This is a genomic window from Monashia sp. HAY1-2A, from assembly GCF_056755315.1.
In genome coordinates, this window is sequence record NZ_JBNDHY010000004.1 from 1 (window position 1) to 57,165 (window position 57,165).

Below are 57,165 nucleotides of genomic sequence, written 5' to 3' on the forward strand. Positions count from 1 at the left end.
TCCGTCGTCGGCAGCGTCAGATGTGTATAAGAGACAGCCCTCGGGGTCCGCGCCGCCGGGCGCGCATCGGCGTGGTCGGCGGGGTCGGCGAGCTCGCCCGCCCCTACCAAACCGGGACGATCCGGCGGTCACGGGATGATAACGATCATTCGTGACGCACTGTGGTGGTTGGGACAATTGGGACTCAATGGGTGTGCTGCCCGTTCCTGCCAGGAGTCCTGCGATGCGCCTCGTCCCCACCACCGTCGCCGTGACCGTGCTGACCGCCACGTTCGTCGTCGCCCCCACGATGTCCTCCGGGGCCAAGCCCCGGCCGGTCGCCCCCACGGTCCACGAGGTCGCCGTCCCGGCCGTCGCCGGCGCGCGCCCCGCCGCCCGAGCCGGCAGCCCGGGCAGGGTCGTCGCGGCGACCCACGTCGCCGGCGTGGACTTCGACGTCGCCGGCGTCACCTTCGACCGGACGCCGCCCACCGGCACGCGCGTCGAGGTGCGCACGCACGACGCGTCGGGCTGGAGTGACTGGGTCTCCCTCGACCTGGAGGAGGACGACGCGCCCGACCCCGGCTCGGCCGACGCGCGGCACGCGCGGCCCGGCACGGCCCCGCTCGCCGCGGCCGACTCCGACGCCGCCGACATCCGGGTCACGACGCCCGACGGCTCGGTGCCCAGCGGGCTGCGCGCGAGCCTCGTCGACGGTGGCGACTCCCCCGCCGACGCGTCGATCGACCCGCCCGCCGGCTCGGCCGTCGCGGCCGTCACCCGTCCGACGATCATCAGCCGCGCCGAGTGGGGCGCCGACGAGAGCATCCGGACGTGCGACGGCGAGCGGCTCAGCGGCTTCAAGGCGGTCGTCGTGCACCACACCGTCAACTCCAACACGTACACGGCCGACCAGGTGCCCGCGCTGCTGCGCTCGATGTACGCCTTCCACGTCCAGAGCCGCGGCTGGTGCGACCTGGGCTACCAGATCCTCGTCGACCGCTTCGGCCGCGCGTACGAGGGCCGCAAGGGCAGCACGGCCGCCTTCGTCATGGGCGCGCAGGCCGGGGGCTTCAACGCCGAGACCACCGGCATCTCGGTCATCGGCGACTTCACGTCGACGCCGATGAGCTCGGCCGCCAAGTCCATGGTGACGCGCGTGGCCGCCTGGGAGGGCGACCGCTCGCTCTTCGACCCGTCGACGTCCGTGGTGCTGACCTCCGCCGGGGGCACTCGCTACGCGGCCGGCGTCCGGGTCACCAAGCCCCGGCTCATCGGCCATCGCGACCTCAGCCTGACGGACTGCCCCGGCGACCAGGCCTACCCGCAGGTGGCCTCGATCCGCAGCGGCGCCGGCTCGATCTGGCGAGCCGGGCAGTGGTCCGTCCAGAAGCCGACGACGGTGTCGGAGACGTACGCGCGTCCGGCGACGGGCTCGTTCACCCTGACCGGCCGCGGCTACGGCCACGGCATCGGCCTGTCCCAGTGGGGCGCCTACGGCGCGGCGACGCGCGGACTCACGTGGCAGCAGACCCTCGGCTTCTACTACCCGGGCACGACCCGCACCTCGCAGGGCAACCCGTCCCTTCGCGTGCTGCTCCAGAGTGTCGGCACCGGGTCCACCGAGCTCGTCACCCAGAGCGGGGCGTGGGTCTCCAACGGCTCGAAGAGCTCGGCCCTGTCGACGTCGCTGCGCTGGCGGGTCGTCCCCGAGGGCACCGGCGTGTCGCTCCAGGCGTACTACAACGCCCGGTGGAACGCCGTGAGCGGCTGGACCCGGTCGAGCGTGCCCCTCACCCTGAGCCGACCGTCGGCCGGGACCGTCCGCCTCGTCCTGCCGAGCGGCTCGCAGCGGGAGTTCCGCGGGACCGTGCGCGTCGTGCCGGTCTCGGGCCGCGCCTACCCGGTCAACGTCGTGCCGACCGAGTCCTACCTGCTCGGGGTCGTCCCCAACGAGATGCCGGCCAGCTGGCCCGCGGCTGCCCTCGCGTCGCAGGCCGTCGCCGCGCGCACCTACGCCGCCTACGGCCGGTCGACGGCCGGCAGCCGCGCCTACGACACGTGCGACACGACCTGCCAGGCCTACCGCGGGGTGGCCGACTACTCCGCCACGGGTGTGCTGACGAGGCGCAACGAGGACAGCCGCGCCTCCGCCGCGGTCGGGGCGACGGCCGGCGTCGTCCTCGGCTACGGCGGCAAGCCCGCCTTCACCCAGTACTCCTCGTCGAACGGTGGCCGGACGGTGCGCGGCAGCGCGCCCTACCTCCTCGCCCAGTCCGACCCGTACGACGGGGCCGTCACCTCGGCGGCCAACCCCAACTCCTGGGACACGACGCTGACGGCCGCCGCGATCGAGGCCCGCTACCCGGTGATCGGCACGCTGCGCAGCATCGCCGTCGGGACCCGAACGGGTGGTGGCGGCACCGGCACCTTCGGCGGTCGCGTCGGGACGGTCACGCTCACCGGCTCGGCCGGCTCGGTGGCGGTCAGCGCCGACGCCTTCCGATCGGCGCTCGGCCTGCGCAGCACGTGGTGGACGGTGTCCTCACCGGCGCCCCGCTCGGCCGCCTACTCGCCGCGTGACGTCACCGGCGACGGCCTCGGCGACGTCATCATCCCGTCGGGGTCGGCGCTCAAGACGCTGTCCTACACCGGCTCGATGTCCTTCACCGTCCGGCAGATCCTCTACGGCGGGTTCTCCGGCCTGCGCGCCGCGACAGCCGTCGGACCCTTCGGCAACGACAACCTCGGTGACGTCGTCGCCATCGACTCCGCCGGCACCGCCTGGCTCTACCCGGGACTCGGCTCGAGCGGCCTCAACGCCGGGCGGGTCGTCCTCGCCCAGGGGTGGGGCGCCGTGACGATGATCGTGCCGACGGGCGACTGGAACGGCGACGGGTACACCGACTTCGCCACCCGCATGAGCGACGGCCGGCTCATCCTCCGCACGGGCGACGGCACCGGGGCCATCACCTCGAGCCCGACGGTCGGTACCGGCTGGAACGGCCTGAGCCAGGTGACCTCCGGGGAGTTCGACGGCGACGGCCTGCGTGACCTCGTCGCCGTCCGCGCCTCGGACGGTGCGCTCGTCCTCTACGGCGGCAACGGCACCGGCGGGTTCAAGCCGGCACGCGTCATCGGCTCGTCGGGCTGGACCGCGATGAGCGCCGTGCGGGGCATCGGCGACCTCACCGGCGACGGCCGCGACGACCTGCTGACCCGGCGCAAGAGCGACGGTGCGCTGCTCGTCTACCGGGTCCTCGGCGAGGCCCGGCTGACCACTCCCCTGTCGGCCGGCTCGTCCTCGTCGACGCTGACCTGGGGGCAGTGACGCCGGTCGCGAAGCGGGGCGGGCCTCCTCGGGTCAGCCGAGACCGGCGATGTGCTCGATGAGGCCGGTCGTCGACACCGACGGCGTGCGTGGTAGGTAGACCACCTCGCAGACGTCGCCGACCCAGTCGAACTTGCCCGTCCAGTCGTCGCCCATGACGAGGACGTCGGCGCCGTGGGTGAGGATGTAGTCGCGCTTGAGCTCGAGCGACTCCTCGACGAACACCTCGTCGACGACGCGCAGGGCCGAGACGATCTCGATGCGCTCGTCCTGCGTGAACACCGGAGGGCGGCCCTTCTTGGCGATGTTGAGCGCGTCGGCCGACACCCCGACGACGAGGCGGTCACCGAGGGCGGCAGCGCGCTGGAGCACCCGCACGTGTCCGACGTGGAAGACGTCGAAGGTCCCGAAGGTGATGACGGTCCGGTTGCTCACGGTGCTCCTCTGGCGGCTCGACCCGGGCGGTCGTTCGGCGACCCGCCCGGGGCGACGCGGTCGGCAGCCCGTGGCGGCCGTCCGCGTCGGTGCGAGGCTACTAGCCCTGCCCCGGCCACGCCGAAACGACGGGACCGCCCCGGCCGGGAGGAGGCGGGTCAGCGCCGCGAGAGGGTCTCCAGGCCCGCCAGCGCCGCGTGCGCGGCCTGGGCGAGCGTCGTCTGTGCCAGCCCGGACCCGTCGCTGACCGGCCCGCCCTCGAGGACGGCTCGGGCGAGGTCCGCCGCCGTGAGAGCCGCGAGCACGACGCCGGCCGGCCGCGGCGCGGTGTCGCTCGCCACGACCCGGGCCCCCGCCGCCAGGGCCTCCCGGACGATGACCGAGTCGCCGTCCCAGCTCGTCGGCCGCAGGAACGTGCCGACGCGCGAGAGGACGGCGCTGACCTCCGCGGGCGGGCTGTCGAACGCGACGGTGAGCCACGCGCTCCCCCCGGCTCGGTGCCGGAGGTCCTGCACGGCCTCGGTGTCGTTGCCGTAGGCGAGGACCGTGAGGGTCGCGTCGGGCCAGGTCCGGCGGACGAGCTCGACTGCCTCGATGCCGAGCGTGGCGTTGTAGTGCGGTAGCCCGGCGTTGGTGGCGAGGGCGAGGGCGTGCGGCTCACGGGGGAACGGGCTCGGCACGGGCGCCGCCGACGCGTCGAAGGGCGAGACGACGGTGACGCGCGAGCGCAGCCGCTCGGGCAGGATCGCGCCGATCTCGTCGTTGACGGCCCAGATCTCGTCGTAGGCGTGCAGCGCGACGACGAGCGCCCTGCGTCGCCAGCCCGGCAGGCGCGCCACCTGGCCGCTCGTCGAGCCCGAGTGCAGGACGAGGACGGTGCGTCCGCGCAGGAGCGCGAAGCAGGGGGCGAGGAGCATCGCCCGCCACAGCCGCGTCAGGTGCAGCAGGTGCAGCCCGCGTCGGCGCAGCTCGGGCAGTGCGCGCAGCGCCCGGGGAGCCGACCCGGTGTCGACGTAGACGACCTCGACGCCCTCGGCGCGCAGCGACGCGGTCAGCTGGTGGTGACTCGTGCGCACGCCGCCGACCTCGCCGTGCTCCTGGGCCCACTGGAAGACGGGGCGGGCTGCGGACATGCTTGGGCCTCAGTCGAGCCGGGAGCTGGACAGGACGCCGAGCAGGTGGCCGCCGGCTGTGAGGACGACGAGCGGCACCATGACGACGACGAGCACCTGGGTGCCGATGAGGTCGCCGTGGACGGCGTCGACGACGGCGGCCGCGAGGGCCAGCAGCGAGGCCTCGACGGCCACGAAGGCGCGGAACACCGGCACGTAGTCGAAGGCGCGCCGCAGCGCCGCCATGCCGGATGCCTTGGGGCGGGCCGTCGTCGCGACGTCCTCGAGCGGCGGGCGGCCCGTCTTCGCGCGGGCGACGTGGACGAGGTCGGTGAACGCCTTGTTGAGCAGCACGCCGACGGCGACGAGCAGGCCGAGCACGGTCCAGCCGCCGACGTCACCGGGGTGCGTGAGTCCCCATCCGTCGGCGCGCAGTCCGATCGCCACCGGGATGGAGGCCTCGGTGACGTAGTGGCCGATGCGGTCGAGGTAGATCCCCGCGGGCGAGAAGCGCTGCCGCCAGCGGGCCACCTCGCCGTCGGAGCAGTCGAGGAGGATCTGCAGCTGCATCGCGAGGACGGCCACGACGGGACCGACGACCCCACCGAACGGGATCGCGAGGGCGCCCACGACGCCGGTGACGATCATGAGCCACGTGACGCCGTTGGGGGTGATGTGGGTGGGCAGCAGCCACCGCGTGACGTGGATCGACAGGTGGCGGATGTAGAGGGCGCCGGCCCAGTGCTCGGCGTTGTACCGCGCGATGTGTTCCGGCGGCTGCGCGACGGCCTTGAGCTGCTCGGTCGTCGGCCGGTCGTCGGTCGGGTCGTGGGCCAGGGTCATGAGGCTCCATCCTGCCGTGTGCCGCCGAGGTGTCGACGCCAGGCCCGTGCGGACTCGGCGCCGAAGAGGACGGCGAGCACGACCGCCCCGGTGAGCAGGTACGGGGCCGGATGGCCGCTCAGCCCTCCGAGCAGCCCGAGGAGCACGACGCGTCCCTCGACGCCGAGCGTGACCCGCACGAGGGCGACCGTGCTGCTCGCGCCGGTCTCGCGGAGCCTGTAGACGTTGTCGTAGAGGTGCCAGCAGACGACGGCCAGCCAGGCGTAGGCGGCGGCCCGTGAGGCGGGGTCCGCTCCGGCCGCGAGCAGCAGGGCCGCCGTCTCGACCGCGACGAGCAGCGCGGGCACCTGCCAGGCGAGCCGGCCTCGGCCCCGGGGTCGCGGGAGCACGGCGAGGTCGCACAGGTGCCTGAGGGTGCGGTCCGGGCGGTCGGCACGGAAGCCGTCGGTGCGGGTCAGCGCCCGCAGGAGCCGTCCGGCCTGCGTCCACGCGAGCGCGATGGCGGACGCCACGCCGAGCGCCCAGAGCAGCAGGGCCGGCCGGTGGAGCAGCAGGCCGAGCGACATGACGAGGTAGCGCTCGGCGATCGGCAGGTGCAGCACCTGCTTGACGTCGCGCACCACCCGGGCCCGTCCGGTCGGCGGCGCGGGCACCGTCGTCGGTGCCCGCTCCGGGCCGCCGTCGCGGGGGTCATCGAGCGGGTGGGGGGCGCGCGGCTCGGAGGCGGACGCGCGCTGCCGGGTCGAGTAGGCGTGGTCCTCGACGTGGCGCACCGCCAGGAGCGCCAGCACCAGGACGGCGAGCCACCAGAGGTCCTCGCCGCGGCGGGCCGCCACCCAGGCGACGGCGGCCACCATCGTGAACTCCTTGACGCGGTCGCTCACGGCATCGAGCCAGCCCCCGAACGCGCTGTAGCGCCGCGTGAACCGGGCGATCTCGCCGTCGACGCAGTCGACGACGAGCGAGGCCTGCAGCAGCACCGCCGCGAGCAGCCAGGTCCACCACGAGTCGACGGCCGTGAGGGCGCAGGCGGCGAGGCCGAGCCCGAGGCTGACCGCCGTGACGACGTTCGGGGACCATCCGTGGCGCAGGCCGAGCGCGGTGAGGCGGCGCGAGAGGGGCCGGATCGCGTGCGTCGAGAACACGCCGTCGTTGCCGCGCGAGGCAGCCCGCAGGCGCTGCTGCCAGGCCGAGCCGGGCGCGCCCCGCCGCAGCGCGGGCCCCCGCTCGACCGTGACGTGGGCGAGCGGCACCGTAACGACGGGCACGACGGCCGCGCGCACGAGCGCGACGACGACGAGGTCCAGGGCCGAGGCGCCGACGTGCCGCGCCGAGGCGCTCGCGGCCGCGGCGGCCAGGACCTCCGCGACGGCGGCCCGGTCCGCGGCAGCGACCCGGAGCAGCCCTGCGGCGTACGAGGTCGGGGCCGTCACGACGTGCCCCACCGATCCGGCCGACACCACGAGGCGGGTGTGCCGGTCGACCCGCACCGGTGCGAAGCCACCCTGGGCGAGGGCACCGGCGCTCGACCCCGGGTCGGAGGTACGGGCACCGGCGGACCCGGTCTCCGGGTCGCGCAGGTCGGTGACCGGGGCGTCGACGACGGGCACCAGCGTCGCGTCGCGCGGCGAGTCCAGCACGTCGAGGAGAGCGACGGGGCTGACCCTCAGGTCGGCGGCGGCGAGGACGAGCGGCACCGTGTCGGACGCGGCGGCCACCGCGGCGACCGCCGCCAGCACGGCCGGCACGTCGTGTGCCGGGACCTCCGGGCGTCGCACGGACAGTCCGAGCTCGGTCAGCGTCTCGACGAGGTCGGACGCCGGGTCGGGCCCGAGGACGAGGGTGTCGGCACCGGCCGAGCGGCCGACCACGAGACGGGCACGAGCGTCGCCGACGAGGGGGCGCTCGTCGAGCCTCACGTGCCGGCGTCCGCGTCGGCGTTGTACTGCTCGAGGACCTCGTCGATGGGACCGTCGCCGACGAGCTCGCCCGCCTGCAGGTAGAGGCCGCGCTCGGCGAAGCGCTTGAGGTCGTGCTCGCTGTGGGAGACGAGGAAGAGCGTCTTGCCGCCGGAGAGCATGTTCTCCATGCGCTCGTAGCACTTCTCACGGAAGGCGCGGTCCCCGACGGCCAGGACCTCGTCGACGAGGACGACCGGCTGGTCGAGCGTCGTGATGAGCGCGAAGGCGATGCGCACCTGCATCCCGGACGAGAAGTGGCGGAAGGGCATGTCCATGCCCGCCTGGACCTGCGGGCCGGCGAAGTCGACGATCTCCTCGTAGCGCTCGTCGATCTGGCGCTTCGTCAGGCCGTGCAGGCCCGCCGCGAGGTAGACGTTCTCGCGGGCGGTCAGCTCGCCGAGGAACCCACCGGTCAGCTCGATGAGCGGGGCGACGCCGCCGCGGACCCGGGCGTAGCCGGAGTCGGGGAGCATGACGCCGGCGATCATCCGCAGCAGCGTGCTCTTGCCCGAGCCGTTGCCGCCGACGAGGCCGACGGCCTCGCCCTTGGCGACGTCGAACGAGATGTCGCGCAGCGCCCAGAACGTCTCGTTCGTCGCGCCGGTCTGGCCCTTGAAGACGAGCTCGCGCAGCGACATGCGCCGCTTGCGGGAGCGGTAGAACTCGATCCCGAGGTCGCGGACCTCGATCACCGGCTTGGCCATCAGATCTCCTTCAGCACGGCCGGCTCCATGCGCTTGAAGACGTAGGCGCCGACGAGCAGGAGCACGACGGTCAGCACGCAGGCCGAGGCGACGGACAGGACGTTCATCTCGCCCCGGAAGAAGCCGGACCGGAACAGCTCGAGGACCCCGCTCATCGGGTTGATCGCCAGCACGTCGCGCAGGGTCTTCGGGGCCATGTCGGCGCTGTAGAGCACGGGGGTCGCGTAGAAGCCGAGACGCAGTGCGATGCGCACGACGCGGGCCATGTCGCTGACGAGGACGGTGATCGGGGCGAGGATCATGCCGATGCCCACCGACAGCAGGAAGGTCAGCAGGAACGAGATCGGCGCCAGGATGATCGTCCAGTGCAGGTGGGTCTGCCCGGTGATCATGTAGAAGATTGTGAAGGCCACGATGACCGGCAGGCTGAGGATGAACTCGATGCCCTTGGCAAGCACGACGCGCACCACCCACAGCTCGCGCGGCAGGTTGGCCGACCGGACGAGCCGTGACTCGGCCAGCAGGGCGCGCGAGGTCTCCGACATGTTCTGGGCGAACCACTGCCAGAGGAACAGACCGGTGACCAGGTGCAGGAAGAAGGGCTGGTTGCCGGTCCGGCGCGCCTGGAAGATGAGCGTGAAGACGACGAAGTAGACGAGCGCCATGAGCAGCGGGTCCAGGATGGTCCACAGCCACCCGAGCCAGCTGCCGGCGTAGCGGACGCGCAGGTCACGTTCGACCAGGGTGCGCAGCACCTGCCGGTTGGCCATGAGGCCGCGGAACTGGGACACGCCGATCATGCGCGCAGACCACCTTCTCCTTCGTGGGTTCGGGCCGTTCGTCGGGTTGCGGGCACCGTCATGGGGCCTCCGCGGCGACGGGGCACCCGTCCGGCTCTCGCCGCAGTCTAGGGGTGCCCGCCGGGGGTCGCTGTCAGGTGCGGGCCAGCCGCGACTCGATCAGCTCGGTCGCGGCGGCGACGAACCGGGCCGTCGCGGCGCCCGGCGACGTGTCGCCGAAGTAGTGGCGCACGACGTCGACCCGCGCCTCCGCCGGCTCGGCGAACGCCGCGTCGAGGATCTTGACGATGCCGGCGGCCTCGGACGCGTCGACGAGCGGGACGCTCTCGTTCAGCCGGGTCGGTTCGACCTCGGCGGTGGGTGCGCTGGGCCGCGTCAGGACGAGCGGCTTGCCGGTGGCGAGCCAGTCGAGGGCGACCGCCGACACGTCGGTGATGCAGGCGTCGAGGGCGGCCAGGTGCCAGCCGAACGCCGTGTGGGTGTCGACGAGGTGGTGGGCGGTGGGGTCCGCGGCGTTGGCCTGCTCGACGAGGGCCGAGAGCCGGGCGGACGCCGCCCCGTAGGAGCGCTGGAAGGCGCCAGAGCGCGGGTGCGGCCGGTAGACGACGCGGAAGCGCGTGTCGGCGAGCAGCGCGGTGAGGATCGCCTCGCCGTGGGTGTCGATGGAGCCGTAGGCCATGCTCGGGCGGTCGCCCTCCCACGTCGGCGCGTAGAGCACGGTGGTGCGCCCGTCGGCCGGCAGGTGCGGGGACGGATAGGTGGTGTCGTTCTGGGGGCGGCCGATCTCGACGGCGCGTGCGGCCACGTCGAACTCGACCAGGGCTCCGGTGAGCCGCTCGGCAGCCGCCTGGCCCGCGATGAAGACGCGGTCGTAGGCCTTGAGCTGGTTGCTCGCCATGTAGGACTTGTCGCTCTCGCCGTGGCTGACGAAGACGTGCGCCGGCGTCGCGAAGCGCAGCATCTGGAAGTTGCGGACGTTCTGGTTGACGTAGAGGACCAGGCCGATCTCGTGCCCGGCCATGAACGCCTCGATGTCGGTGACCCGCGGGGCGTGCAGGACCGGGAGGGGACACTCGTCGAGGAGCAGGATGGTCGTCTCGGGCATCCGCGAGATGACGACGACCGGCTCGGTGCGCGCCAGCTCCTGCAGCGGCGCGTACCACTGGCGGATCTGGTAGAGGTTGACCGGCTCGTCGGAGAAGTACACGGCGCAGCGGAACGGGGCCTCGCTGCCCGGCTGCAGCCCCTCACGGGCGAGGCGGCGCGCAAGGCGTCGCTTGGCGAGCTGTCGCCGGACGGCGTCCCGGACGAGAGTGGCCGCCTGCTTGGCGTTGTCCATCGGTGTCGGTGTCCTTCGTGGCAGCGGTGTCGGGCGGGTTCAGCGCGTCAGGCGCCGCGGGCTCGTGAGGAACCCTATGCCCCACGCCCAGTGCATCGTCGCGAGCACGACCGGCAGGCTCGCCCGCGTGCGGGCCGACTCGCCGCCGGAGATGGCGAGGCCGCCCGCGGTGACGCCGGCGACGTAGGCGGCGGGCACGGCCCAGGCCGGGTGCCAGAAGAAGCCGAGGACGGTTGCGACCGTCGTGACCCCGACCATCGTCGGCGGCGCGAGGTAGCGCGGGTTGATGGTGCCCTCGTGGTAGCGGGCGACGACACGGCGCCAGCGTCCGTAGTGGAAGTACTGCCTCGCGAGGGCGCTCACGGACGCCCGCGGCCGGTAGGTGACCTTGAGCTCGGGGGTGAACCACACCCGTCCGCCGGTCTCGCGGATGCGGTGGTTCATCTCCCAGTCCTGCGCGCGGGAGAAGTGCGGGTCGTAGCCGCCGACGCGCTCGAGCGCCTCGCGGCGGAAGACACCGAGGTACACGGTGTCGGCCTCGCCGGCCTCGCCGCCGGTGTGGAAGCGGGACGCACCGACGCCGAGGGGGCTGCGCATCGCGCACGCGACCGCGCGCTCGAAGTCCGTGGTGCCGCGCGCGTCCATGACGCCGCCGACGTTGTCGGCGCCGACCCGGTGCAGCTCGCGGACGGCGCGCGAGACGTAGTCGTCGGGGATCTCGGCGTGCCCGTCGACGCGCACGATCACCGCGCCGGTCGACGCACCGATCGCGGCGTTGAGGCCGTCCGGGGTGCGCCCGCTCGGGTTGCGCACGAGACGGACCCGCGGGTCCTCCGCGGCCAGCGCCTCGGCGACCGCGTCCGTGCCGTCGGTCGACGGGCCGAGTGCGAGGACGACCTCGATGGGGCCGGCGTAGTCCTGGGTGAGGATCATCGCGACGGCGTCGCGCAGGTGCCGCTCCTCGTTGAGCAGCGGCATGATGACGCTGACCGGCGGGGTCAGCTGCGTCGACGCGTCCACGCTGGTGTTCCTCGTCCTCTGCTCGTCGTCCCGGGGCCCGGTCGCGGGTCCCGTGTACCGCCCGCTGCCCGGGGCGCGAGCGGCGACCAGCCTACTGGAGGGTCGGGAGTCGACCGCGGGGCGCCCGAGCCACGAGGACGCGCCGGCCGCCGGGCCTCCCGGGCCCACCACGACCCGACCGGGCCCGGTGCCGCCGCGGGAGCGGGCCTTCGCACTCGAGCGTGCTCGCGGCGCTCGCGGGGAGTGGGGCGCCGCCTCCGGGGAGGGGCGGCGGCGCCCGCCACTCGGACCCCCGGTGACGACGCAGCGCCGCGGACACGGGCACGCTGTTTGACCTCGTGTCCAAGGGCGTCGCAGCCGCGAACGGCCGCGCCGCCCCCGGCGGTGCACGACCACCATACGGCCGGGTCGCGCGATCATCAAGCAGTTCGACCATCGCGTCACGTGGCGGTCGGCCTGCTCCGCCGCCGATCCGCGACTCGGTAGGTTTGGGACCATGACCCCCACCCGTGCCGCCGACCGGGCTGCGGCGACCGCGGCCCTGCGCGAGCTCATCCTCGCCGGCGAGCGCTACCGCCTCGCCGCGGCCGAGCACCTCGACCTCACCGTCAACGAGAGCCGCGCCATCAGCTACCTGCTGGCCCGCGGGTCGATGGGCCAGACCGAGCTGTCCCAGGCCCTGGGACTCACGACGAGCTCGACGACCACGCTCGTCGACCGGCTCGAACGCCGCCACCTCGTCGAGCGGGTGGCCGACCCGGCCGACCGGCGTCGGAGCACGGTGCGCATCCCCGAGGCCGACCTACGCCGGCTCGGGCAGGTGCACGACTGGGTGCCGCACACCTTCGACACGCTCGACCCGGCGAGCCTGCCGCATGTCACGGAGGTCCTCACGACCATCACCGAGGCGCTGCGGGGCGTCGCGGCCGACATCCACGCCTCCAGCTCGAGCACCCGCGGGAACCGGCGCCGGCACTGAGCCTCGTCGCCCGGTCAGCCCTTGAGCAGCTGGCGTGCCATGACGATGCGCTGGACCTGGTTGGTGCCCTCGTAGATCTGGGTGATCTTGGCGTCGCGCATCATCCGCTCGAGCGGGAAGTCCTGGGTGTAGCCGGCTCCCCCGAGCAGCTGCACGGCGTCGGTCGTCACCTTCATCGCGACGTCCGACGCGTAGCACTTGGCCGCTGCCCCGAAGAACGAGAGGTCCTTGTCACCGCGTTCGGACTTGGCCGCCGCGACGTAGACCATCTGGCGCGCGGCCTCGAGCTCCATCGCCATGTCGGCGAGCATGAACTGGATCCCCTGGAAGTCGGCGATGTGCTTGCCGAACTGCTTGCGGTCCTTGACGTAGGCCAGCGCGACGTCGAGCGCCCCCTGGGCGATGCCGACGGCCTGCGCGCCGATGGTGACGCGCGTGTGGTCGAGGGTGCGCAGCGCGATCTTGAGGCCGTCACCGACCTGGCCGACGACGCGGTCACCGGGGATCCGGACGTCGTCGAAGTGCAGCTCGCGGGTCGGGCTGCCCTTGATGCCGAGCTTGCGCTCCTTCTCGCCGAAGGTGAACCCCGGGTCGGACTTCTCGACGACGAAGGCCGTGACGTTGCCACCCCGGGGACCGTCGGGGTCGGTGACGGCGAGGACCGTGTAGTACTCGGACACACCGGCATTCGTGATCCACGACTTCTGGCCGTTGAGCACCCAGCCGTCGCCGTCCTGCCGGGCGCGGCACTTCATGGACGCGGTGTCCGAGCCGGCCTCGCGCTCGGAGAGCCCGTACGAGAACGTCGTCCGGCCCTGGGCCAGGGGCGGGAGGTAGCGTCCCTTGAGCTCGTCGCTTCCGTCGAGGATGAGCGGGAGTGAGCCGAGCTTGTTGACGGCGGGGATGAGCGAGGCGGACGCGTCGACGCGGGCGACCTCCTCGATGACGATGCACGTCGCGAGCGCGTCGGCCCCGACGCCGTCGTACTCCTCCGGCACGTGGGGGGCGAAGAAGTCCGAGGCCACGAGGGCGTCGTGCGCCTCCTGCGGGTAGCGGGCCTCCGCGTCGACCGCCGCCGCGAAGGGCGCGATCTTGTCCTCGGCCACGGCGCGTACGGCCTCCCGCAGCGCCTCGTGGTCCTCGCTGGTGCGGTACAGGTCGAAGTCGGCGTTCGTGCTCACGGCCCGATCCTACTCACGGGTTCGGATTAGTAGGACGTCCTCGTGATCGACGCCACGAGTACCGCGCCGCGGCGCACTTTCCGACGCGGAAGCGGCCCCGACGCCGCCAGTACCGCGCCACGGCGCGGCTTCCGCGGGAGGTGGCCGCCACCCCTCGGACACCGGCTCCCACTCCTCGGCCGCCGCTGTCTACACTGCGGGCAGGTCATGAGCGCCAGCGCCAAGCCCCGGCTCGCTGGCCGGCAACCCTCCCAACCGCGGCGGGGTGCCCCGGGTGAGGACCTGGCCCGACGTCGACAGCCGGCGCGGGCAAGCGCGGAGACCCTCTCCCCGCACCGAGCCGTCGGTGCGCCGGGCCGTCGGGACGACGACCGGTCATCGACCCGAACCAGGAAGAGCAGACAACGATGACCGAGCCGAACTGGTCCTTCGAGACCAAGCAGATCCATGCCGGACAGAGCGCCGACAGTGCGACCGGTGCGCGCGCCCTGCCGATCTACCAGACGACGAGCTACGTCTTCGACGACACCGACCACGCGGCGAACCTGTTCGGGCTCAAGGAGTTCGGCAACATCTACACGCGGATCATGAACCCGACGACGGATGTCGTGGAGCAGCGCATCGCCGCACTCGAGGGCGGTGTCGGGGCCCTCCTCGTCGCCTCGGGACAGTCGGCCACCACCCTGGCCCTGCTCAACATCGCCGAGGCCGGTGACCACATCGTCGCCTCGCCGAGCCTCTACGGCGGCACCGTCAACCTGCTGAGGTTCACCTTCCGCAAGCTCGGCATCGAGGTGAGCTTCGTCGAGGACCCCAGCTCGGTCGACGCGTGGCGTGCCGCCGTGCGACCGAACACGAAGGCGTTCTTCGGCGAGACGATCGCCAACCCGAAGGCCGAGGTGCTCGACATCGAGGCGGTTGCGGCGGTCGCGCACGAGCACGGCGTCCCCCTCGTCGTGGACAACACCATCGCGACCCCGTACGTCATCCGCCCGATCGAGTGGGGCGCCGACGTCGTCGTCCACTCCGCGACGAAGTACCTCGGCGGTCACGGCACGTCCATCGCCGGCGTCATCGTCGACGCGGGCCGGTTCGACTACGGCGCCGACCCGGAGCGGTTCCCGAACTACAACACCCCCGAGGAGAGCTACCACGGCCTCGTCTTCGCCCGCGACCTCGGCGTCGGCAGCCCGCTCGGGGCCAACCTCGCCTACATCCTCAAGGCGCGCGTGCAGCTGCTGCGGGACCTCGGGCCGGCCGCGGCACCGTTCAACGCGTTCCTCATCGCCCAGGGCCTCGAGACGCTGTCGCTGCGCATCGAGCGCCACCTCGCGAACGCCGCCAGGGTCGCTGCCTACCTGCAGGGTCACCCCCAGGTGGAGCGGGTCGTGTGGGCGTCGCTGCCGGACAGCCCCTCCCACGCCACGGCGCAGAAGTACGCGCCCCGTGGCGCGGGCGCGGTGCTCTCGTTCGAGATCGCCGGTGGTCTCGATGCCGGCAAGAGGTTCGTCGAGGCGCTGACCCTGCACAGCCACGTCGCGAACATCGGCGACGTGCGGTCCCTGGTCATCCACCCCGCCTCGACGACCCACTCGCAGGGCCCCGAGGAGGACCGCCTCGCGGCGGGTGTCACCCCGGGCCTCGTGCGCCTCGCCGTGGGCATCGAGCACATCGACGACATCCTCGCCGACCTCGAGCAGGGGTTCGCGGCCGCGAAGGCCTGAGCACCGGCGGAGAACGGGGTGTGGCGGGTCGGCACGGCTGGCAGCATGTCGGCCATGCCGATCCGCTACCCCGCTCCCCTGCGTCCCGGCGACCGGGTCGGTGTCACCTCGCCGAGCTCGGGCGTCCAGGACCGCCTGTGGGGTCGGTTCACCCATGCCGTCCGGTGCCTGCGCGACCGCGGGTTCGACGTGGTGGTGGGCGAGCTCAACCACGCACCGAGTCACGTCAGCGGGCCGCGTGAGGCACGCGCGGCCGAGCTCATGTCGATGCTCACCGACCCCACGATCAGGGCCGTGGTGCCGCCCTGGGGTGGTGAGACCGGCATCGACCTGCTCGACCTGCTCGACCTGGACGCCGTCTCGTCCGCCGAGCCGACGTGGTGCGTCGGCTTCTCCGACACCTCGACGTGGCTGACCCCCCTCACCCTCACCACCGGCCTGGCCACGATCCACGGGCAGAACCTCATGGACACCCCGTACGTCCTGCCCGACGGCATCCTGCACTGGGTCGACGTCGCGTCGGCCTCAGCCGGCGAAGAGCTGTTGCAGCGTTCCCCCGGGCGGTTCCGCTCCGGCGGCTGGGACGACTACGCCGCCGACCCGACGGTCTCGCGGATGACCCTCGACGGACGCGGTACGTGGACCCGCATCGACCCGGGGCACGAGGGTGAGTCCGCGGGCTTCTCGGGGCGGCTCGTCGGTGGCTGCGTCGAGACGATCAGCTTCCTCGCCGGCAGCACCTACGGCGACACGAGCACCTTTGCCGCACGGCACGCCCCGGAGGGCCTCGTCGTCCTGCTCGACATCGCCGAGTGGCCCTCGTACGACATCTGCCGCGCCCTTCACGCCATGCGGTTGCGCGGCTTCTTCGACGCGGCCACCGGCCTCCTCGTGTCCCGCACCAACGCCCCGGAGCCGGGCGGGTTCACCCAGCACGACGCCGTCAGCGACGCCCTCGGCATGCTCGGCGTGCCGATCCTGGCCGACGTCGAGTGCGGGCACGTCGCGCCGTTCCTCGCGCTCGTGCAGGGCGCCACGACGTCCGTCGAGCACGACCCGGCAGCCGGCACGCACACGGTCGTGCAGCGCCTCGACTGACGACGCGCGACTCCGCGGCTGGCTAGCCGACGACCTCGTCGAGGTAGCACCAGCGCCACGTCTCACCCGGCTCGATGGAGCGGATGACCGGGTGTCCGACGTCGTGGAAGTGCGCCGTCGCGTGCTTGAACTCCGAGGAGTCGCAGCAGCCGACGTGACCGCACTGGAGGCACAGGCGCAGGTGCACCCACGTCGTGCCGGCGCGGAGGCACTCCTCGCAGCCCTCGGGCGTGCGCGGCTCGGCGCACGAGTCGGTGTCCTCCAGGTGCTCGCACGGGCTCTCGAGGGTCTCCACGGGCAACATCTCGCTCTCTGCCAGTCGTTCCTGCTGGTCGTCGATGCGGTCCAGCATCGTCTCCTCGAGGTCGAGGGCCCCGAGGACGACGCGGAGCACGGTCTGGTCGGCCCGACCCTCGTCACGCAGCCGCAGCACCTCGCCGCGCTCGGCCTGCAGCATCGTCATGCGGGCACGGACGTAGCGCTCGCTCGGCGTCTCGTCGACGTCGGCGCCCCTCGGACCGAGGCGCTCCCACATCTGGTTGAGCCGGTCGTCGGCGCGGTCCCGCAGCGTCGTCCGCGTCGCGTCGTCGACGTCGGGCATCGCGTCGAGGGCCTCCAGCCCGGCCCGCGTCGCGGCCTGGAGCACGGTCGCGGCCTGGAGGGCGTCCTCACGCGGGTCGGGGCCGCGCACCCCGAGCCGACGCGCGAGGCGCGGCAGGGTCGTGCCCTGGACGATCAGCGTCCCCACCGTGACGACGACGGCGACGAGGACGAGGACGTCGCGGTGCGGCGTCTGGTCCGGCAGGAGCAGCGCGGCCGCGAGCGTCACGACGCCACGCATGCCGGCCCACGACAGCACCGCCGAGTGCGACCACGGCGACGGCGCCTCGAGGCGGAGCACGCTGGACTTGAACCACCGGAACGGGAACACCCAGACCGGCCGGGCGAGCAGGACCACGACGAGCGTGCCGAAGGCCGCGAGCGCGATGGTGCCCCACGACAGCGACGACGCGCGCACCTTCTCGACCACGTACGAGACCTGCAGGCCGATGAGGAGGAACACGGCATTCTCGAGGAGGAACTGGATGGACCCCCAGTTGATCCGCTCGGACAGCCGTGACGCGCCGGTCTGCGACCGCGGCGACCGGTGACCGAGGACGATGCCGGCGGTGACGACGGCGATGACCCCCGACGCGTGCAGCTCCTCGGCGGGGACGTAGGCGGCGAAGGGCACCATGAACGACAGGACGGTGTCGAAGGCGGCCTCGGTCGAGAACCGCTTGCGCAGGACGAGGACGACCAGCGACACCACGAAGCCGATCGCCGCACCACCGACCGAGGCCCAGAGGAACTGTCCGACGACACCGCCGAAGGTCAGGGTCTGCGCCCGGTCGCCCGTCGCGAGACCGGCCGCGGTGAGCGCCGTGCTCAGCGCGACGAGCGCCGTCGCGTCGTTGACGAGCGACTCGCCCTCGAGGATCGTCACGAGCCGCCGCGGCAGCCCGATCTGCCGTCCGACCGCGGTGGCCGCGACCGCGTCGGGCGGGGCCACGACGGCACCGATGGCGAACGCCACGGCGAACCCGAGGCCGATCAGCTGGTGCAGGAACACCGCGACGGCGAGGGCGGTGAACAGCACCAGCCCCACCGACAGCGACACGATCGTGCCCTTGTACGTGCGGACGTCGACGAGCGAGGTCTGGATGGCGGCCGCGTAGAGCAACGGCGGCAGGATGCCGAGGAGCACCTCCTCGGGGGTCAGGGCCACCTGGGGCACGAAGGGCAGGTAGGACCCGACGATGCCGACGAGCATGAGGACGAGCGGTGCGGGCAGGCGCAGACGGTCAGCCAGCCACGCGCCGCCGAGGACGGTCGCGGCGATCGCCAGCAACCCGGTCGCGATCTCCACCGGGCCATCCTGCCAACATGCGGCCCCCTGCGCGTCATCGGACCGCCGCGTGGGCGGCCCGGGGGCTCAGAAGAACGAGCGGACCGCCTCGATGACGCGCTCCTGGTCGGCCTCGGTCAGCTCGGTGGCACAGGGCAGCGAGACGCCGCGGGCGAAGAGCCCCGAGCCGACCCCGCCGCCGAGCACCGGCGCCGTCGCGAACGGCGGCTGCGCGTGCAGCGGTCGCCACAGCGCGCGGGCGCCGACCCCGAGCGCGTGGAGGTGTCCGAGCAGCTCGTCCCGGCCGCGGCCGTCACCCTCGGGCACGAGCACCGAGTAGAGCCAGTACGTCGCGTCGAGACCCTCGACGCGCGGCGGCAGGACGAGCGGGAGGCCGGCGAACGCCTCGTCGTACCGCGTCGCGATCCGGTGCTTGGCCGCGACGAACTCGTCGAGGCGCTCGAGCTGGGCCAGGCCCAGGCCCGCGGCCAGGTTGGTGAGCCGGTAGTTGTAGCCGACCTCGTCGTGCAGGTACCCGACGTCGGGAACCTTGGCCTGGGTGGTCAGGTGGCGGGCCCGCGCGGCGAGCTCGTCGTCGTCGGTGACGAGCATCCCGCCGCCACCGGTCGTGGCGATCTTGTTGCCGTTGAAGGAGAAGCAGCCGACCCGCCCCACGGTGCCGGTGTGCGACCCGGCGTACCGACCGCCGGACCACGTGGCGCCGAGCGACTCGGCGGCGTCCTCGAGGATCGCGACGCCGTGGCGTGCGCACGCATCGACGAGGGGTTCCATGTCGGCGGGCTGGCCGAGGACGTGCACCACCTCGACGACCTTCGGCAGCGGGCGACCCTCGGCGGCCCGGCGGTCCAGCTCGCCGGCGACCAGCTCGGGGTCGAGGTTCCACGTGCGGGCCTCGGAGTCGACGAGCACCGGGCGCGCCCCCACGTAGGCGATGGGGTTGACCGACCCGACGAAGGTGAAGTCGGAGCAGAACACCTCGTCGTCCCGCTCGACGCCGAGCAGCAGCAGACCGACGTGGATCGCGGCCGTCCCCGTTGCGCAGGCGACGGCGTGCCGGGCCCCGACGCGCTCGGCGAACCGGTGCTCGAACTCCGAGACGAACGGTCCGACGGACGAGACGAACCCGGACTCGACCGCCTCGAGGACGTACCGACGCTCGAGCTCGCCGATGTTGGGGACGGCCAGCGGGATCGTGCCCTCGGGCCCGCGCGAGCCCGGCGCGTGCGCCTCCCCGGCCGGCGGCCTCGCTGCGCCCGTCGTCACCGGTGGTACCGCCCGGCCGTCTCGGGGTCGACCCGCGGGCGCAGCCATTCTGCCGTCGCGGCCAGGCCCTCCTCGAGTGACACGGTCGGCGCCCAGCCGAGGACCGCGTTGGCGCGCGACGGGTCCGACAGGAGGACCTGCACCTCGGAGTTCTCCGGGCGGATGCGGTCGCTCTCGGTGACGACGTCGGCGTCGTTGCCGGTGACCTTCTTGCACAGCTCGACGACGTCGCCGACCGACACGGTGCGCCCGGTGCCGAGCTGGATCGTCGTCCCCGGCTCGACGTCCGCGAGGGCGGCACGCACGAAGCCGTCGGCGGTGTCGCTGACGAAGGTGAAGTCGCGCCTGGGCGTCACGTCGCCGAGCCGCAGCTCGGACGCGCCGGCGAGCAGCTGCGACAGGACCGTCGGGATGACGGCGCGTGTGGACTGGCGCGGGCCGAAGGTGTTGAAGGGCCGCAGCGTCGTGACCGGCGTGCCGAACGACAACGCGTACGACTCGCACATCTTGTCGGCCGAGATCTTCGTCGCCGAGTACGGCGACTGGCCGCGCAGCGGGTGCTCCTCGGTGATCGGCACCGACTCGGGCGTGCCGTACACCTCGGACGTCGACGTGTTGACCATCCGCGGCACGCCCTGGCGGCGCACGGCCTCGAGGACGTTGAGGGTGCCGATGACGTTGGTCTCGACGTAGGAGCGGGGCGCCACGTACGAGAACGGGATCGCGATGAGCGCGGCGAGGTGCAGGACGACGTCGACGCCCTCGGCGCTGGCCATGACGTGCTCGGGGTCGCGGATGTCACCGAGGACGACCTCGGCCCGGCCGTCGCGCACCGCGCGCCGGAAGGTGTCCGACTCGTCGAGCCAGCCGGTCGAGCCGTTGGAGTTGTAGAGGCAGAAGGCCCGCACCTTCGCGCCGTCGGCGAGGAGCCGCTCGACGACGTTGCTGCCGATGAAGCCGTCGGAGCCGGTCACGAGCACGGTCTTGCCGGCGATCGACCCGGTCATCGGCTGGGGCGTGGGTTGCGTTGTCACAGCTGCCTTCTCGTCATGGGGGTTCGTCGTACTCGTCATGCTCGTGGTTCGTCGTCGTGCTGGTCAGTCGTCGTGCTCGTCGGTCGTCGGCCTGGTCGGGTCGACGTCGGGCTCGGACGGAGGCCGGCGCCCTCAGCCCTGGCCCTGCGCGCGGGCGAGGTCACCGGGCGTGCCGACGTCGATCCACTCGGACTGGATCGGCCAGGCCGTCACAGGCTCGCCCCGCTCGAGGCACGTCTCGACGAGCTCGGGCATCGTGCTCGCCCGGCCGGCGGGCAGCCACGCGAGCGCGCGCGGCTCGACCGCGTAGACGGCGGCGTTGATGTCGAGGCTGAGGGTCGGCTTCTCGGACAGGCCGGTGACCCGCCCGCCCTCGCTCTCGACGACGCCGAACGGCACCTCGTGCTGGTAGGTGCGGGTGGCCACCGTGACGGCGGCGCCGGTGCGCAGGTGCGCCTCGAGGAGCTGGCCCGCGCTGTAGTCGACCATGAGGTCGCCGTTCATGACGACGACCGGGTGTGCGAGGTCGGGGCGCTGCTCGCGCAGCAGGGTGAGCGAGCCTGCGGTGCCGAGCGGCAGGTCGGGCTCCTCGCGCAGGTAGCGGACCGTGCAGCCGAGGCGCGAGCCGTCGCCCAGGTGCTCCTCGATCTGGTCGGCGAGGTAGTTGACGCTGACGTAGATGTCGCGGATGCCGTCGCCGACGAGGCCGAGGACGATCCACTCGAGGATCGAGCGGCCCGCGACGGTCATGAGGGGCTTGGGGGTGTCGCGGGTCAGGTCGCCGAGGCGGGTGCCACGACCTCCGGCCATGACGACGGCGACGTTGGGCAGCGGTGCCGACCCGACGACGTCGGACAGCGTGTGCAGCCCGACGAGCGTGCCGTCGTCGGCGACCTCCGGCACCGCGGAGATCCGCAGCGCCTGCATGAGGTCGAGGACGAGCGCCCGCGGTGAGCCGGCGGCCACGACCTGCGGGCTCGTCGTCGCGTGCTCCAGGGCCGGGTCGTCGAGGCTGGAGCCCTTGAGGAAGGCGCGCCGCAGGTCGCCGTCGGTGAGCAGCCCGGCGAGGCGGCCGGCGTCGTCGACGAGGAGGCAGACGAGCGTCGCGCTGCGGTCGACGACCTCGAGGGCGTCCCGGATCGTCGCCGTCGTCGGCGCGCTCGCGGCGCGCAGGTCTCGGGCGGTCACCGGTCCTCCTCGCCCGTCGGCCTCGCTGGTGCGGCTCCGTCGCGGTCGGGCAGGTCGACGAAGCGCTTGACGCGCGGGGCGGTGCCCGCTCCCCGAACGATAGCGAGGATGCGCCCGCTGGCATCACCCGCTCCGTACGGGTTGGTGGTCGCGCGGGCCTCCGCGGTCAGCGCCTCCCGCACGGCGGTCTCGACGGGGGCGCGTCCCTCCTCGGCGTGGGCGACGTTGGCGCCCCGCAGCCGGCCCCGCTGCCGCTCCCCCACGTCGACGGCCGGCACCCCGACGCTGGCCGCCTCGATGACGCCCGAGCTGGAGTTGCCGACGACGACGTCGGCCGACGCGAGGACCCGCGGGTAGTCCCGACCGAGGGCCTCGACGACGCGCAGCCGTGGCTCGTGGGCCGCGACCTGCTCGAGCGCGGCGATGATCGCCTCACGCCCGTCGTCCATACCGGGGTGGGTCGCCACGACGGTGCCCGACGCGGCGAGCGTCGCCTCGAGGGCCTCGCGCGCCCACCTCCCCACCGGGGCCCCGGGCTGGGCCGTCGGCGGGTGGTAGGTGAACAGTGCGAAGGGACGCGTCACCGCGTCGAGGCCGACGAGGGCCGCCAGCGTCGCGTCGTCGAGCGGCTCGGCGGCCGCGAGCCGGTCGAGGCCGGGGGCCCCGGTGACATGGACCCGGTCGGCCGGCTCGCCCATCTGCCGCAGGCGCGCGGCGGCCTCCTCGGAGGCGACGCAGTGCTGGTCGGCGAGCTTGGTGACGGCGTGCCGGACCCGTTCGTCGACGGCACCCTCGGTCACCTCGCCACCGTGCAGGTGGACCACCGGCACGCCGAGCAGGAAGGCCGGCGGCACGACGTAGAGCAGCTCCCACCGGTCCCCGAGCACGACGAGGGCGTCGGCGTCGAGCCGGCCGAGCACCTCCCCGGCGGCCCGGGCGATCACCGCGCCCTGCTCGAGCTGCGTCCCCACGGTGACCGCTGTCATCGGTTCGGCCAGCGGCTCGACGCGGGAGCGCCACTCCTCGGGAGCCAGCACGGGCGGCAGCGCCGCGGCCAGGTCGTCGGGCGCGTACATCACGCCGGTCAGCACGTGCAGCTCGACGTCGTCGGCCGCCGCGAGCGCCTCGAGCACGGCCGAGAGCGGGCCGAGGTCGGCACGCGTGCCGACGAAGACGGCGACGGTCGTGCGGTCGCCGCAGTGCGCACCGGGAGCCGGCACGTCAGGCCTCGAGGTCGGCGTCGGTGAGCGGCGCGCCGGCCGTGACGCCACGGACGAGGACGCGTCCACGCACGTCGACGGCCGGGCGGAGCCCGCCCTCGGGCCGGAGCAGCCGCAGGTCCGCGCCGGTCAGGGTGTGCCCGGCGGGCAGGTCGGACGCCACGTGCCACGACCGGCGCACGAGCGTCGCGTTCTCCTCCTCCGAGGGCTGGCGCACCTTGACGCCGTCCCCCAGGGCCCGGGCCAGCGCCTTGGTCTCGCGGACGTACTCGCTCAGGGCGTCGGGCTCGAGGCTCGCGAGGTGGTCGGGGCCCGGCAGCGAGCGGTCGGCGGTGAAGTGCTTCTCGAGCACCGGCGCGCCGAGCGCCACCGCGCCCAGGGCGGTGGTCAGGCCCGGCGTGTGGTCGGACCAGCCGACGGGCACCCCGTGCCGGGCCGCGAGCGCGGGGATGACCCGCAGGTTGCACTCGTCGACGGGCGCCGGGTAGGCCGACACGCAGTGGAACAGGACCAGGCCGGGGGCGTCGGCGCACGCCTCGACGGCCTCGGCCACCTCCGCCCCGGTGCCCATCCCCGTCGACACGAGGAGGGTCACGCCGAGTCGCGAGAGCTCGCGCAGGTACGGCAGGTTCGTCAGCTCGCCCGAGCTGACCTTGAGCGCGGTGAGCCCGAGGCCGACGAGCAGCTCGGCGCTGTCGAGGTCGAACGGGGTGGACAGGAACGTCGTGCCGGCCTCGCGCGCGTGGTCGCGCAGCTCGGCCCAGACGGACCCCGGCAGCGTCAGTGCCTCGAGGAGGCTGCGCTGGTCCGAGCTGCCGCCGCGGTCGCGCTGGTACGGCGTCGTGGCGGCGGCCGAGGAGACGAGCTTGTCCGGCGAGAAGGTCTGGAACTTCACGGCGTCCGCGCCGGCGGCCGCGGCGATGTCGACGAGCCGGTGGGCGAGGTCAGGGTCGCCGTTGTGGTTGACGCCCGCCTCGGCGATGACGTGGACCTTTCCCGGCGTCGGCACGGTCGTGCCGGCGAGGTCGACGGCGCGGACGCCCGGCGCACCTCCGGCCGGTGCGTGCGGGTCGAGCCGGTCGGTGGTCACGGGCGTTCTCCGGTCTGGCGGGGCTGGCGTGTCTGGGCGGTGCGGGGGTCCGGAAAGTCAGACGGGGTTCGGGAGGCCGCCACGCTTCCGGCGGCCCGACGGGCGGGGACGCCGACGACGGTGGAGCCGTCGGGCACGTCCTCGGTGACGACGGCGCCCGCCCCGACGGTGACGCCGGCCCCGACACGGACGCCCGGTAGGACGCGGGCCCCGCTGCCGACCAGCGAGCCGGCGCCCACCGATGCGGCACCGAGGAGCACGGCGCCGGGTGCGACGTGGACGCCGTCACCGACCGTGCAGTCGTGCTCGACCACGGCCGCGGTGTTGACGACGACCGCGGTACCGAGGGACGCCGCGGGCCCCACGTGGGCGTGCTCGAGCACGACGGTGCCCGCGCCGAGCCGGGCGTGCGGGGCGACCGTGGCGGTGGCGGCCACGACGGCCGGTGCCGCGAGGCCGCGCTCTGCGATCTGGCTCAGCAGCCGGGTGCGCGCGGGGTTGCTGCCGATCGCGACCGCGACGTCGAGGGCGTGCGCGGCCGCGCGGTCGAGCGCGTCGACGTCGGTCTCCAGCGCCTCCACGTGCCAGGCCCGCCCACCGGCGTCGCCCGCGACGGCGACCACCCGGTGGCCGGCGCGCTCGAGGACGTCGACGACCGAACGCGCGTGCCCGCCGGCGCCGAGGACGACCCAGCCCGCCACGTCAGGCCCCCTGCCGCACGTGGCCGAGCGAGGTCGCCGCCTCGGCGAGGGCACCGCCGACCTTGCGGATGTTCTCCGGCTCGAGGACGGCCGGCACGCGAGGGGGGTCGAGCACGAGGCCCTCCCACGAGTTGCGCACGTACGAGTGGACGAACCAGTCGTCGATGTCTCGCTGCTCGGCGCCCAGCGACTCCCATCCGCGGTCCTCGACGAACTGCGGCAGGTCGTCGGGACTGGCGAGGGTGGCGACGTTGCCGAGCGCGCTCCAGGGCATCCGTGCACCCGACACGACGGGCAGGCCGAGCAGCCCGGCCTCGAGACCGACGGTCCCCGTGGCCGTCGTCGTGAACACGGCGCGCTTCATGAGGTCGCGCGAGTCGGCGAACGGGTCGATGGTCGCGATGTTCGGGTGGATGTCGAACTGCGGCCAGTAGTCGGGGTCGCGTCGCCACATGAAGTGGGCGTGCTCCTTGACGGCGACGCCGATGTCGAGAGGTGCGAGGGCGTCGGCGAGGACTCGGGCCGTGTACGCCTGGTCACGCCACTCCTGGCCCATGACGTCGGCACTGGACTCGGGCTGCACCTGCAGGGGCAGGAAGACGAACCGCTCGGGCACCGGGTCCCACCGCCGGGACTGGTACTCGCGCAGGTTGAGCCGTGCCTTGACCGGGTTGAGCCACGGCAGCCGCGCGTAGTCGCTGGGCCGAGGAAGCTGGAGGTTCGCGCCGCGGTCGACCGCGAACTCGCGGACGCGGTCGGTGGCCAGACGCCAGATCTCGCCGCCGGTCTCGACCTTGAGGTTGCGGGCGTAGCCCATGGGACGGCCGTGCTCGGTCCTCCAGTCGGAGATGAACCGCTCGCCCGCCTCGACGGCGGAGGAATCCTCGACCTGCCTCTCCCACAAGGTGATTCCCTTGGGGGCGCCGATGAGGCCGAACCGGTCGGAGGGCAGGCGGATGCCGCGCGGCCACGTCGCGAGACCCCCGTGGTGGGTCACGAGCCCGGCCGTGAGCAGCTCGGAGGTGACGGTGAACTCGACGAGCGCGAGCATCGGCCCGCGGTCGGCGATGACGGCCTCGAGCTCCTCGGCGGCGAGGTTGAGGAAGTTCATCGCGGTGTCGACCCGGTTGCGACGCAGGGCCCGCTCGGACACGAGCAGGTCGAGCGGGTCCAGGCCCACGCCGGCGCAGGCGCGCTTCAGGGCGGCGTGCGGGGCCAGCCCGCTGACGACGTTCGCCCTGCGCGCCCGGGCGTAGGGCAGACGCACGACGGTGGCCCGGGGCGCGTGGCGGCGTACCCATGCCAGGTTGGCGTCGGTGCGCACGACGAGGACGAGGTCCTTGGTCTCGAAGCCGGCGTGGACGAGCGCCGGAACGAGGAGGTCGTCGTAGCCCAGTCCCATGTGGACGAGGGGTGTCACCACGAAAGCGTCTCTCCTCAAAGGTCGAGCGGAAGGTCGAGCGGAAGGTCGGGCGGAAGGTCGAGCGGGTGGGGCGTGGTAAGCGCCGCCCGGCGGGCGCCTCATCCTATCCGCGCAGGCTCCGGAGGACGCCCGGCGCGAGGGCGAGGGCGCCGCCGGCGACGGCGACCGCGAGGGCGGCGCGCACCCACGCGCCCGCACCGTCGCCCGGCAGCGCGGCCCCGACGAGCGCGAGCGCGAACGAGGCCAGCGCCACTGCGGGCAACCGACCGGGCCACCTCAGGGGCGAGTGCCGCACGGCGAACCACGTCGTCGCGCCCACGAGCGCGACGTACGCCAGCGCCTTCGCGATCGCGACGCCGACGAGGCCGAGGCCGGCCACCGCGGCCAGCAGCCACGCCGACACGACGAGGACGCCGAGCGCCGCCAGCGCCGCCCAGGCGAGCCGCCCCGTGCGCTCGGCGTCGAGCACGGCGAGCGAGGCACCCTGGTAGACCATGTACGCCACGGCCACCGTCGACACGACGCCGAGGGCCGCGACGATGCCGGCCCGGTCGAAAGTCTGGTCGGTCATGAGCGCCACGAGCCACGGACCGAGGAGCGCGACGCCGGCGGCCCCCGCACCGACGACGGTGGTCAGGGCCGTGCCGGTGCGGGCGGTCCAGGCCCAGCGGTCCTCGAGCGGGCGCGACAGGACGAGCGGGCCCCAGGCGTTGAAGAGCGCGACGGCGAGGACGAAGGGCATGTTCCCCAGCTGCAGGGCCACCTGGTACTCGCCGGCCGCGCCGGCGCCCACGAGCCAGCCGGTGAGCAGCACGTCGCCGGACAGCAGCCCGAGCATCGCGACGGCCTGCGGCAGCAGGGGCGCCGCGAGCCGGATGCCGGCCCGGACACGGGCCCGCTCGACCGTCGGCGGCAACGGACGTCCGACGACGAGGGCGAGGACGGCGGCGAGCACGACGACCGCCGCGTAGCCGACGAGGTAGCGACCCGCGGTCGGCTCGGCGCGAGCGGCGAGCACCCCGGCCGCCTGCGCCCCGACCGTCGCCACGACCGCCAGCGCGAGAAAACCCCACGGCCGCAAGCGAGCCCGCATGAGGGTCTGACCGGAGACCACCGTGGTCAGCCCCACGGACGCGACGACGAGCGGCAGCCACACGGTGAGGTCACCGTGGCCCACCGCCGACAGCACGAGGGCCACGACGAGGCCGACGACACCGAGCCCGAGCGCGAGCAGGACCATCGTCCCGGCCAGGGCGCGCGCCACCCTCGGCCCCTCGGCGCCGCGGTGGTGCTCGCGCAGGATGACCTGCGGGAGCCCCGCGGCCGCGATGGTGCCGACCATCTGCACGACGACCAGCCCCGTGGCCACCAGACCGAACTCGGTCCGGCCGAGGACCCGGGTCGCGAACGGCAGGACGAGCAGGACCCCCAGGCCCTGCAGGGCGGTGCCGACGAGGTAGATGACCGAGTGGGCGCCGAGCGAGACGCCCGTCGCACCCGTCGCAGCGGCTGCACCCGTGGCACCGACTGCGGCCGGGGCACCGGCTGCACCCGGCACGGACGCGGGCGCGGGCTCGGGCGGCTCGGTGTCGGTCGCCGGGGACTCGCGGTCGTCTGCCACGATGGGAAACCTACTAGGGCGAAGGAGGACCGGGTGAGCGCGACGTGAGCGCGGTCGTCGTCGTGCGAGGGGCCGGGTCGATCGGGCGCCGTCACGCCCGCGTCCTCGCGGGCATCGGGTGCACCGTCTCGCTGTGGCCGGTCCGGCCGCGCGGCAGCGCCACCGATCCCGACCTGCCCGGCGTCCGTCTCCTCGACGACGCGTCAGGCGCGGACGCGCTCGGCGGGGCGGACCTCGTCGTGGTGGCGACCGACACCGGGCGGCACGTCCCCGACACCGTGGCCGCCCTCGACGCCGGTGCGCGTCGCGTCCTCCTCGAGAAGCCCGTGGCCCCGACGCGGTCCGCCGCGGAGGCGCTCGCCGGGCATCCCCGCGCCGGTGACGTGTGGGTCGCCGCTCCCCTGCGCGCCCACGAGGCGTTCCGCCACGTCCTCGCCTCCACCGGCTCCGTCGTCGAGTGCACGCCCGGCGGGGTCGTGTCGGCGCACGCCTGGTCGCAGTCGTGGCTGCCCGACTGGCGTCCCGAGCGGGACCACCGGCAGTCCTACTCCGCCCGCGCCGGCGAGGGCGGCGTCCTGCGCGACCTCGTGCACGAGCTGGACTACCTCACCGTGCTCCTCGGTCCCCCGGTTCTGGTCGGCGCCCGGCTCGAGCACGACGGACCCCTCGACATCGAGGCCGAGCAGGCGGCGACGCTGCTGTGGTCGGCCGGGAGGGCGACCGTGACCTGCCGCCTCGACTACGTGACGCGCCCGGCGACCCGCGGCCTCGTGCTGCGGGGACCCGACGGGTGCCTGGAGTGGGACCTGCCCTCCGCGACGGTGCGTCACACCGCGGCCGACGGCTCGGTGACGCGCCGCACCTTCACGGCCGACCGGGACCGCGACGCGACGATGGCCACCCAGGCCCGCGCCGCCCTCGAGCTGGCCCCGGCCGCCGACGCGTCGACGCGTCACCGTGCGGGCGCGCCCGCCACCCTCGCGGAGGGGCTGGCCACGCTGGACCTCTGCGACCGAGCGAGGGAGCTCTCGTGACGACGACCCCGCCGACGACACCGCCGACGACACCACCCCCGACACCGCCGAGCGGGTCCCGCATCCTGGCGGTCATCCCGGCTCGCGGCGGCTCGAAGGGCCTGCCGGGCAAGAACATCCGGCCACTCGCCGGTCTTCCGCTCATCGCGCACTCGGTGCGCGCCGCCGCGGTCACGCCCGAGGTGACCCGGTGCGTCGTGACGACCGACTCGGAGCAGATCGCCGAGGTCGCGCGGGCTCACGGCGGCGAGGCTCCCTTCCTGCGCCCGGCACACCTCGCCGGCGACGACGCCCCCATGGCACCCGTCGTGCGGCACGCGCTCGAGTGGGTCGAGGCCGACGAGGGACGGCCCTACGACGCCGTCCTGCTGCTCGACCCGACGAGTCCGTGCCGCGTGCCCGCACAGCTCGCCGAGGCGACACGCCGCCTGGCCGCCGACCCCGGCCTCGACGGGGTGGTCAGCGTCTCCGAGCCGACGTTCAACCCGGTGTGGGTCGGCGTCCGCCCGGCCGACGCCACCCGACCCGACGGTCCCCTGACCCGGTTCCTCGACGCCGGGACCGGCATCACCCGCCGTCAGGACGCCGCCCGGTTCCTGCGGATCAACGGCAACTTCTACCTGTGGCGGGCCGCCTTTGTCCGCCGGCTCGAGGCGTCGTGGTTCGACGAGGGCACCCATGCCGGCCTCGAGATCCCCGAGGCGCAGGCGTTCTCGATCGACGACGAGTACGAGTTCCAGCTCATCGAGGCCCTCGTGGGCGCCGGCCTCGTCACCCTGCCGTGGCTCGACGCCACGGACGAGCCGAGCACGGAGGACGCCCGATGACGACCGACCGTCCGAGCGACGCCACGAGCAACCGCACGACCGGCCCCACCGACCTCACCGACCTGACCGGACGGACCGCCGTCGTCACCGGCGGAGCCGGCCCCCTCGGCCGGGTGCTGTCCGACGCCCTGGCGGCGGCCGGGGCTCGGGTCGTCGTCGTCGACCTCGACGCGTCGGCGTGCGCCGAGGCCGCCACGGCCCTGCCCGGCTCGGACCACGTCCCGCTCGGCGCGAACCTCCTCGACCCCGACGGGCTCTCGGACGTCGTCGCCGCCGTGACCGCACTCGGCGCCTGTGACGTGCTCGTCCACAACGCGGCCTTCACCGGCACCTCCGGCGTGCCGGGCTACGCCGTGCCGTTCGAGGAGCAGACCGACGAGGCGTTCACGATGGCCCTGGCCCTCAACCTCACGGCGCCGTTCTCGCTGACCCGCCGCCTCGCGCCCCTGCTGCGTGCGACCGGCCGCGGCAGCGTCGTCAACGTCTCGAGCATCTACGGGCTCGTCGGACCCAACATGGGGCTCTACGAGGGCACGCGCATGGGCAACCCAGCGGCCTACGCCGCCAGCAAGGGCGGCCTCGCGCAGCTGACCCGCTACCTGTCCACGGTGCTCGCACCGGAGGTGCGGGTCAACGCCTTCGCCCCGGGCGGCATCGCGCGCGGGCAGGACGACGCCTTCGTCGAGCGCTACGAACGGCTGACGCCGCTGGGGCGGATGGGCACCGAGGACGACTTCCGCGGCGTCGTCACGTGGCTCGCGTCGGACGCGTCGGCGTACGTCACCGGGCAGGTCGTCGCCGTGGACGGCGGCTGGACGGCCTGGTAGGCCGCGCAGCCCGCCGACACCTCAGCCCTTGAGCTCGGGGGCGACCTTCTCCTCGAACAGCTCGATGCCGGAGCGGTCGTAGGCGGCCTCGCCGAAGTAGGTGATCGCGTAGGTCATCCCCCGCGACTGCATGTCCTTGAGCACCTCGACGACCTGCTCCGGCGTGCCGACGGCCGGCTGCCGTCGCAGCGCCGCGACGTGCTCCTCGACCTTGGCGTCCGGCACGCCACCCTTGCGCAGCAGCTCGCCGTTGAACGCGAGGCGGTCCTCGACGTCGGCCTCGGTCTCGCCGATGACGACGTTGAAGTTGCCCGAACGCACGATGGAGTCGAAGTCGCGACCGAGGTCCTTGCAGTGGTCGGCGAGGATCGCGCTCTTGCGGTCGAAGGTCTCGGGGTCGTCGAAGAAGTTCGTGTAGTCGGCGTACTGCGCGGCGATCCTCAGGGTGACCTTCTCCCCGCCGCCGGCGATCCACATCGGGATGCCGTTGCGCTCGCTGCCCGGGTGGCTCGTGCCCTGCAGCGGCCGGGGCGCGCAGAGGGCGCCGTCCACCTGGTAGTACGTCCCGTCGAGCGTGGCCGACCCGGTGGTCCACATGTCTCGGAAGACCTGGACGCCCTCGCGAAGCGCACCGAGCCGGTCACCGGCCTTGGGGAACCCGTAGCCGTAGGCGCGCCACTCGTGCTCGTACCAGCCGCCGCCGATGCCCATCTCGGTCCGCCCGCCCGAGATGACGTCGACCGTCGCCGCGACCTTCGCCAGGTAGGCGGGGTTGCGGTAGGCCATGCACGTGCACATCTGGCCGAGCCGGACGCGGTCGGTCGCTGCCGCGAACGCCGCCATCAGCGTCCAGGCCTCGTGCGTCGCCTCGCCGGACGGCTGCGGCACGGTGTGGAAGTGGTCGTACACCCAGATCGACTCGAAGACGGCTCCGTCGTCGGCGTGCTTGGCGAGGTTGACCATCGCCTCCCACTGCTGGGCCGGCTCGATGCCGACCAGATCCATGCGCCAACCCTGGGGGACGAACATTCCGAATCGCATCCGCCCATCCAACCACGACGGACCGCCCGGGGACCGGCGGTCCTCCGGCGCCTGCTGCGTGTGAGGATGGGGCGCATGGCCCCGCACCGCAACGATCCCGACGTCATCCGCGACCTGCTGGTCACGCCGGCGACCTGGGCCGTCGTGGGGCTCGGCGACAACCCGGACCGCACCGCCCACCGCGTCTCGCTGTGGCTCCAGCGCGAGCTCGGCATGCACCTCGTCCCGGTCCACCCGTCTGCGGCCACGGTGCACGGCGCCACCGGCTACGCCGCGCTCGCCGACGTCCCCGACGGCACCGTCGTCCGGGTCGTCGACTTCTTCGTCAACAGCGACCACGTCGGCGCGCTCGTCGACGAGGCGGTCGCCCAGCGGGAGCGACTCGGCATCGAGGCGCTGTGGCTGCAGCTCGGTGTCGTCGACGAGGACGCCGCGGCCCGGGCGGAGGCGGCCGGCCTGGCCGTCGTCATGGACACCTGCCCGAAGATCGAGTACCCGCGCATCCAGCCCGGTGACGGTGCCGACGCCGTCACCGGCTGACGACGCGCGACACCCGTCCCGTCGGCCCGGCCGAGCCGGTCGGCTCGCTCGGCTCAGTCGAGGCCGCGTGCGACCTCGTCGCGCAGCTTCGCGCCCTTGGCGTGGGCCTGGTCCCGCAGGTCCTCCTGGAAGGCGAGCATCCGCTCGCGGACGTCGACAGCCAGCTCGTCCGAGCCGGACGCGACGATCCGCGCCGCGAGGAGGCCGGCGTTGCGCGCGCCACCGACCGACACGGTGGCGACGGGCACACCGGCGGGCATCTGCACGATCGACAGCAGCGAGTCCATGCCGTCGAGGTACTTCAGGGGCACCGGGACGCCGACGACCGGCAGCGGGGTCACCGACGCGAGCATCCCGGGCAGGTGAGCCGCACCGCCGGCACCGGCGATGACGACGCGCAGGCCGCGGCCGGCGGCGTCGTGCCCGTACGCGATCATCTCGTCGGGCATCCGGTGCGCGGACACGACATCGGCCTCGAAGGGGATGTCGAACTCCTGCAGGGCCCGCGCGGCCTCGCGCATCACGGGCCAGTCGCTGTCGCTGCCCATGACGATGCCGACGACGGGCCGCTGTGGCTCAGGGGTCTGGTCGCTCACGTGGTCCTCATTCCGTGACGGTGCCGCGCAGGTAGTCCGCGGCGTGGCCGGCCCGCCCGCGGGCCTCGGCGAGGTCGGTCGAGCTGACGTTGACGTGGCCGATCTTGCGGCCCGGGCGCACGCCCTTGCCGTAGAGGTGGACCTTGACCCCCGGGTCGCGGGCCATGACGTGCCGGTAGGCGGGGTAGAGCTGCTCGTAGTCGCCGCCGAGGACGTTGGCCATGACGGTCCACGGTGCGCGTGGGCGCGGGTCGCCGAGGGGCAGGTCGAGCACCGCGCGCAGGTGCTGCTCGAACTGCCCGGTGACGGCGCCGTCCATCGACCAGTGGCCGCTGTTGTGGGGGCGCATCGCCAGCTCGTTGACGACGTACGTCGGCCGGCCGTCGCGCTCGACCTCGAACATCTCGACGGCGAGCACGCCCGTCACGCCGAGCTCCCCGGCGATGCGCAGGGCTGCCTCGGTGGCGGTCGAGGCGAGGTCGGCGTCGAGGTGCGGAGCGGGTGCGAGGACCTCGGTGCAGATGCCGTCGGTCTGGACGGTCTCGACGACGGGCCACGCCGCCGCCTGGCCGGAGGGGCTGCGTGCCACGAGGACGGCGATCTCGCGGGTGAAGTCGACCTTCTCCTCGAGGAGCAGCCCGTCCGCGAGGGCGCCGGGCTCACCGACGCGGGTGAGCCAGTCGGCGAGGTCGGCGACGGACCGCGCCACGACGACCCCCTTGCCGTCGTAGCCGCCGCGCGGCGTCTTGGCGACGACCGGCCACCCGACCTCGCCCGCGAAGGCCTCGACGTCCGCCGCGGTCCGGGCCGCACGCCAGCGCGGACAGGCGACGCCGAGGGCCTCGAGCCGTTCGCGCATCGCCAGCTTGTCCTGGGCGAACCGCAGCGCCGAGGGCGTGGGGTGGAGCACGACGCCCTCGGCCTCGAGCTCGGCGAGGACCTCCTGGGGCACGTGCTCGTGGTCGAAGGTGACGACGTCGCACGCGGCCGCGAAGGCGCGGATCGCCTCGACGTCGGTGTGCGCCCCGACGGGGGCGCTCGGCACGACGAGGGCCGCGGCCGCGGTGTCGCTCTCGGCGAGGACGGACAGCTGGATGCCGAGCTCGACGGCCGGTCCCTGCATCATCCGGGCCAGCTGGCCGCCGCCGACGACGCCGACGACGGGGAATCCTCCGGGGGCGCGCTTGGGCTGGCTCACGGCGCCCAAGCGTAGCCGCGCGGCCTCAGGCCCGGACGTCCGGTCCACCCGACGCCGCCGGTGCCACCCCCGCCGGGTGTGCGGGCAGGCCGTCCGGCTCGGCGAGCACCGCCTCCGCGTGGCGCGGGTCGGCGAGGTCGGGGTGGTGCGTCCGCACCGCGGCGAAGGTCCACAGCTTGTTGAGCACGAAGGACACCGGCGTCGTCACCGCGATGACGATGAGCTGGGCCCAGTAGAGGCGGGTGCGGAAGCCCGTCGAGTTGTCGAAGACCGACTGCGGCAGGTGCAACGCCGAGCTCGGGTGCATGAGCAGGGTCAGCAGGACGAGGCCCACCACCTGGGCGAGCAGACCGACGGCGAGGAACGGCAGGTACTCCCGCAGCCACCGGGCGTGCCGGCTCGTCCGGAACGTCCACGAGCGGTTGAGCTGGAAGTTCCAGAGGTTGGCGACGAGGAACGCGACGGTCGAGTACACGTGGTACCAGCGCACGTGGTACTCGGTGCCGGCGAGGGCGAGCAGGGCCAGGTGCTCGCCGGGGCCGAGCTTCTTGACGAGGATGAGGGTGACCATGTTGACGAGCACGCCGGAGGCACCCACGGCCCCGAACCGGAAGAGCAGCACCCAGTTGTGGCGGTGGCGCACGAACAGGTAGTGGTGCACGCGCCTCACGGGCGCACCCTACCCCCGCCCCCGGGGAGCCCCCGGCGGTTCAGTCGGTCTCGGCCTCGGACAGGAACAGGGCGAACCGGGCCGGCTGGGCCTGGACGAGGTCGAGGCGGCCGCCGTTGGACTCGGCGAGGTCACGTGCCAGGGCGAGGCCCAGGCCGGTGCTGCCCCCCGCCCCGCTGCTGACCGAGCGCTCGAAGATGTGCGGCGCCATCGCCGCGGGCACGCCGTCGCCCTGGTCGCTGACCTCGACGATGACCGACGGGCCGGACCGGCGCGCGTGGATGTCCACCGTGCCACGGCCGTGCACGAGGGAGTTCTCGAGCAGCGTCGAGAGGATCTGGGACAGCGCCACCGGCGTCGACCGGACGAAGAGGCCGCGCTCGCCACGGACGCGCACGGACCGTCGCGCCTGCTCGAAGGCCGGCTGCCACTCGCGCTGGAGCGCGGCGATGACCGAGTCGAGGGAGACCGCCGGCGAGGGGCCACCGGACCCGCGGGCCCGCCCCAGCAGGTCGTCGACGACGCGCGTCAGCCGCTCGACCTGGGCGATCGCGATGTTCGCCTCCTCCTTGACCACCTCGGCGTCGTCGGTCTCGGAGATCTCCTCGAGGCGCATGAGCAGGGCGGTCAACGGCGTGCGCAGCTGGTGCGAGGCGTCGGCTGCGAAGTCACGCTCGGCCGCCAGCGTCTTGGTCATGTCGTGGGCCCGGCGCGTCATGACGCCGGACACCTCGTCGATCTCGGCGATGCCGGAGTGGACCGGCGTCAGCCGGGCCTCGCCGTTGGCGAAGCGTGCCGCGAGGTGGAGCAGCTCCTGTGACGCCCCCTCGACGCGCTGGCGCCAGGCCCGGGTCGCGAGGAACCCCACGCCGGCGGCGACGGCCGCAACCCCGGCCATCGCGGCGGCGAACCAGCCCAGGCCCACGAGCGGGTCGGGGTCGAGCCACGCGCCCACCTCGTCGCGTTGCTGGGTCAGGACCCACCAGAGGACGCCGGTGGCCAGGACGAGGCACAGCCCGGCCGTGACCCCCACGACCACGAACGTCATCCGGTCGAGCAGCCGCCTCATCTCACTCCGCCTGGGGACGCTCGAAGCGGAAGCCCACGCCACGGACCGTCGCGATGTACTGCGGCGACGTGGCGTCGTCACCGAGCTTGCGGCGCAGGACCGAGATGTGCATGTCGAGGGTCTTGGTGGACCCGAACCACGCGGTGTCCCAGATCTCGCGCATCAGCTGCTCGCGGGAGACGACCTTGCCCTGCTCACGCACGAGCACCCGAAGCAGGTCGAACTCCTTGGCGGTCAGCTGCAGCTCCTGGCCCTTGAACCAGGCGCGGCGGCCGTCGGAGTCGATGCGGACCAGCTCCCCCGAGGCGACGACCTCCGTCGGGGTGCGCCGCAGCAGGGCCCGGACGCGGGCGAGCAGCTCGGCGAGCCGGAAGGGCTTGGTGACGTAGTCGTCGGCCCCGGCGTCGAGGCCCACGACGGTGTCGACCTCGTCGGCGCGGGCAGTGAGGATGAGGACGGGGATCGTGCGGCCCTCGGCGCGGATGCGACGGCACACCTCGAGGCCGTCGATCTTCGGCAGGCCGAGGTCGAGCAGGACGAGGTCGGGGTTCTCCTTGGCGCCGTCGAGGGCGGCCGAGCCGTCCTCGCGCACGTCGACGTCGTACCCCTCGCGCCGCAGCGCCCGCGCCAGCGGTTCCGAGATGGCCGGGTCGTCCTCCGCCAGGAGCACTCTCGTCATGTCACCGTCCCTCACATCGCTCGGGGCCGCCGCTCGTGTCGTCCGCGCCGGCCGTGGGCAGCCTATCGACAATGGGACGATTCGCACTCGCACGCACCGTCGGCACGCACCCGCGTCGTCGACGCGGCGGCGACCACCACGACGTGCGCTCGCCCTCGGCGCGCGGTGAGGGCCCGGCCGCCCCGGGAGCGCTCAGCGTCCCGGCCACTGCGGGCGCCGCTTCTCGGCGAACGCCGCCACGCCCTCGCGCCGGTCACCGGAGAAGGCCGTGGCGCGCCAGCACGCGTCCTCGATCTCGAGACCGGCCGCGAGGTCGACGTCGGCACCCAGACGCATGGCCTTCTTGGCGTTGCGCAGGCCCACCGGCGAGTTGGCGGCCACGAGGGCCGCCAGCTCGAGGGCCCGCTCCCGTGCCGTCCCCGCGGCCACAACCTCGTCGACGGCACCGAGCGCGAGGGCCTCGTCCGCCTCGAGCCGGGCGGCGGTGAAGATCGCCCGCGCGGCGCGCGACCAGCCGACCCGGCGCACGAGCAGCTGCGTGCCGCCCCCTCCCGGGATGACGCCGACACCGACCTCCGGCAGGCCCACGGTGGCTCCCGCGCCGGCGACGATGACGTCGCACGAGAGCGCGAGCTCGAAGCCGCCCCCGAGCGCGAACCCGTCGACGGCCGCGACGGCCGGCACCGGCAGCCCGAGGACGCCGCCGTACGCCGCCCGGGCCACCGGCCGCTGCTCCATGAGGTCGGCGTCGGTGAAGGCGTTGCGCTCCTTGAGGTCGGCCCCGACGCAGAACGCCGTGGGGTGGCTCGAGGTGAGGACGACGCAGCGGACCGACGCGTCCGCGGCCACCTCGGCGGTGGCCGCGCTGATCGCGCGGGCCATGTGGGTGGAGACGGCGTTCATCGCCGCGGGGCGGTCGAGGACGATCTCGGCGACGTGGGCCAGGCGCGGCTCGTCGAACCGCTCGACGCGCACGAGCGGGGGCGGCGGGGTGGGCTGGTCGGTCACGGCGGCTCTCCTGGCGACGGGCGGGCGGTGCTGGACGGTGCGGATGGTCGGTGTGGACGGTCGGTGGTCGGGTGGGGGTCGTCGGTGAGGTGGGACGGCCGGGCGGTCAGGACGTCCGGCGTCCGGCGGCGGACGCGCGGCGCAGGAGCGACGGCGTCACCGGACCGACGCCGCGCAGGATGCGTCGACGCTGCCCGGTCAGCTCGAAGCCGGACATCGCCGCGAGCTCGCGCGCCAGCGTCGCGTCGACGAGGACGGTGCCGGCCTGTGCGACGGCCGTCAGCCGGGAGGCCCGGTTGACCGTCGTGCCGAAGACGTCGCCGAGCCGCGAGATGATCGGTCCGCGGGCCATGCCGCAGCGGACGTCGGGCAGGACGTCGTCCTCGGTCATCGTCTCGACGAGGTCGAGCGCGATGGCGGCCGCGGGCGCCACGCCGACCGTCGTGAAGAGCACCTCGTCGCCGACCGTCTTGATGAGTCGGCCGCCGTGGGCCGTGATGACGTCGGCCGACAGCGCCTCGAACCGGGACACCAGCCGGGCGAGGTCGCGCTCGGACATCCGCCGCACGAGGGCCGTGAAGTTGACGAGGTCGGCGAACCCGACCGAGCGCATCTTCGTCAGGCCGTAGGACTCGGGGTCGGCGTCGGCGAGCATGCGCGACACGGTGGCCGACAGGTGCCGGCGCCACGCGTAGACGAGGAGGGGCTCGAGGCGGTCGGTCAGCGCGGCGAGCCGCCGGGCCGTCTCCTCCGCCGTCTGGATGCCGGGCACCGCGCGGGACTCCCCGGCGTCGTGCTCGTCCTGCGCCTGGGCCGCCGACCACTCGGCCTCGACCGCCTCGGCGATGAGCTGCGACTGCCAGCCGGCGAGGCGGTCGGTCGAGCGCGCGAAGGCCCGGGTCATGGCCAGGGCGGTCGTCTCGTCGAGCAGTCCCTCGCGCACGATGCCCGCCACGGCCGCCAGGGCCCGCTGGTCGGCCTCGGTGAACAGCTCGTCGTCGGTGTCGACGACGGGGAACCCGAGCGCGTGCCAGAACCTGCGGGCCGAGAGCAACGACACCTCGGCGGCACGGCTGACGTCGCGCCGACGCAGCTCGAGCGGTCGGCCGAGCAGCTGTTCGGTGTAGTCACGGGTCGCCCGCTCCTCGCCGTCCGGCCGGCCCTCGGCACGAACGACGCGTGCGGCCTCGGCGACGTCGGCGGCCGAGGCGGCGTCGGCGGCCGAGGCGGCGTCGGCGGCCGAGGCGGCGTCGGCGGCCGGGGCGGGCTCCGCCGGGTCGGAGGGCGTGCCGATGCCGCCCGCGAGGTCCGCGACGTCCGCGACGTCCGGGGCGTCCGGGGCGGCAGCGTCGTCGGCGCCCGCGACGTCCGCGGCGTCGGCGCCCGGCTCGGTCATGCGCCGATCATGCCAGCAGGCCCTCCAATCACCGCCGCCGCACGTGGACGACGTCGCCGGCCGCGAAGGCCCGCCGTCCGGACGCCGTGTCGACGACGAGGGCACCGGTGTCGTCGACGGCGACGGCGGTGCCCTCGACAGGGTCACCGACCGGCAGGTGCACCCGGATCACCTGCCCCAGCGTCGAGCAGGCCTCGCGGTAGGCCTCCCGGGCGGCCCCGGCGCCGAGCCCGGCGTCGACCCCGGGACCGACCAGGGCGGCCAGCTCGCGCAGGTAGGCCACGACGAGGTCCTCGCGGCGCACGCGTGCTCCGGCCAGGGCCAGGGAGGTGGCGGTGTCGACGGGCAGCTCCTCGCGGTCCTGGTCGACGTTGACCCCGGCGCCCACGACGACCGCTCGGGACGGCACCTGTCCCGCCGACGCCGCGTCGCCTGCAGGGTCGCTCGCCCGGTCGGCCGGCACGTCGACCAGCTCGCAGAGGATGCCACTCACCTTGCGGTCGTCGTCCTCGGCAAGCAGCACGTCGTTGGGCCACTTGAGGCGCGGTGTGAGCGCGTGGCCCGCCCGTTCCGTCGTCGCCCGCACCGCACGGGCGAGGGCGAGACCGGCGAGCAGCGGCAGCCAGCCCAGGCCCGCGGGATCCCGGACCGGCACGGCGGCGGACACCGCGACCGACGCACGGTCCGGCACCTGCCACACGCGTCCGAGCCGGCCGCGTCCTCCCGTCTGGTGGTCGGTGAGCACGACCCACCACAGCGCGCCCTCGCTCGAGGCGAGGCGCGACGCGTCCGGGCCGAGGCCTTCGGCCGTCCCTGTGAGGAGGTCGCGCAGGCGGCTGTTCGTCGACCCGATGGCCGGGTGGAACTCGACGCCGCGCCACGGCTGCCCGGACGTGACCAAGGCCGCATCGACGATCTCCGGCTCCAGCGAGTTGCGCACGTCTCCAAGGCTAGAGTGCCGCCATGGCAACGGATCACGCCCTGGCAGAGCCGTCCACGCCGACCCCCAGCCCGTCGTCCGACGGCGCCGCGGAGGCCGCGTCCGGGCCGGACCTGTCGACGACGGCGGGCAAGCTGGCCGACCTGAAGCGTCGCGTGGCCGAGGTCGCGCACGCCGGGTCCGAGCGGGCCGTCGAGAAGCAGCACGCGCGGGGCAAGAAGACGGCGCGGGAGCGGATCGCGATGCTGCTGGACGAGGGCAGCTTCATCGAGATGGACAAGTACGCCCGGCACCGCAGCAACAACTTCGGCCAGGAGAAGAACCGTCCCTACGGCGACGGCGTCGTCACCGGGTACGGCACCATCGACGGGCGCCAGGTCGCCGTCTTCGCCCAGGACTTCACCGTCTTCGGCGGCTCCCTCGGCGAGGTCTTCGGCGAGAAGATCGTCAAGGTCATGGACTTCGCCATGAAGATCGGCTGCCCGGTCATCGGCCTCAACGACTCCGGCGGCGCCCGGATCCAGGAGGGCGTCGTGTCCCTGGGCCTGTACGGGGAGATCTTCTTCCGCAACGTGCGCGCCTCCGGGGTCATCCCGCAGATCTCCCTGGTCATGGGCCCGTGCGCCGGCGGCGCGGTCTACTCCCCGGCGATCACCGACTTCACCGTCATGGTCGACCAGACCTCGCACATGTTCATCACCGGCCCCGACGTCATCAAGACCGTCACCGGCGAGGACGTCGGCTTCGAGGACCTCGGCGGCGCCAGGACCCACAACACGAAGTCCGGCGTCGCCCACCACATGGGCACCGACGAGCAGGAGGCCATCGACTACGTCAAGGCGCTGCTGTCCTACCTGCCCAGCAACAACCTGGAGACCCCGCCGACCTACGGCGAGGGCGAGGCCGACCTGACCGTCACCGACACCGACCGGTGGCTCGACACGTGCATCCCCGACTCCCCCAACGTGCCCTACGACATGAAGCAGGTCATCGAGCACGTCGTCGACGCCGGCGAGGACGGGCCGGACTTCCTGGAGGTGCAGCCGCTGTTCGCGCCGAACATCATCACCGGCTTCGCCCGGATCGACGGCATGCCGGTCGGCATCGTGGCCAACCAGCCGCTGCAGCTGGCCGGCTGCCTGGACATCGACGCCTCGGAGAAGGCCGCCCGGTTCGTGCGCACCTGCGACTGCTTCAACGTGCCGGTGCTCACGTTCGTCGACGTGCCCGGGTTCCTGCCCGGCACCGGCCAGGAGTGGGACGGCATCATCCGCCGCGGCGCCAAGCTCATCTACGCCTACGCCGAGGCCACCGTCCCGAAGATCACCGTCATCACCCGCAAGGCCTACGGCGGCGCCTACGACGTCATGGGCTCCAAGCACCTCGGTGCCGACATCAACCTCGCCTGGCCCACCGGCCAGATCGCCGTCATGGGCGCCCAGGGCGCCGTCAACATCCTCTACCGCAAGGAGCTGGCCGCGACCGCCGCCGCCGGCGGCGACGTCGAGGCCCGCCGCGCCGAGCTCGTCGCGCACTACGAGCAGACCCTGGCCAACCCCTACATCGCCGCCGAACGCGGCTACATCGACACCGTCATCAGCCCGTCCAACACCCGGATGAACGTCACCCGCGCGCTGCGCGCCCTGCGCACCAAGCGCGAGACGCTGCCGCCGAAGAAGCACGGGAACATCCCGCTGTGACCACCCGCACCAGCCCCACCACGCCCGACGCCGGCGGCCACCCGACCGGCGAGGAGACGCCGCAACCGCCGCAACCGCCGCTGCTGCGGATCCTGTCCGGCGACCCGACCCCCGAGGAGCTCGCCGCCCTCGTCGCCGTCCTCTCCGCGCTCGGGGACGCCCGCGACCCCGAACCGGCACGCGGCCGCTCACCGTGGAGCGACCCGGGCTGGCACCTCGTCGGCGCCTCCGCGCGTCGCGACGGGTGGCGCGCCAGCGCCCTCCCGCGCTGACCCCGACACGCCCCGCGAAGCCCGGCGAGCCGAGTGGGCGTGTCGCCGAGTCCGTTGTGCCAGCGCGACGTTCGCGTCACGGCGGCGTCCTGCACTCGGTTGGCCCCGCGGGGGACCCTCGCCTAGGCTGTCCCCTCGTGTCCGTCGACCCCACCGCCGCCACCCGCCTCGCAGGCCGTTACCTGCTGCGTGAGCTCATCGCGGTCGGGGGGATGGGTGAGGTGCACCTGGCCGTCGACGAGCGCCTCGGCCGACGCGTCGCGGTCAAGGTCATGTCCCGCGCGGTCTCCGAGTACTCGGACTCGGTCGAGCGGTTCCGTCGCGAGGCCGTCGTCGTGGCGCGGCTCAACCACCCGAACATCGCGCAGGTCTACGACTACGGCATCGAGGACGGCGCGCACTTCATCGTCATGGAGTACGCCGAGGGCTCCGACCTCGCCCACCTGCTGCGTGACCGCGGCCCGCTCGCGGCCGACGCAGCCCTGGCGGTGACGGCACAGGTGTGCGCGGCGCTCGCCGCGGCGCACCGGGCGGGTGTCGTGCACCGCGACGTCAAGCCGGGCAACGTCATCGTCGGCCCCGACGGCGCGGTCAAGGTCACCGACTTCGGCATCGCCCGGGCGCTCGGCCAGACCGCCCTGACCGACGTCGGCACCGTGCTCGGCACGGCCCAGTACCTGCCGCCCGAGCAGGCTCGCGGCGAGGCGGCGACGCCGGCATCCGACATCTACTCGCTCGGCATCCTGCTCTACCAGATGGTCACGGGCAGGCCGCCCTTCACCGGTGACTCCCCCGTCGCCATCGCCATGCGCCACCTCGAGGAGTCGGTGCCGGCGCCGAGCGACACCGTGCCCGGTCTGCCTGCGGTCGTCGACCGCGTCGTCGCCCGGGCCACGGCCAAGTCCCCGGCCGACCGGTACGCCGACGCCGACGCGATGGCCCGCGCCGTGCGCGCCGCCGACCCCACCGACGCCCTCCAGCCGGCCGACGCCTCGGAGGCCCTCGCGGCGACGCGCGCCCTGCCGACCACCGACGGGGCGAGTACGGCGCGGGTCGTGCGATCCGACCCGCCTCGACGGCGTCGGGCTCTGCTCCTCTGGGGCGCGGTCGCGGCCGTGCTCGCCACGGTCTTCGTCGGGGCCGTCGTCTCCGCGCTCACCTCCGGCTCCCAGGGCCCGGCCTCGGCCTCGTCGACGAAACGGCCCGCACCCGCCGTCGTGACGACGAGCGCGCCGGACCCGAGCACCGCCCCGCCGACCCAGACCGCCGCACCGGTCACCACCGAGCCGGCTCCCGCGGACACCACCGGCCGGGGTGACGGGCAGGAGGGCGACGAGGTGCGGGTGCCGGCCGACCTCGTCGGGGGCGACCCCGGCTTCGCCCGGGCGGCCCTCGAGCAGCTCGGCCTGACCGTGAAGGGCGTCGAGGTCCGTTCGCGGGCGCCCGAGGGCGAGGTCCTCGCGACGTTCCCGCGTGCCGGCCGGACGGTGCAGCAGGGCTCCACCGTGGCGGTCGTCGTCAGCAAGGGCGGCGTCCGGGGCAAGGACGCGCAGCCGTGGACGGTCCCCAACGGCTTCGTCGGGGCCCCCGCCGACGACGTCGAGTCATGGGTCGACCAGCAGGGCGTCAAGGTCCTGCGCGTCGAGCTCGCCGCCGATGCCGACCGAGGCCTCGTCGTCGGCACCTACCCCGGGTCCGGGGCGACGACACGCAGCGGCGAGCTCGTCCTCTTCGTCTCCGACGGGCACGGCTCCGACTGAGGCGTGGGCCCGCCGAAAACGGGTGGGCCCACCGCCACCGGCGTGGGATACGTTCGGCGGGTGACTGACACCGCACCCACACCGGCAACCGCCGCGGCGCCCACGACGCGCCCGCAGACCGACGTCGACCGCATCGCCGAGACCTACTTCGACGCCATGGTCGAGCTGAGCCCGATCAGCGCCACGAGCCTCGGCGTCCCGGGGCGCGAGGACGAGCTCGACGACCTGTCCCCGGCCGGCAACGCCGCCCTGTCGGCCCTGCGCCGCCGCACCCTCGAGGCCCTCGCGTCGGCGACGCCGGCCGACGACGTCGACCGCGTCACGGTCGCCGCGATGCGGGAGCGCCTCGGCCTGGCCGAGGAGCGCCACGCGGCCGGCCTGGACGAGATGTCGCTCAACGTCCTCGCCTCGCCGCTGCAGGCGGTCCGCGACGTCTTCGACCTCATGCCCACCGACACGCAGGAGCAGTGGCGCACCCTGGCCGTCCGCATGGGGCGCATCCCGACGGCGCTCGAGCAGTACAAGGAGTCCCTGCTCGTGGCCCGCGACCGGGGACAGGTGTCGCCGCGTCGCCAGGTCGTCGCGTGCGCCGAGCAGTCGCGCGACCTCGTGGGCGACGACGGGTACTTCGCGACCTTCGTGGCCGGCGCCTCCGTGGGTGGGCGTCCCCTCGCGGGCGAGGAGCGGGAGCTGCTCGAGGCCAACGCCCGGGCGGCGGCCGACGCGTACGCGGGGATCGCCGACTGGCTCGAGGCCGAGCTGCTCCCCCACGCCCCCGAGGCCGACGCGTGCGGGCGCGACCGGTACCAGCTGGAGTCGCGCTACTTCCTCGGCGCCACCGTCGACCTCGAGGAGACCTACCGCTGGGGCCAGCAGGAGGTCGCACACCTGCACGCCCAGATGACGCAGATCGCCGAGGGTCTCGAGCCGGGCGCGTCCGTGCGGCGCGGGGTCGAGATCCTCGACGCCGACGACCGCTACGCCCTGCACGGCACCGACGCCCTCAAGGCCTGGATGCAGGAGCGCGCCGACGAGGTCATCGCGAACCTCAAGGACGTCCACTTCGACATCCCGGGCCCGGTGCAGCGCATCGAGTGCATGATCGCCCCGACGCAGACCGGCGGCATCTACTACACCGGCCCGTCCGACGACTTCAGCCGACCGGGCCGGATGTGGTGGTCGGTGCCCAAGGGCAACACCGAGTTCCGCACCTGGAACGAGCTGACGACCGTCTACCACGAGGGCGTCCCGGGCCACCACCTGCAGGTCGCGCAGACGGTCTACCGCTCCGAGCTGCTGAACCGGTGGCGTCGGCTCGAGTCGTGGGTCTCCGGCCACGGCGAGGGCTGGGCCCTCTACGCCGAGCGCCTCATGGCCGAGCTGGGCTACATGGACGACCCGGGCAACCGGATGGGTTGGCTGGCCGGGCAGTCGCTGCGGGCCGCCCGGGTCGTCATCGACATCGGCGTGCACTGTGGCTTCGACGCGCCCGACGAGGTCGGCGGTGGCGCCTGGGACTACGACAAGGCGTGGGCCTACCTGACCCGCTACGGGTTCATGGACGAGAAGATCCTGCGCTTCGAGCTCAACCGCTACCTCGGCTGGCCCGGCCAGGCGCCCAGCTACAAGATCGGCGAGCGCCTCTGGCTGCAGCTGCGCGACCAGGTCAAGGAGCGCGAGGGTGACTCGTTCGACCTCAAGGCCTTCCACCGCCGCGCGCTCGACCTCGGCGGGGTCGGTCTCGACACGCTCCGCGAGGCCGTGCTGGACGGGGCCTGAGCGGCCGAGCTGGCACCGGGCCGCTCCCTCGTCACGGAGGGAGCGGCCGGCCCTGGCCGTATGCTGCCCGCATGGCGACCGACCCCCTCTCCGCGCCCGCCCGTGTCAGCGTCGTCCTCGCCTCGGCGTCCCCTGCTCGTCTCGAGACGCTGCGCCGGGCCGGCATCGACCCGATCGTCATGGTCAGCGGCGTCGACGAGGACCTCGCCCTCGCCGAGGCGACCGAGCGCTACGGGCCCCTCGAACCGGCCGACATCGCGCTGCTGCTGGCCCGGGCGAAGGCCGAGGAGGTCGCCGCCCGCTCGGACCGGGCGGCCCTCGTGCTGGGCTGCGACTCGGTGCTGGAGCTCGACGGAGAGATGCACGGCAAGCCGGCGGACGGGGCCGAGGCGGTCTCCCGCTGGCGCCGGATGCGGGGACGGTCCGGCGTCCTGCACACGGGTCACTGGCTCGTCGACGACCGCGACGACTCCGGGGCGACGCTCGGGGCGACCGCCTCGACGACCGTCCACTTCGCGCGCCTGTCCGACGACGAGATCGAGGCCTACGTCGCAACCGGCGAGCCGCTGAGCGTCGCGGGCGCGTTCACCGTCGACGGGCTCGGCGGCGCGTTCGTCACGGCCGTCGAGGGCGACCACCACAACGTCGTCGGCCTGTCGCTGCCCCTGCTGCGCGAGCTGCTCGCCGACGCCGGCATCGAGTGGTTCGACGTCGTAGGGCGCTCGGCGGAGTGAGGCGACCGCCGAGCCGGCAGTCCGTCTGCCCGGTCAGGGGTAGAGGTCGTCGGTGAGGTTCTCGATGACGAGGTAGTTCTCGGTCCACCACCACATCTGCGCCGCTCCGGCGACGACGATGAGCCCGAGGACCCACCAGCGGTAGCGCTCGACCCGGGGCAGCCTGAGGAACCAGGCGATGACGAGCGTCATCGGGAACGCGAGCATCGCGTACCGGATCCGGCTCGGCGTCGTGCTCGTGACGAGGAGCAGGTACGCCGGGTACGCACCGGCCCAGCCCCAGATCTCCGGGCCCCACCGCCACGAGTGCCGCGACAGCATGAACCAGGCGAAGGCGGCCACCCCGGCGATGCCGAGAACCTGGCCGATGACACCCCAGTAGTCGTAGAGCAGGTTCCACCACAGGTAGAGCTTGACCTTGGTCTGGATGTTCCAGGCCAGCATCGTCTGGTTGTAGGCGTCGGGGGTCTCGGTGGCGATCGACACGATCGTCGGCCACAGCCAGGTCAGGGCACCGGCGTAGGCCGCGAGCCCCGCCATGAGCCAGCGGAACCGCACCGGGTTGGTGCCCTCGTCCTTCTTCCACCAGCGGACCGCGGCGTGGGCGAGGATGACCGGGACCATGGCGATGACGACGTTGCGGCTCAGCGACAGCACGAGCAGGGCGAGCACGACCCAGCCGTACCGGCGGCGGCGCAGCAGCCACAGCGTCGTCGTGACGCCGAGCAGTGCCGTCGACTCGGTGTACGAGGCGGAGAACGCCGGCGAGGCGATGTAGAAGCACGTCGCGACGACGGCGACGACGGCCTCCCAGCGGCCGACGACCTCGTCGACGAGCTTGAAGAGCATGTGCATCGCGGCGAACCCGATGAGGGTCGACAGCAGCGGCGCGACGAGGACGAACGGCAGGCCCGTCAGCTTCATGATGAGCCCGACGGTCATCGGGAACACCGGGAAGAAGGCCCACGGGTTCATGTCGATGCCGCCCCAGCCCGCCCGTGGGAGGACGGCGGGGTACCCGTGCTCGGCGATGACGCGGTACCACTGGCCGTCCCAGTTCGTCATCGCGACGAGGTAGCCGGGGTCGGCGGGCGACGGGTAGAAGATGCGGATGTTCTGCGTGCCGATGGGCAGCGGGATCTGGTACCGGGCCAGGTAGCTGCCGGCGACGAGAACGAAGACCCGGGACACCGCGTAGACGGCGAAGGGGAACCAGACGGGGAACCGGCGCCAGAAGGGCTGGTGCGCCTCGACGGCCCGGTCCGGGTGCTCGAGGCGGTGACCGAGGCGCGACTCAGACCGGCGGGACGGAGCGTCGGCGGTCGCTGAAGTGACGGTCACGCCGGGAAGCATAGGCCAGACGCCGGGCCAGCTCCGAGCGCAGTTCGGAGGCCTCGATGACCGCGTCGACGACGAGGTCCGCGGCCAGCCGTTCGATGTCGACGTCCTCCTCGTACTCGCGGCGACGCTCGGCGACGAAGGCGTCGCGGGCCGCCTCGCCCTGCTGCTGCTCGATCTCGGCGATCTTGTTGGCGTAGACGGCGTTGACGGCGGCCTCGGGGCCCATGACGGCGATCCGCGCGGTCGGCAGCGCGATGGTCGCGTCCGGCCCGAAGCCCGGCCCGCCCATGGCGTAGAGCCCGGCCCCGTAGGCCTTGCGGACGACGACGCAGAACTGGGGCACGGTGGCCGACGAGACGGCGCTGACCATCTTGGCGCCGTGCCGGATGATGCCGCCGCGCTCGACCTCGGAGCCGATCATGAACCCCGGCACGTCGGCGAGGTAGACGAGCGGGATGGAGAAGGCGTCGCAGAGCCAGATGAAGCGCGCGGCCTTGTCGGCGCTGTCGGTGAACAGGACCCCGCCCTTGACGAGCGAGTTGTTGGCGACGATGCCGACGGTCTCGCCGGCGATCCGACCGAACCCGATGACCAGCTCGCCGGCCCAGAGCGGTTTCAGCTCGAAGAACGAGTCGTCGTCGACGAGCCCGTCGATGACCTCGTGGATGTCGAAGGGGACCGACTCGCGCTCCGGCACCGTGTGCTCGGTCAGCGGCTCGGCGGGGTCCTCCGGGTGGTAGGTCGGCGGGCTGTCTCGCCACGAGCCGGGCACGTAGGAGAAGTAGAGCTTGGCCAGCTCGATCGCCTCGACGTCGTCGTGCGCCAGCAGGTCGCCGACGCCGGAGACGCTGCAGTGCATGCGCGCACCGCCCATCTCCTCGAGGGTGACCTTCTCTCCGACGACCATCTCGGCCATGCGCGGGCTGCCGAGGTACATCGACGCGTTGCCCTCGACCATGATGATGAGGTCGCAGAAGCTCGGGATGTACGCACCGCCGGCCGCGCTCGGGCCGAACAGGCAGCAGATCTGCGGCACCTTGCCCGAGAGCGCCACCTGGTTGTGGAAGATCCGACCCGCGCCGCGGCGGCCCGGGAACATCTCGACCTGGTCGGTGATGCGGGCGCCGGCGGAGTCGACGAACCAGAAGACGGGCAGCTCCTCGCGCAGCGCCATCTCGGTCGCCCGGACGATCTTCTCGACGGTGCGCGACCCCCAGGACCCGGCCTTCACGGTCGGGTCGTTGGCGATGACGACGGCGGGGCGTCCGTCCACGGTGCCGCGACCGGTGACGACGCCGTCGGCCGGCAGGCCGGGCGCGAGCGCGTTGGCGTAGCGGCCGTCCTCGACGAAGCTGCCCTCGTCGAAGAGCAGGGCGATGCGGTCGCGGACGTAGATCTTGCCCTGGCTGTCGAGCTTGGCCTTCGCCTTCTCCGGGGGCAGCTCGGACGCGGCGTGCGCGGCCGCGAGGCGGCGTCGGACGTCACCGACGCGGGGGTCCGGCGCGTGGTGGCCGGTGCTCATGCCGGCAGCCCCAGGCCACGGGCGATGAGCATCCGCTGGACCTCGGAGGTGCCTTCGCCGATCTCGAGGATCTTGGCGTCCCGGTAGAACCGCGCCACCGGGAACTCCTCCATGAAGCCGTTGCCGCCGAAGACCTGGGTCGCGATGCGGGTGGCGGTCACGGCTGCCTCGGTGGCGTACAGCTTGGCGATGGCCGCGGCGTGCTTGACCTCCTTGACCGACCGGCGGCCCTCGTGCAGCTCGTCCTTGAGCCAGGCGGCCTTGTAGGTCAGGGTCCGGGCGGCCTCGACGCTGACCGCGAGGTCGGCGATCTGGAACGAGACGCCCTGGTTGACGCCGATCGGCTTGCCGAACGCGGTACGGGTCCTGGCGTAGTCGGTGGCCAGCTCGAGGCACGCCTGCGCGCAGCCGACGGCGAGGGAGGCGATGGCGATGCGGCCGTCGTCGAGGGTCTTGAGGAACTGCTTGAAACCCTCCCCCTCGGCGCCGAGCAGGTTGGCCACCGGCACCCGGCAGTCCTCGAAGGTGAGGCCATGGGTGTCGGAGACGTGCCAGCCGAGCTTGTGGTAGGCGGGCTCGACGACGAAGCCCGGCGTGCCGGCGGGCACCATGATCGCGGAGATCCGGGCCGAGCCGTCCTCGTCCGTGCCGGTGCGGGCGGTGACGGTGACGACCGAGGTGATGTCGGTGCCGGAGTTGGTGATGAAGGCCTTCGCGCCGTTGAGCACCCACTCCTCGCCGTCGCGCACGGCCTTCGTCCGCGTGGCGCCCGCGTCGGAGCCGGCCTCGGGCTCGGTGAGGCCGAAGCCGGCGAGCGCCCGCCCGGCGACGAGGTCGGGCAGGAAGCGCTGCTTCTGCTCCTCGTCGCCGTACGTGAGGATCGGGTTGATGCCGAGGCCGACGCCGGCCGACAGGGTGATGCCGATCGACTGGTCGACGCGGCCGAGCTCCTCGATGGCGACACAGAGGCTCGTGAAGTCGCCCTGCCCCGGCGCCGCGCTGCCGCCGTACTCCTCGGGCACGACGAGTCCGAACAGGCCGAGGTCGCCCATCTTCGGCACGAGGTCGGTCGGGAAGTGGGAGGCGGCGTCCCACTTGGCGATGTTCGGCGCGACCTCCTTCTCGGCGAAGTCGCGGACGACCTGTCGGAAGTCCTCGTGCTCCGGGCTCAGCTCGAACATCAGTGTTCTCCTTGTGGGATGCGCTTGACGCTTACGTAAACGTAAAGCACGATCGAAGCCATGACAAGTGCGCCGACATGGACCATCGCGCAGGTCGCCGAGGAGTTCGGCGTCACGCATCGCACGGTGCGCCACTACGAGGAGCTCGGGCTCATCTCCCCCGAGCGGCGCGGCACGCAGCGGGTCTACCACCGGCGCGACCGCACCCGCCTCAACCTCATCCTGCGCGGCAAGCGGCTCGGCTTCCCGCTCGAGCAGATCCGCACGATCATCGACCTGTTCGACGCTCCCCGGGGCCGCCGCGCGCAGCTGGAGTACGTCCTCGACCAGATCGACGAGCGCCGCGCGGACCTCGACCAGCGGCTGCGGGACGTGCAGGACGCCATCGCCGAGCTCGGTGAGTTCGAGCGCCGGTGCCGCGAGGACCTCGCCCGGCTGGAGTCCGACGCCTCCTGAGGCCCGTCCAACGCGGTGCGGCACCCATGACGCTGCGTTATGGGTCCCCCTAGCGGAACTCGCGCCCGGTCGTGACACGATGGCGGCATGAGCGCTGCAGACCCGAAGTTCTCCGCCTACGCACATCCCGAGCGTCTCGTCACCACCGAGTGGCTGGCCGAGCAGCTGGCCGCGGGCAACGTCGGCGGCCCGGACGGGATCGCCCTGCTCGAGTCGGACGAGGACGTGCTGCTCTACGACACCGGCCACATCCCCGGAGCCCTGAAGATCGACTGGCACGTCGACCTCAACGACCCGGTGACCCGGGACTACGTGGACGGCGCGCGCTTCGCCGAGGTCCTGGGCGCCCGCGGCATCGCGCGCGACACGACGGTCGTCATCTACGGCGACAAGAGCAACTGGTGGGCCGCCTACGCCCTGTGGGTGTTCAGCCTCTTCGGCCACGAGGACGTCCGTCTCCTCGACGGCGGCCGCGCGAAATGGGTCGCGGAGGGCCGCGAGCTGACGCGTGAGGTCCCGACGCCGAAGCCGGCCCAGTACCCCGTGGCCGAGCGTGACGACGCCCCGATCCGCGCCTTCAAGGACGACGTGCTCGCCCACCTCGGCAAGCCGCTCGTCGACGTTCGCTCGCCCGGCGAGTACTCGGGCGAGCTGCTCCACATGCCGGACTACCCCCAGGAGGGCGCGATGCGCGGCGGGCACATCCCCGGCGCAAGGTCGGTGCCGTGGGCCCGCGCGGCGAACGAGGACGGCACGTTCAAGTCGCGCGAGGAGCTGGAGGCGATCTACCTGGCCGAGCAGGGCCTGGCACCGACGGACGACGTCGTCGCCTACTGCCGCATCGGCGAGCGCTCGTCGCACACGTGGTTCGTCCTGACGCACCTGCTCGGCTTCGAGGCGGTCCGCAACTACGACGGGTCGTGGACCGAGTGGGGCAACGCCGTGCGTGTCCCCATCGAGAAGTGACCGGACCGACCGAGGCGCCCTGATCCCGATGACCGACACTCCCCTCCCGACGGCCTTGGCCGAGATCGCCGAGGACTTCCGCACCGCCTCGACCGACCTCAAGCTGCAGCTGCTCCTCGAGTTCAGCGACGAGCTGCCCGCCCTGCCCGAGCGCTATGTCGGCCACCTCGACCGGCTCGAGCGCGTCGACGAGTGCCAGTCACCGCTGTTCCTCACGGTCGAGGTGGACGACGGGTCGTCGTTGGACGACCGCGCGGTCCACCTGTTCTTCGACGCCCCCGCGGAGGCACCCACGACCCGCGGCTTCGCGGGCATCCTCCACGAGGGCCTCGACGGGCTGACCGCGGCAGAGGTCCTCGCCGTCCCGGACGACGCCCCGATGCGGTTCGGCCTCGCCGAGGCCGTCTCCCCGCTGCGCATGCGCGGCATGGTCGCCATGCTGGCCCGCATCAAGCGCCAGGTGCGTGCCAGGACCGCGGCGTGACCTGCGCCCGGGCCAGGTCGGCCGCCCCTTCCTACGTCACTGCTCACTCTCACTGAGCACTGACGTACCAGCAGCACCCCTACGCCGCCGCGGCGACACCCTCCCACCGCTACGTCACTGCTCACTCTCACTGAGCACTGACGTACCAGCAGCACCCCCACGCCCCCGCAGCCACACCCTCCCACCGCTACGTCACTGCTCACTCTCACTGAGCATTGACGTACCAGCAGCACCCCCACGCCCCCGCGGCGACACCCTCCCACCGCTACGTCACTGCTCACTCTGACTGAGCACTGACGTAGACGTCGGGGGCCGACACCTTGGACCCGGCCGCCTCTGTCGGTGGGTCGTGACAGCGTCGGTCCATGGTCGCTCCCGCTGCACCGTCGTTCTCCGACCCCGATCACGTGGGGCGCCTGGTGGCGCGCGTGCGGCGCCGGGCCGACCTCAGCCAGCGAGACCTCGCCGCACGGGTCGGTCTGGCCCCGGCGTCGGTGGCCCGCATCGAGTCGGGAACAGGCCTGCCGAGCCTCGCGACGTTGAGCAGGATCCTCGAGCTCGCCGGGCTCCGGCTGGCTGTCCTCGACTCCAGCGGACAGGAGGTCGAGCCGGTGCCGGTGGACGGCGTCCGGGACAACCAGGGGCGCCGCTTCCCGGCGCACCTGGACGTGGCGCCTCCGGACGAGGTGCCCTACGAGCGGTGGGCCTACCCGCGCTACGACCGACGGCCGGCGAGGGGTTGGTACGGTCTCCGGCCGGCGCGGGACCGCGCCCTGGCCGACGGCCCGCGGCGTGAGCGCCCCGCGGACCACCCGACCCAGGGCGGGCTCGAGACCCGCGCCCGGCTCATGCGCGGCCCGCAGCCCCTGACACGGCCTCCCCGGCAGCTCGAGCCGGAGTGCTCGTGCCCCGACGCGTGCTTCGAGGAGCTCTGCATCGCCGAGTGCACCTGCCAGTGCGAGCCTCGGCGCAGCAGGTTCGTCGTGCCGTCACGCTCCATCGGAGCCTGACCCGAGGCTGACCGGAATGTGACCAGGGGCCCCGGCCCGCCCGTGCCGGCGGTCAGCCGCCGATCTGGGTGCGCACCTCGTAGAGCTCGGGGAAGAACGTGAGGTCGAGGGCCCGACGCAGGAAGTCGACGCCGCTCGAACCTCCGGTCCCCGTCTTCTGGCCGATGGTCCGCTGGACGACCTGCAGGTGCCGGAACCGCCACTGCTGGAAGTTGTCCTCGAGGTCGACGAGCTCCTCGCAGGTCTCGTACACGCCCCAGTGGTCGTGCGGCGCCGCGTAGACACCGGCGAAGACGTCCACGAGTCCCGGCTCGAGCCGGTACGGCTGGGTCCAGTCCCGCTCGAGCAGGTGCGCGGGGACCGCATATCCGCGGCGCGCCAGGTAGGCCAGGAACGCGTCGTAGAGACTCGGCTCGTGCAGCAGCTCGTCGAGCGCGGTGCGGGCCGTCTCGTCATGGGAGAAGACCGCCACCATGTCGGCGTTCTTGTTGCCGAGGAGGAACTCGACCTCGCGGTACTGCGCCGACTGGAACCCGGAGCTCGTGGCGAGGAAGGGCCGGATCTGCGCGTACTCGCTCGGCGTCAGCGTCGCGAGCACCGACCACTGGTCCGTCAGCGAGTGCTGGATGTGCTTGACCCGGGCGAGCCTCTTGAGGGCGGGGGCCAGCTCGTCGGAGGCGAGGAGGCTCCGGGCGGACCGCAGCTCGTGGATCATCAGCTTGAGCCACAGCTCGGACGTCTGGTGCTGGATGATGAAGAGCAGCTCGTCGTGCTGCGGGGGGTCGCTGAGCGGCTGTTGCGCGCTCAGCAGCGTGTCGAGACGCAGGTAGTCGCCGTACGACATCCGGCGCGTGAAGTCGCGTTCGATGCCCTGCTCCAGGTCGCGTCGGCTGCGCGCATCCGTGTCACCGGTGGCACCGTCCGTTCCGTTCATGACCGCGATCCTAGGGGCCCGCTCAGCGCGGGCGAGGACGCAGGCGGACCAGGTGCGACACGACGCCCGGGATCCAGCCCGTCTCGCCACGCATCCAGCGGGCGCCGACGAGGTTGTGCGGGACGACCACGGTGTCGGCCCGTGCCGCGACGAGTCCCAGGTCCGTGCCGAAGGCATCGGTGACCACGGCCCAGTCCCGGGCGCTGTGTCGTGTCAGGTGCTCACCGATCGCGATGGCGAAGGTGTCGACCACGACGTCGGACCCGCCCCCGGCCGACGGGTCCGCCTGGACGGCGCGGAACTGCTCGTCGAAGTGCGAACCGATGGACTCCAGGTCGTCGACGTCCACCCCGAGCGTCCGGGCGCGGTCCAGGCCCGCGGAGATCCGGGCGCGCTCCTCCTCACCGAGTGGGCGGCTCTCCGGACGCCCCGAGGGGTCGGGCACCAACGAGTCGTGGGTCTCCGGGGCCTCGTCGACGGCGGGTCGCCCCTCGGTGTCGGTGACCTCGGAGCTCTTGCGGCGGGAGAACAGACCCATGCCGCCAACGTACTGCGGCGCAGGGAGCCCGCCCAGCCCCGTCCATGCCGGGCCCACCACACCCGGGTGAGCCGGTCCGCCTCAGCCGGAGAGCAGAGCGCGGAGGTCCTCGGCCTGTGGGCCCGTGCGGCGCGGCTCGGACGGACCCCACGACGCCTGCCGCACAGCCGCACCCAGCCCCCAGCCGATCCCCATGACCGTCACACCCAACCGCAGGGCGCGAGCCCGCAGACCCGACGCCCCGCCGACACCACGCAGCTCACCAGCCACCCAGCGGCGCAGGTCGGCCGAGCCCAGACCGCGATGCCGCGCCACCATGACCGCGTGGTTGCGGCGTCCGTACAGCTTGTAGCGGGTGTCGAACCGGGCGCCCCTGACGTGCGGCGCGGGCAGGTGGTCGACCACGGCGTCGGGGGCGAAGACGACTCGTCCGCCGATCCGCCCGACACGCAGGAACACGTCGGTGTCCTCGCGCAGCGCGGTGCCCGGGTAGTCGTCGCGGAACCCGCCGAGGTCGGCCAGCACCGAGCGCCGGAACGACATGTTGGCGCCGATCCCGTGGTCGACCTCGAACGGGGCGTCCGCCGTCACGGCGAACCCTTCGGTCAGGCGGCCGTTCGGCAGGTAGCGCCCGACCGGCTGGTCGTAGCGCTCCTCTCCCGCGATCCCGTTGCGGGTGCGACCGGCAACGGCCGCGACGGAGGGGTCGCGGTACGCGGCGCGCACCGCCCTGGACCAGCCGGGTTCGACGACGACGTCGTCATCGAGGAAGGCCACGACCTCACCGGTGACCCGGCGCAGCGCCTCGTTGCGGGACCGTGTCATCCAGCCGGCCAGCTGCGGCGCCCAGACGAAGTGCAGCGGCAGGTCGTGCGCGTCGACCTCCGCACTCCTGTCCCTGGCCGACGCGTCGACGACGACCACCTCGTCGACGGGGTCCTCGAGGGCGGCGATACCGGCCAGGCAGCGCTCGAGGAAGGCCGCGCGCTCGTACGTGACCACGCAGACGCTGAGGCCGGCCCGTCCGCGCCCGGCGACGTGCTGCCCGACCACCCCCTCGTCCATGGCCGCACCCTAGCGACGGGGTGGGGAACCCGTCAGCCGAACGTGTCGGGGTCCGGGCCCGTGCGCCGTCCGCGGTCGAGGCCGGCCAGGGCATCGAGAGCCTCGCGGTCGAGGGCGAAGTCGAAGAGGCGGGCGTTCTCCTCGATGCGCTCGGGCGTCACCGACCGCGTCAGGACGACGTTGCCGAGCTCGATGTGCCACCGCAGGACGACGCGGGCCGGCGAGACGTCGAGTCGGCGCGCGACGTCGGTGACGACCGGGTCCTCGAGGAGACCCGCCCGGACGGCGAGCGGGCTCCACGCCTCGGTGACGATCCCGTGTTCCTCGTGGAAGGCACGCAGCTCACGCTGCTGGAGGTACGGGCTCAGCTCCACCTGGTTGACGGAGGGCAGCACCCCGGTCTCGTCAAGGAGTCGCTGCAGGTGCGGCACCTGGAAGTTGCACACGCCGACCGAGCGGACGCGTCCCTCCTGCTGCAGCTCGAGCATCGAGCGCCACGCGGCGACGTACCGGTCCTGCTTCGGCGCGGGCCAGTGGATGAGGTAGAGGTCGAGCACGTCGAGGCCGAGCCGCCCCATGGACGCGTCGAACGCGCCGCGGACGTCGTCGTGGTCGTCGTTCCAGACCTTCGTCGTGACGAAGACGTCGTCGCGGGGCAGCGCGGACGCGGCGAGGACGCGGCCGATGCCCGCCTCGTTGCCGTAGAGCCGCGCGGTGTCCAGGTGGCGGTAGCCGACCTCAAGCGCGCGCCCGGCGGCGGCGTCGACCTCGGCGTCCGGGACCTCCCAGACACCGAAGCCGAGCTGGGGCACGGCGAGGCCCGGGGTGCTGGCGTGGCCGAGTGGAAGGGTCGGGACCGTCTGTCGTGGCGTCATGGGACACACGCTAGATCGGGGACGGTCCGGCAATGTGCTGGACCTCACGGCGAGACGGCGGGAATGAGCCGGGTGACCGGAAAACGGGCCACGGCCCAGCCGCTAGAGTCCGAACCATGGCTCCCATCAGCAAGGTCCTGATCGCCAACCGTGGTGAGATCGCCGTCCGGATCGCCCGGGCCTGCACCGACGCCGGCATCGCCTCGGTGGCCGTGTACGCCGACCCCGACCGCGACGCGCTGCACGTCACGGTCGCCGACGAGGCGTTCGCCCTCGGCGGGGCGACCCCCGGTGAGAGCTACCTGGACCAGGACAAGCTGCTCGAGGTCGCGGCCCGCTCCGGGGCCGACGCGGTCCACCCCGGCTACGGGTTCCTGGCCGAGAACGCCGGCTTCGCGCAGAAGGTCATCGACGCCGGCCTGACCTGGATCGGCCCCGGCCCGGAGGCCATCGACGCCCTCGGCGACAAGGTCAAGGCCCGCCACATCGCCACCAAGGCCGGCGCCCCGCTGGTGCCCGGCACCACCGACCCGGTCGCCGACGCCGACGAGGTCATCGCCTTCGCGAAGGAGTACGGGCTGCCGGTCGCCATCAAGGCCGCCTACGGCGGCGGCGGCCGCGGCCTGAAGGTGGCCCGCACCCTGGAGGAGATCCCGCACCTGTTCGAGTCGGCGGTCCGCGAGGCCGTCACCGCGTTCGGGCGCGGCGAGTGCTTCGTCGAACGGTTCCTGGACAAGCCCCGGCACGTGGAGACCCAGTGCCTGGCCG

Annotated in this window: 52 protein-coding genes and 1 riboswitch (1 of these 53 only partly in view); of the genes, 18 read left to right on the forward strand and 34 right to left on the reverse strand. The window is 73.3% G+C overall.

All coding sequences use genetic code 11. The annotated features are described in order from the left end of the window. Positions 1-223 precede the first annotated feature (223 nt). Entirely contained in the window at positions 224-3,310 is a 3,087-nt protein-coding gene (locus tag ACPYOM_RS01045; protein ID WP_481344547.1) for a SpoIID/LytB domain-containing protein, read from the forward strand. A 33-nt stretch (positions 3,311-3,343) separates the two neighbouring features. On the opposite strand, the gene ACPYOM_RS01050 is transcribed toward ACPYOM_RS01045, so the two are convergent. The 8 genes from ACPYOM_RS01050 to ACPYOM_RS01085 all read right to left on the reverse strand — a co-directional run bounded on the left by ACPYOM_RS01050 (position 3,344) and on the right by ACPYOM_RS01085 (position 11,524). Beyond that, complete coding sequence (locus ACPYOM_RS01050; protein WP_481340746.1) at positions 3,344-3,745, reverse strand: FAD synthase family protein; 402 nt, start codon at positions 3,743-3,745, stop codon at positions 3,344-3,346. Between the two features lie 158 nt (positions 3,746-3,903). After that, the gene (locus ACPYOM_RS01055; RefSeq protein WP_481344548.1) at positions 3,904-4,878 is read right to left on the reverse strand and encodes a glycosyltransferase family protein; all 975 of its coding nucleotides are present in this window, start codon (positions 4,876-4,878) and stop codon (positions 3,904-3,906) included. Between the two features lie 9 nt (positions 4,879-4,887). Then, positions 4,888-5,700, reverse strand: coding sequence for a CDP-alcohol phosphatidyltransferase family protein (locus tag ACPYOM_RS01060; RefSeq protein WP_481344549.1), 813 nt, complete (start codon positions 5,698-5,700; stop codon positions 4,888-4,890). After that, the gene (locus ACPYOM_RS01065) at positions 5,697-7,619 is read right to left on the reverse strand and encodes a DUF5941 domain-containing protein (RefSeq protein WP_481344550.1); all 1,923 of its coding nucleotides are present in this window, start codon (positions 7,617-7,619) and stop codon (positions 5,697-5,699) included. Before ACPYOM_RS01065 ends, ACPYOM_RS01060 begins: the two co-directional genes overlap by 4 nt. Further along, positions 7,616-8,365, reverse strand: a complete 750-nt coding sequence (locus ACPYOM_RS01070) for an ABC transporter ATP-binding protein (protein WP_481340750.1) — start codon at positions 8,363-8,365, stop codon at positions 7,616-7,618. The genes ACPYOM_RS01065 and ACPYOM_RS01070 overlap by 4 nt, the downstream gene beginning before the upstream one ends. Continuing rightward, positions 8,365-9,165: an ABC transporter permease gene (locus ACPYOM_RS01075; RefSeq protein WP_481340751.1), complete on the reverse strand. Its 801-nt coding sequence runs from the start codon at positions 9,163-9,165 to the stop codon at positions 8,365-8,367. The genes ACPYOM_RS01070 and ACPYOM_RS01075 overlap by 1 nt, the downstream gene beginning before the upstream one ends. Positions 9,166-9,298: 133 nt before the next feature. Next, positions 9,299-10,504 (reverse strand): CDP-glycerol glycerophosphotransferase family protein, encoded by a 1,206-nt coding sequence (locus tag ACPYOM_RS01080; RefSeq protein WP_481344551.1) that lies wholly within the window; start codon positions 10,502-10,504, stop codon positions 9,299-9,301. A 39-nt stretch (positions 10,505-10,543) separates the two neighbouring features. Beyond that, entirely contained in the window at positions 10,544-11,524 is a 981-nt protein-coding gene (locus tag ACPYOM_RS01085; protein WP_481344552.1) for a glycosyltransferase family 2 protein, read from the reverse strand. 496 nt (positions 11,525-12,020) lie between these two features. On the opposite strand from ACPYOM_RS01085, the gene ACPYOM_RS01090 reads away from it, so the two are divergent. Continuing rightward, on the forward strand, positions 12,021-12,503 hold the full coding sequence (locus ACPYOM_RS01090; protein ID WP_481340754.1) for a MarR family winged helix-turn-helix transcriptional regulator: 483 nt from the start codon (positions 12,021-12,023) through the stop codon (positions 12,501-12,503). 14 nt (positions 12,504-12,517) lie between these two features. Here ACPYOM_RS01090 and ACPYOM_RS01095 read toward each other — a convergent pair whose 3' ends face one another. Beyond that, positions 12,518-13,684 (reverse strand): acyl-CoA dehydrogenase family protein, encoded by a 1,167-nt coding sequence (locus tag ACPYOM_RS01095; protein ID WP_481340755.1) that lies wholly within the window; start codon positions 13,682-13,684, stop codon positions 12,518-12,520. Positions 13,685-13,887: 203 nt separating this feature from the next. Further along, a riboswitch (SAM riboswitch) is annotated at positions 13,888-14,006 on the forward strand. A gap of 55 nt (positions 14,007-14,061) precedes the next feature. Here ACPYOM_RS01095 and ACPYOM_RS01100 point away from each other — a divergent pair. Both ACPYOM_RS01100 and ACPYOM_RS01105 read left to right on the forward strand, forming a co-directional pair. Next, entirely contained in the window at positions 14,062-15,408 is a 1,347-nt protein-coding gene (locus tag ACPYOM_RS01100; protein WP_481344590.1) for a bifunctional o-acetylhomoserine/o-acetylserine sulfhydrylase, read from the forward strand. Positions 15,409-15,462: 54 nt separating this feature from the next. Next, positions 15,463-16,506 (forward strand): LD-carboxypeptidase, encoded by a 1,044-nt coding sequence (locus tag ACPYOM_RS01105; RefSeq protein ID WP_481344553.1) that lies wholly within the window; start codon positions 15,463-15,465, stop codon positions 16,504-16,506. Between the two features lie 22 nt (positions 16,507-16,528). Here ACPYOM_RS01105 and ACPYOM_RS01110 read toward each other — a convergent pair whose 3' ends face one another. The 9 genes from ACPYOM_RS01110 to ACPYOM_RS01150 form a co-directional block, all read right to left on the reverse strand. Further along, positions 16,529-18,415 carry a Na+/H+ antiporter gene (locus ACPYOM_RS01110; protein ID WP_481344554.1) on the reverse strand — a complete coding sequence of 629 codons (1,887 nt, stop codon included), beginning with the start codon at positions 18,413-18,415 and terminating at the stop codon, positions 16,529-16,531. A 66-nt stretch (positions 18,416-18,481) separates the two neighbouring features. Next, complete coding sequence (locus ACPYOM_RS01115) at positions 18,482-19,678, reverse strand: DegT/DnrJ/EryC1/StrS family aminotransferase (protein WP_481340758.1); 1,197 nt, start codon at positions 19,676-19,678, stop codon at positions 18,482-18,484. Beyond that, positions 19,675-20,712 (reverse strand): SDR family NAD(P)-dependent oxidoreductase, encoded by a 1,038-nt coding sequence (locus tag ACPYOM_RS01120; protein ID WP_481344555.1) that lies wholly within the window; start codon positions 20,710-20,712, stop codon positions 19,675-19,677. Before ACPYOM_RS01120 ends, ACPYOM_RS01115 begins: the two co-directional genes overlap by 4 nt. A 132-nt stretch (positions 20,713-20,844) precedes the next feature. Beyond that, positions 20,845-21,900 (reverse strand): sugar phosphate nucleotidyltransferase, encoded by a 1,056-nt coding sequence (locus ACPYOM_RS01125; RefSeq protein WP_481340760.1) that lies wholly within the window; start codon positions 21,898-21,900, stop codon positions 20,845-20,847. After that, positions 21,897-23,120 carry a UDP-N-acetylglucosamine 2-epimerase gene (gene neuC / locus ACPYOM_RS01130; protein ID WP_481344556.1) on the reverse strand — a complete coding sequence of 408 codons (1,224 nt, stop codon included), beginning with the start codon at positions 23,118-23,120 and terminating at the stop codon, positions 21,897-21,899. Before neuC ends, ACPYOM_RS01125 begins: the two co-directional genes overlap by 4 nt. Before the next feature lies 1 nt (position 23,121). Next, positions 23,122-24,210 (reverse strand): N-acetylneuraminate synthase family protein, encoded by a 1,089-nt coding sequence (locus tag ACPYOM_RS01135; protein ID WP_481340762.1) that lies wholly within the window; start codon positions 24,208-24,210, stop codon positions 23,122-23,124. Next, positions 24,207-24,911, reverse strand: a complete 705-nt coding sequence (locus tag ACPYOM_RS01140) for a NeuD/PglB/VioB family sugar acetyltransferase (RefSeq protein WP_481340763.1) — start codon at positions 24,909-24,911, stop codon at positions 24,207-24,209. Before ACPYOM_RS01140 ends, ACPYOM_RS01135 begins: the two co-directional genes overlap by 4 nt. Position 24,912: 1 nt before the next feature. Next, complete coding sequence (locus ACPYOM_RS01145; RefSeq protein WP_481344557.1) at positions 24,913-26,331, reverse strand: hypothetical protein; 1,419 nt, start codon at positions 26,329-26,331, stop codon at positions 24,913-24,915. A 106-nt stretch (positions 26,332-26,437) separates the two neighbouring features. Beyond that, on the reverse strand, positions 26,438-27,955 hold the full coding sequence (locus ACPYOM_RS01150) for a lipopolysaccharide biosynthesis protein (protein WP_481340765.1): 1,518 nt from the start codon (positions 27,953-27,955) through the stop codon (positions 26,438-26,440). 44 nt (positions 27,956-27,999) lie between these two features. Here ACPYOM_RS01150 and ACPYOM_RS01155 point away from each other — a divergent pair, with 44 nt between their 5' ends. From ACPYOM_RS01155 to ACPYOM_RS01165, 3 genes are read left to right on the forward strand one after another with little or no spacing between them, the layout of a single operon-like run. Further along, a complete protein-coding gene (locus tag ACPYOM_RS01155) occupies positions 28,000-28,989 on the forward strand; it encodes a Gfo/Idh/MocA family protein (RefSeq protein ID WP_481340766.1) in 990 nt (329 codons plus the stop codon). Then, the gene (locus ACPYOM_RS01160) at positions 28,986-29,816 is read left to right on the forward strand and encodes an acylneuraminate cytidylyltransferase family protein (RefSeq protein ID WP_481344558.1); all 831 of its coding nucleotides are present in this window, start codon (positions 28,986-28,988) and stop codon (positions 29,814-29,816) included. Before ACPYOM_RS01155 ends, ACPYOM_RS01160 begins: the two co-directional genes overlap by 4 nt. Then, positions 29,813-30,643: an SDR family oxidoreductase gene (locus tag ACPYOM_RS01165; protein WP_481340768.1), complete on the forward strand. Its 831-nt coding sequence runs from the start codon at positions 29,813-29,815 to the stop codon at positions 30,641-30,643. The genes ACPYOM_RS01160 and ACPYOM_RS01165 overlap by 4 nt, the downstream gene beginning before the upstream one ends. Before the next feature lie 21 nt (positions 30,644-30,664). Here the strand turns inward: ACPYOM_RS01165 and ACPYOM_RS01170 are convergent, their stop codons facing one another. Further along, complete coding sequence (locus ACPYOM_RS01170; protein ID WP_481344559.1) at positions 30,665-31,684, reverse strand: LLM class F420-dependent oxidoreductase; 1,020 nt, start codon at positions 31,682-31,684, stop codon at positions 30,665-30,667. 75 nt (positions 31,685-31,759) lie between these two features. Between ACPYOM_RS01170 and ACPYOM_RS01175 the strand changes: the two genes are divergently transcribed. Beyond that, complete coding sequence (locus ACPYOM_RS01175) at positions 31,760-32,224, forward strand: CoA-binding protein (protein ID WP_481344560.1); 465 nt, start codon at positions 31,760-31,762, stop codon at positions 32,222-32,224. Between the two features lie 53 nt (positions 32,225-32,277). On the opposite strand, the gene purE is transcribed toward ACPYOM_RS01175, so the two are convergent. From purE to ACPYOM_RS01215, 8 genes are all read right to left on the reverse strand, one after another. After that, positions 32,278-32,772 carry a 5-(carboxyamino)imidazole ribonucleotide mutase gene (gene purE, locus ACPYOM_RS01180; RefSeq protein WP_481340782.1) on the reverse strand — a complete coding sequence of 165 codons (495 nt, stop codon included), beginning with the start codon at positions 32,770-32,772 and terminating at the stop codon, positions 32,278-32,280. A 55-nt stretch (positions 32,773-32,827) separates the two neighbouring features. Beyond that, positions 32,828-34,018 (reverse strand): 5-(carboxyamino)imidazole ribonucleotide synthase, encoded by a 1,191-nt coding sequence (locus tag ACPYOM_RS01185; RefSeq protein WP_481344561.1) that lies wholly within the window; start codon positions 34,016-34,018, stop codon positions 32,828-32,830. A 25-nt stretch (positions 34,019-34,043) separates the two neighbouring features. Beyond that, complete coding sequence (locus ACPYOM_RS01190; RefSeq protein ID WP_481344562.1) at positions 34,044-34,688, reverse strand: GtrA family protein; 645 nt, start codon at positions 34,686-34,688, stop codon at positions 34,044-34,046. 40 nt (positions 34,689-34,728) lie between these two features. After that, positions 34,729-35,757 (reverse strand): sensor histidine kinase, encoded by a 1,029-nt coding sequence (locus ACPYOM_RS01195; protein WP_481340773.1) that lies wholly within the window; start codon positions 35,755-35,757, stop codon positions 34,729-34,731. Between the two features lies 1 nt (position 35,758). Beyond that, positions 35,759-36,436 (reverse strand): response regulator transcription factor, encoded by a 678-nt coding sequence (locus ACPYOM_RS01200; RefSeq protein WP_076259350.1) that lies wholly within the window; start codon positions 36,434-36,436, stop codon positions 35,759-35,761. 192 nt (positions 36,437-36,628) lie between these two features. Further along, positions 36,629-37,444 (reverse strand): enoyl-CoA hydratase-related protein, encoded by an 816-nt coding sequence (locus tag ACPYOM_RS01205; RefSeq protein WP_481344563.1) that lies wholly within the window; start codon positions 37,442-37,444, stop codon positions 36,629-36,631. A 106-nt stretch (positions 37,445-37,550) separates the two neighbouring features. Next, positions 37,551-38,840, reverse strand: a complete 1,290-nt coding sequence (locus ACPYOM_RS01210) for an adenylate/guanylate cyclase domain-containing protein (RefSeq protein ID WP_481344564.1) — start codon at positions 38,838-38,840, stop codon at positions 37,551-37,553. Between the two features lie 28 nt (positions 38,841-38,868). Further along, positions 38,869-39,780 (reverse strand): biotin--[acetyl-CoA-carboxylase] ligase, encoded by a 912-nt coding sequence (locus ACPYOM_RS01215; RefSeq protein WP_481344565.1) that lies wholly within the window; start codon positions 39,778-39,780, stop codon positions 38,869-38,871. Positions 39,781-39,803: 23 nt separating this feature from the next. On the opposite strand from ACPYOM_RS01215, the gene ACPYOM_RS01220 reads away from it, so the two are divergent. The 5 genes from ACPYOM_RS01220 (at position 39,804) to ACPYOM_RS01240 (ending at position 46,025) form a co-directional block, all read left to right on the forward strand. Then, on the forward strand, positions 39,804-41,480 hold the full coding sequence (locus ACPYOM_RS01220) for an acyl-CoA carboxylase subunit beta (RefSeq protein WP_481344566.1): 1,677 nt from the start codon (positions 39,804-39,806) through the stop codon (positions 41,478-41,480). Further along, positions 41,477-41,752 (forward strand): acyl-CoA carboxylase subunit epsilon, encoded by a 276-nt coding sequence (locus ACPYOM_RS01225; protein ID WP_481344567.1) that lies wholly within the window; start codon positions 41,477-41,479, stop codon positions 41,750-41,752. Before ACPYOM_RS01220 ends, ACPYOM_RS01225 begins: the two co-directional genes overlap by 4 nt. A 137-nt stretch (positions 41,753-41,889) precedes the next feature. Then, positions 41,890-43,512, forward strand: a complete 1,623-nt coding sequence (locus tag ACPYOM_RS01230; RefSeq protein ID WP_481344568.1) for a protein kinase domain-containing protein — start codon at positions 41,890-41,892, stop codon at positions 43,510-43,512. 60 nt (positions 43,513-43,572) lie between these two features. Continuing rightward, positions 43,573-45,291 (forward strand): DUF885 domain-containing protein, encoded by a 1,719-nt coding sequence (locus tag ACPYOM_RS01235; protein WP_481344569.1) that lies wholly within the window; start codon positions 43,573-43,575, stop codon positions 45,289-45,291. 71 nt (positions 45,292-45,362) lie between these two features. Continuing rightward, positions 45,363-46,025 carry a Maf family protein gene (locus ACPYOM_RS01240; protein ID WP_481343132.1) on the forward strand — a complete coding sequence of 221 codons (663 nt, stop codon included), beginning with the start codon at positions 45,363-45,365 and terminating at the stop codon, positions 46,023-46,025. Between the two features lie 33 nt (positions 46,026-46,058). Here ACPYOM_RS01240 and ACPYOM_RS01245 read toward each other — a convergent pair whose 3' ends face one another. The 3 genes from ACPYOM_RS01245 to ACPYOM_RS01255 are packed head-to-tail and all read right to left on the reverse strand — an operon-like array spanning position 46,059 to position 50,069. Beyond that, positions 46,059-47,366 carry a hypothetical protein gene (locus ACPYOM_RS01245; RefSeq protein ID WP_481344570.1) on the reverse strand — a complete coding sequence of 436 codons (1,308 nt, stop codon included), beginning with the start codon at positions 47,364-47,366 and terminating at the stop codon, positions 46,059-46,061. Continuing rightward, positions 47,320-48,888 (reverse strand): acyl-CoA carboxylase subunit beta, encoded by a 1,569-nt coding sequence (locus ACPYOM_RS01250; RefSeq protein ID WP_481344571.1) that lies wholly within the window; start codon positions 48,886-48,888, stop codon positions 47,320-47,322. Before ACPYOM_RS01250 ends, ACPYOM_RS01245 begins: the two co-directional genes overlap by 47 nt. Beyond that, positions 48,885-50,069 carry an acyl-CoA dehydrogenase family protein gene (locus tag ACPYOM_RS01255; RefSeq protein ID WP_481344572.1) on the reverse strand — a complete coding sequence of 395 codons (1,185 nt, stop codon included), beginning with the start codon at positions 50,067-50,069 and terminating at the stop codon, positions 48,885-48,887. Before ACPYOM_RS01255 ends, ACPYOM_RS01250 begins: the two co-directional genes overlap by 4 nt. A 60-nt stretch (positions 50,070-50,129) precedes the next feature. On the opposite strand from ACPYOM_RS01255, the gene ACPYOM_RS01260 reads away from it, so the two are divergent. The 4 genes from ACPYOM_RS01260 (at position 50,130) to ACPYOM_RS01275 (ending at position 52,985) form a co-directional block, all read left to right on the forward strand. Further along, entirely contained in the window at positions 50,130-50,525 is a 396-nt protein-coding gene (locus ACPYOM_RS01260) for a MerR family transcriptional regulator (RefSeq protein WP_481344573.1), read from the forward strand. A gap of 87 nt (positions 50,526-50,612) precedes the next feature. Next, positions 50,613-51,491, forward strand: coding sequence for a sulfurtransferase (locus ACPYOM_RS01265; RefSeq protein ID WP_481343137.1), 879 nt, complete (start codon positions 50,613-50,615; stop codon positions 51,489-51,491). A gap of 28 nt (positions 51,492-51,519) precedes the next feature. Then, positions 51,520-51,975: a SufE family protein gene (locus tag ACPYOM_RS01270; RefSeq protein ID WP_481343138.1), complete on the forward strand. Its 456-nt coding sequence runs from the start codon at positions 51,520-51,522 to the stop codon at positions 51,973-51,975. A gap of 365 nt (positions 51,976-52,340) precedes the next feature. Further along, complete coding sequence (locus ACPYOM_RS01275; RefSeq protein ID WP_481344574.1) at positions 52,341-52,985, forward strand: helix-turn-helix domain-containing protein; 645 nt, start codon at positions 52,341-52,343, stop codon at positions 52,983-52,985. 52 nt (positions 52,986-53,037) lie between these two features. Here ACPYOM_RS01275 and kynA read toward each other — a convergent pair whose 3' ends face one another. The 4 genes from kynA to ACPYOM_RS01295 form a co-directional block, all read right to left on the reverse strand. Beyond that, complete coding sequence (gene kynA, locus ACPYOM_RS01280; RefSeq protein ID WP_481344575.1) at positions 53,038-53,919, reverse strand: tryptophan 2,3-dioxygenase; 882 nt, start codon at positions 53,917-53,919, stop codon at positions 53,038-53,040. 22 nt (positions 53,920-53,941) lie between these two features. After that, positions 53,942-54,457, reverse strand: coding sequence for a DUF3806 domain-containing protein (locus ACPYOM_RS01285; RefSeq protein ID WP_481344576.1), 516 nt, complete (start codon positions 54,455-54,457; stop codon positions 53,942-53,944). An 81-nt stretch (positions 54,458-54,538) separates the two neighbouring features. Continuing rightward, positions 54,539-55,522 carry a glycosyltransferase family 2 protein gene (locus tag ACPYOM_RS01290; protein WP_481344577.1) on the reverse strand — a complete coding sequence of 328 codons (984 nt, stop codon included), beginning with the start codon at positions 55,520-55,522 and terminating at the stop codon, positions 54,539-54,541. A 32-nt stretch (positions 55,523-55,554) separates the two neighbouring features. Continuing rightward, positions 55,555-56,397 (reverse strand): aldo/keto reductase, encoded by an 843-nt coding sequence (locus tag ACPYOM_RS01295; RefSeq protein ID WP_481344578.1) that lies wholly within the window; start codon positions 56,395-56,397, stop codon positions 55,555-55,557. A gap of 116 nt (positions 56,398-56,513) precedes the next feature. Here ACPYOM_RS01295 and ACPYOM_RS01300 point away from each other — a divergent pair, with 116 nt between their 5' ends. Further along, positions 56,514-57,165, forward strand: the beginning of a protein-coding gene (locus ACPYOM_RS01300; protein WP_481344579.1) for an acetyl/propionyl/methylcrotonyl-CoA carboxylase subunit alpha. 1,133 nt of this gene lie beyond the right edge of the window; the window shows 652 of its 1,785 coding nt (coding positions 1-652); the start codon lies at positions 56,514-56,516; its stop codon lies off the right edge, out of view.

Bases quoted from the DNA above. Each gene is read 5' to 3' on its own strand.
- ACPYOM_RS01045 (WP_481344547.1), top strand. From the start codon at position 224: ATGCGCCTCGTCCCCACCACCGTCGCCGTGACCGTGCTGACCGCCACG.
- ACPYOM_RS01055 (WP_481344548.1), bottom strand. From the start codon at position 4,878: ATGTCCGCAGCCCGCCCCGTCTTCCAGTGGGCCCAGGAGCACGGCGAG.
- ACPYOM_RS01060 (WP_481344549.1), bottom strand. From the start codon at position 5,700: ATGACCCTGGCCCACGACCCGACCGACGACCGGCCGACGACCGAGCAG.
- ACPYOM_RS01070 (WP_481340750.1), bottom strand. From the start codon at position 8,365: ATGGCCAAGCCGGTGATCGAGGTCCGCGACCTCGGGATCGAGTTCTAC.
- ACPYOM_RS01075 (WP_481340751.1), bottom strand. From the start codon at position 9,165: ATGATCGGCGTGTCCCAGTTCCGCGGCCTCATGGCCAACCGGCAGGTG.
- ACPYOM_RS01080 (WP_481344551.1), bottom strand. From the start codon at position 10,504: ATGGACAACGCCAAGCAGGCGGCCACTCTCGTCCGGGACGCCGTCCGG.
- ACPYOM_RS01090 (WP_481340754.1), top strand. From the start codon at position 12,021: ATGACCCCCACCCGTGCCGCCGACCGGGCTGCGGCGACCGCGGCCCTG.
- ACPYOM_RS01105 (WP_481344553.1), top strand. From the start codon at position 15,463: ATGCCGATCCGCTACCCCGCTCCCCTGCGTCCCGGCGACCGGGTCGGT.
- ACPYOM_RS01165 (WP_481340768.1), top strand. From the start codon at position 29,813: ATGACGACCGACCGTCCGAGCGACGCCACGAGCAACCGCACGACCGGC.
- ACPYOM_RS01170 (WP_481344559.1), bottom strand. From the start codon at position 31,684: ATGCGATTCGGAATGTTCGTCCCCCAGGGTTGGCGCATGGATCTGGTC.
- ACPYOM_RS01175 (WP_481344560.1), top strand. From the start codon at position 31,760: ATGGCCCCGCACCGCAACGATCCCGACGTCATCCGCGACCTGCTGGTC.
- purE (WP_481340782.1), bottom strand. From the start codon at position 32,772: ATGGGCAGCGACAGCGACTGGCCCGTGATGCGCGAGGCCGCGCGGGCC.
- ACPYOM_RS01195 (WP_481340773.1), bottom strand. From the start codon at position 35,757: ATGAGGCGGCTGCTCGACCGGATGACGTTCGTGGTCGTGGGGGTCACG.
- ACPYOM_RS01200 (WP_076259350.1), bottom strand. From the start codon at position 36,436: ATGACGAGAGTGCTCCTGGCGGAGGACGACCCGGCCATCTCGGAACCG.
- ACPYOM_RS01210 (WP_481344564.1), bottom strand. From the start codon at position 38,840: ATGACCGAGCCGGGCGCCGACGCCGCGGACGTCGCGGGCGCCGACGAC.
- ACPYOM_RS01220 (WP_481344566.1), top strand. From the start codon at position 39,804: ATGGCAACGGATCACGCCCTGGCAGAGCCGTCCACGCCGACCCCCAGC.
- ACPYOM_RS01240 (WP_481343132.1), top strand. From the start codon at position 45,363: ATGGCGACCGACCCCCTCTCCGCGCCCGCCCGTGTCAGCGTCGTCCTC.
- ACPYOM_RS01250 (WP_481344571.1), bottom strand. From the start codon at position 48,888: ATGAGCACCGGCCACCACGCGCCGGACCCCCGCGTCGGTGACGTCCGA.
- ACPYOM_RS01255 (WP_481344572.1), bottom strand. From the start codon at position 50,069: ATGTTCGAGCTGAGCCCGGAGCACGAGGACTTCCGACAGGTCGTCCGC.
- ACPYOM_RS01260 (WP_481344573.1), top strand. From the start codon at position 50,130: ATGACAAGTGCGCCGACATGGACCATCGCGCAGGTCGCCGAGGAGTTC.
- ACPYOM_RS01265 (WP_481343137.1), top strand. From the start codon at position 50,613: ATGAGCGCTGCAGACCCGAAGTTCTCCGCCTACGCACATCCCGAGCGT.
- ACPYOM_RS01270 (WP_481343138.1), top strand. From the start codon at position 51,520: ATGACCGACACTCCCCTCCCGACGGCCTTGGCCGAGATCGCCGAGGAC.
- ACPYOM_RS01275 (WP_481344574.1), top strand. From the start codon at position 52,341: ATGGTCGCTCCCGCTGCACCGTCGTTCTCCGACCCCGATCACGTGGGG.
- kynA (WP_481344575.1), bottom strand. From the start codon at position 53,919: ATGAACGGAACGGACGGTGCCACCGGTGACACGGATGCGCGCAGCCGA.
- ACPYOM_RS01285 (WP_481344576.1), bottom strand. From the start codon at position 54,457: ATGGGTCTGTTCTCCCGCCGCAAGAGCTCCGAGGTCACCGACACCGAG.
- ACPYOM_RS01290 (WP_481344577.1), bottom strand. From the start codon at position 55,522: ATGGACGAGGGGGTGGTCGGGCAGCACGTCGCCGGGCGCGGACGGGCC.
- ACPYOM_RS01295 (WP_481344578.1), bottom strand. From the start codon at position 56,397: ATGACGCCACGACAGACGGTCCCGACCCTTCCACTCGGCCACGCCAGC.